Origin of the sequence: Vibrio sp. Isolate22, from assembly GCF_022398115.1 — a bacterium.
Lineage (GTDB): Bacteria > Pseudomonadota > Gammaproteobacteria > Enterobacterales > Vibrionaceae > Vibrio.
The window spans coordinates 115,343-166,954 of the sequence record NZ_JAKEUW010000006.1 but is presented as its reverse complement, the minus strand read 5'-3'; the positions used below and the strand labels follow the sequence as shown (position 1 = coordinate 166,954).

Sequence of the window (51,612 nt, the reverse complement as noted above, 5' to 3'; positions counted from 1 at the left end):
TGGATAGCCTCGGCTTCAAGACCGCAAAGGCATTTAGCCTCAGAGTTAGGTTTAAGAGTCAGTGTAATAAGTGATGCTGTCTGGTGAGACTTTACTATTTTAAAGCCTTCCCAGAATGAAGATAGGAAAGTATGATTCGGCATGAAAACGGTAGTTTGTGTATGATTTTTGTTTGGCGACTAAACCATATCACTTACTACCGTTTTTGTTTTTAGTTCCCGCTAATCCGCGATGAACCACAAAAAAGCCGCTGACTGGCAGCGGCTTTGATAGTAAAAATGATCTATTTAGCGAGCATCAGCTTCTTGCTCTGCTTCAGCCAGCTTAGCTTGAGCGAGATGCTCTGCTTTTAGCGTAGTGAAAATACGGCTCAACTCTAAGAAAGAGTAACGATGCTCTACGTATTCAAATACGTTAAAAGAGACCGATAACTTATACAAAGAGATCGCATTCGCGTAGTCGCCATTCATGTGGTAACGCTTAGCCAGATAGAAGTATGTCTCGGTTAAGCGCTGTGCAAGCAACGTATTGTCACGAGTACCTGTTAAGATAGCTTTGAATGCCTGCTCTTCCGTGATGTCATCGAGCATGATAGCGACTAATACCCAGCCCCACTGCTCGTCATGATTCTCATAGCGTTTTTGCAGGTCAAGCTTAGCTTGCTCTGGCGTTAGCTCATGCTGAATGATGTATAACCAAAGCGCGCGGAATGGATCGCTCGGATCATCGGCGTAATGCTTCATCATTTCTTCATTGGCTAAGTCGTAACGCTCACCATAGTAGAGTGCGATAGCGCGGTTTCTCTCTGCATATGAATTAGCAGGATCAAGCTCGAGCGTAGAATCGAAAGATTCATAAGCCGCATCAAACTCCCCTACTTGCGTGAAGTAGACACCCAAAAGGTTGAAGATATCAGGCTGAGCTGGGTTCAATGAAAGAGATTGATTAAAGTCTAAACGCGCTAAATCCCTCAAGCCGACACTGTCGTAGTAGTTACCACGTTCAAACAGCATCTTAGCTCTAACTTCATCATTCAGATCTGGGCGCTGCAGTAGCTGACTCAAACGTGCAATCTGAACTTCTTGCTGGACGCTCGGTTGTAAAGGCACAGCCATTGGCGGGTAAACCCAACTTGAGGCGTTATCTGATGTTGTTGCACAGCCGGTTAGTACAAGCAGTAAACACATACTCACGGTTTGAAACCATTTCACAAATAATTACTCCTGTTATGACCGCAATTAAAAAGGGGAGCGATATGCTCCCCTTTATAACATGCTTTGTTGACGATAGGTTAAAAATCACTAAAAAGCGATATTACTATCGACACACTGAGAATTACTCAGCAGCAGGTGCTTCGCCTTCAGCTGGCGTTTCAACTGCTTCTTTCATGCTCAGACGTACACGGCCTTGACGGTCAATCTCAAGAACCTTAACTGGAACTTCTTGACCTTCAGTTAGGTAGTCAGACACTTTCTCAACGCGCTTGTCAGCGATTTGAGAGATGTGTACTAGACCATCTTTACCTGGAAGGATAGTTACGAATGCACCGAAGTCAGCTAGACGAGCAACTTTACCTTGGTAAATGCGGCCAACTTCAACTTCAGCTGTGATCTCTTCGATACGACGGATAGCTTCTTTAGCAGCAGCGCCTTCAGTAGCAGCAATCTTGATTGTGCCGTCATCTTCGATTTCGATTGTAGTACCAGTTTCTTCACAAAGAGCACGGATAACTGCGCCGCCTTTACCGATAACATCTTTGATCTTATCAGAGCTGATTTTCATTGTGTGGATACGTGGAGCGAATTCAGAGATCTCTTCACGAGCACCAGAAATAGCTTCATCCATCACTGAAAGGATGTGCTTACGTGCACCTTGCGCTTGGTTAAGAGCAATTTGCATGATCTCTTTAGTGATACCTTCGATCTTGATGTCCATTTGAAGTGCAGTGATACCGTCGTTAGTACCTGCTACTTTAAAGTCCATGTCACCTAGGTGGTCTTCATCACCAAGGATGTCAGAAAGAACAACGAAGTCGTCGCCTTCTTTAACAAGACCCATTGCGATACCCGCAACAGAAGACTTGATTGGAACACCAGCATCCATAAGTGCTAGAGATGTACCACATACAGAAGCCATTGAAGAAGAACCGTTAGATTCAGTGATTTCCGATACAACACGAACTGTGTATGGGAACTCATCAACAGAAGGCATTACTGCAGCGATACCACGCTTAGCTAGTTTACCGTGGCCGATTTCACGACGCTTAGGAGAACCTACAAAACCAGTTTCGCCAACACAGTATGGAGGGAAGTTGTAATGTAGTAGGAAGTTGTCTTTACGCTCGCCTGTTAGCTCATCGATGATTTGAGCGTCACGTTGTGTACCAAGCGTAGCAGTAACGATAGCTTGAGTTTCACCACGAGTGAATAGAGAAGAACCGTGAGTACGTGGAAGAACGCCAGTACGAACGTCTAGTGCACGAACCATGTCTTTTTCACGGCCATCGATACGTGGGTTACCAGCGATGATGCTGCGACGTACAACAGTTTTCTCTAGGTCGTGGAAGATAGAGTGAACTTCTTTTAGGTTCACTTCTTCATCTTCAGATACTAGTACTTCGTTAACTTCAGCCGCGATCTCGTGGATACGGTCGTAACGAGTCATTTTCTCTGTGATTTGGTACGCTTCAACTAGCTTAGCTTCTGCAAGCTCAGCGATGCGAGTGTTAAGCGCAGTGTTCTCTTCTGGAGCAACCCAATCCCATGCAGGAGTAGCAACTTCAGCTGCGAATTCGTTGATCGCGTTGATAACAACTTGTTGTTGATCGTGACCAAATACTACCGCTGATAGCATCTCTTCTTCTGTTAGGTTGTCTGCTTCAGATTCAACCATTAGAACCGCGCCAGCAGTACCAGAAACAACAAGGTCAAGCTTAGACGTTTCTAGCTCAGTGTTGCTTGGGTTAAGTACTAGTTGACCGTCGATGTGACCAACACGTGCTGCACCGATAGGACCGTTGAACGGGATACCAGAGATAGCAAGTGCTGCAGAAGTACCGATCATTGTTACCATGTCAGGCTGAACGTCTGGGTTTACAGACATTACTGTAGCGATAACTTGAACTTCGTTCTTGAATGCATCTGGGAAAAGAGGACGAATTGGACGGTCGATTAGACGAGCCGTTAGTGTTTCGCCTTCTGATGGACGACCTTCACGCTTGAAGAAGCCACCTGGGATTTTACCAGCAGCGTATGTACGCTCTTGGTAGTTAACCGTTAGAGGGAAAAAGTCTTGACCTTGTACCGCTTCTTTTTTACCAACAACAGATACGAATACTGAAGTATCGTCCATTGTTACCATAACTGCTGCAGTAGCTTGACGAGCAATAACGCCAGTTTCTAGAGTAACTGTGTGGTTACCGTACTGAAACGTTTTTACAACTGGTTTCTCAAACATTGTATTTCCTTTATCCAAAGATTGTTCTTTAGAGTCAGTAAGTTGAAACCCAAAAATCACCAATCGCGACTAGTCGAAGCAGACGGAATTTATTCGCTGTATCGAAAAAATACAGCGTACATCCACTTTGAATAGTCGCGACCTATTGGCCGACATCTGTGACTGTAACTTCTGGGTCGTATAATACCTATACAGTTAGCTGTACAGGCGAGGCATAGTATAAACTATTTTTATATACAGGGATATTTTCGTACTGAAAAAGCTCCGTGAAATAGTTCAAACTCTGTCTTTCAGGTACAAAAAAAGGAGCAATAAATGCTCCTTTTTCTTCAAACAGTCTTTGCAGACATCGCTATTAGCGACGTAGGCCTAGGCGCTTGATTAGGTCTTGGTAACGAGAAAGGTCTTTACCTTTCAGGTAGTCAAGAAGCTTACGACGGCTAGAAACCATACGTAGAAGACCACGACGGCTGTGGTGATCGCCTTTGTGAGCTTTGAAGTGACCTTGTAGGTGGTTGATAGAAGCAGTAAGTAGTGCTACTTGTACTTCTGGTGAACCTGTGTCGCCTTCAGAGCGCGCGTATTCTGCAACGATTGCTGCTTTAGTTTCTGCATTCAGAGACATAATTCTCTCCTGATAAGAGTAGTTTAATATTTGTAGCAGCCAATCTCTGATTCAGCCGCTACGCGAACCGAGGATTATAGGGAAGTTTGTCAGTTGGTGCAATAACAATCGATGGCCTTAGAAACGAAAAAAGCGAAGCGCTTAGATTAAGCGTTCGCTTTCTATTTTATTGATTCGCTTTTCAAGGCTAAACGCTATGTTCAGCGTTACGCTTGTGGCTCTTCATCTCTGAAAACAACCAAACGTTTCGGTGCAACTCGACCATCGTCAGCAATCTGAGCAACACCAACAAACAGCTTTTCTTCACCGCTTGTCATGCGAACCGTACCTTCTGTTGGCGCACCAGCAACTTGAACAGGCATACCGTGCTGAACTAGGTCAGTCAGTTCCGCATTCAAATTAACTTCTGGTAGATCTTCAACGGCAGTATCCATTGGCATCAATAGCGGGTCAAGCAGCTCTTTAGGTGCAATATCTTGCTCCTGTGCTTGCTCTAAGATCTCGTTAAGCTGCTCTAATGTTACCATGCGCTCGTAAGGGTATTTCGCAACACCAGTACGACGAAGCATGGTGACGTGAGCACCACAACCTAGCATTTCGCCAAGGTCATCCGTGATCGTACGGATGTAAGTACCTTTCGAACAGTGCACTTCCATCTCAACTTCATCACCTTCAAAGCGAAGCAGATCAATCGAGTAGACAGTGATCTTACGTGATTCACGTGGCACTTCGATACCAGCACGAGCGTACTCGTACAGTGGCTTGCCTTGGTACTTCAATGCAGAGAACATTGACGGAACTTGGTCAGTTTCACCTTTGAAGCTTTCAATGCAACGCTCAAGTTGCTCTTGAGTCACATTCACTTCACGAGTTTCAACCACTTCACCATCAGAGTCTGAAGTATTGGTACGCTCACCAAGCTTAGCAATCACAACGTAGCGCTTATCAGAATCTAGAAGAAACTGAGAGAATTTCGTTGCTTCACCAAGACAGATTGGCAGCATGCCAGTCGCAAGAGGATCCAGTGCACCTGTGTGCCCCGCCTTCTCTGCAAAGTAAATACGCTTTACTTTTTGCAGTGCATCATTAGATGAAATGCCAGTTGGCTTATCTAACAGAATTACCCCGTTAATAGGGCGACCTTTACGACGGCGAGCCATTACTCTTCGCCCTTAGACTGAGTTTCGTCAGTGCGGCCTGCTGCTGCTTGCTTACGCTTGTCGTCATTCAGAACTTCACTTACTAGGTTAGACATACGCATGCCTTCTACTAGTGTGTTGTCGTAAGTAAAACGTACTTCAGGTGTTAGACGGTGACGAATACGCTTGCCTAGCGCCATACGGATTGGCACTTCGTGCTCTTTAAGAGCAGCAAGGCATGATTCAGGTGTTTGCTCACCAATACATAGGAAAGTAACGAAAACTTTTGCGTACGCAAGGTCACGAGACACTTCTACGTCTGAGATCGTTACCATACCGATACGTGAGTCACGAACTTCACGTTGTAGGATAAGAGCAAGCTCTTTTTGAAGCTGCTGAGACACACGTTGTGTGCGGCTAAATTCTTTTGACATTTTCTTTTCTCACTTAGAAAGATGGGGGGCTTGGTAATTACCAGCCCCCCATGGTGTATTCAACAACCGATTACTTCTTACCTTTACTAGTAATGTTAGTAACCTTAGTCAATATGTCGAGTCGTACAGACGATTAGTCTAGAGTACGTTTAACCTCAACGATTTCGAATACTTCGATCTGGTCACCAACGCGTACGTCGTTGTAGTTCTTAACGCCGATACCACACTCGTAACCATTCTTAACTTCTTGAACGTCGTCTTTGAAGCGACGAAGTGACTCTAGTTCACCTTCGTAGATAACAACGTTGTCGCGTAGTACGCGGATTGGGTTGTTACGCTTAATTACGCCTTCAGTAACCATAGAACCAGCGATCGCGCCAAGTTTAGGTGACTTAAATACGTCACGTACTTCAGCAAGACCAATGATCTCTTGTTTGAATTCAGGAGCAAGCATGCCGCCCATTGCCTGTTTCACTTCGTCGATCAGTTGGTAAATGATTGAATAGTAACGTAGATCTAGGTTTTCGTTCTGAACCGTGTTACGCGCAGTTGCGTCAGCACGAACGTTGAAACCAAGGATGATAGCGTTAGAAGCTGCTGCAAGTGTTGCATCAGTTTCAGTAATACCACCAACACCAGAACCTACGATGTTCACTTTAACTTCTTCAGTTGATAGTTTCAGTAGAGAGTCAGCGATTGCTTCTACAGAACCTTGAACGTCAGCTTTTAGTACTACGTTTAGTTCAGCAACTTCACCAGCAGCCATGTTAGAGAACATGTTCTCTAGCTTCGCTTTCTGTTGACGAGCTAGTTTAACTTCACGGAATTTACCTTGACGGTAGTTCGCAACTTCACGAGCTTTACGCTCATCACGTACTACTGTTGCTTCATCACCTGAAGCTGGTACACCAGAAAGACCTAGGATCTCTACTGGGATAGAAGGACCTGCTGTCGCTACTTCTTTACCGTTTTCATCGCGCATTGCACGAACACGGCCGTACTCTTGACCACAAAGAACGATGTCGCCTTTGTTTAGAGTACCAGACTGAACTAGGATTGTTGCAACTGGACCGCGGCCTTTATCAAGACGAGATTCAACAACAACACCAGATGCCATGCCTTCTTTAACTGCAGTCAGTTCAAGAACTTCAGACTGAAGAAGGATTGCCTCTAGAAGACCATCGATGTTTGTACCCTGTTTAGCAGAGATGTGAACGAACATGTTCTCACCGCCCCACTCTTCAGGGATTACGTCGTATTGAGCTAGCTCATTCTTAACGTTGTCTGGGTTTGCACCCTCTTTATCGATCTTGTTCACAGCAACAATCAGAGGAACGCCTGCCGCTTTCGCGTGCTGGATCGCTTCGATTGTTTGTGGCATTACGCCATCGTCTGCTGCAACAACTAGTACAACGATATCTGTCGCTTGAGCACCACGAGCACGCATTGCAGTAAACGCCGCGTGTCCAGGAGTATCAAGGAAAGTGATCATGCCGTTGTCAGTATCTACGTGGTAAGCACCGATGTGCTGCGTGATACCGCCAGCTTCGCCAGAAGCAACGTGTGCTTTACGAATGTAGTCAAGTGTCGATGTTTTACCGTGGTCAACGTGACCCATGATAGTAACAACTGGAGCACGACCTTCAGCGATAGCATCGTTATCACGATCGGCTAGTACTGCTTCTTCAAGCTCGTTTTCTTTACGTAGGATTACCTTGTGACCCATTTCTTCAGCAACAAGTTGTGCTGTTTCTTGATCGATCACTTGGTTGATAGTCGCCATAGCGCCCATCTTCATCATTACTTTGATAACTTCAGTTGCTTTAACTGACATTTTGCTAGCCAGTTCAGATACAACGATAGTTTCGCCGATAGCAACGTCAGATTTAGCAACAGTTGCTGACTTATCGAAGCCTTGCTGCATTGAAGTTGGTTTAGCAAGCTTACCTTTAGCACCACGACCACGTTGGTTACGACCACCACGGTTGTTACCAGGTTGGTTAGCTGGAGCTGCTTTCTTTTTACGACGACGAGGCGCTTTTTCTTCTTTCTGGTCAGCTGCATCTTCAGCTTCACGAGCGTAAGTAGAAGTTGTCACGTGGTAGTCCGCAGACTTCTCTTGTTCTTTCTTCTTCTGCTCTTCTTCAGACCAGCGCGCTTCGTTCTCTTCAGCTAGTTTACGAGCTTCTTCAACTAGCTTCGCCGCTTCAGCTTCAGCTTTACGCTGTGCTTCTTGCTCTTGACGAGCTTTTAGTTCATCCGCTTCTTTTTTCGCTTGTGCGTTAGCGTCTGCATTTTTTGAATTCATGTCTTTTTTAGCCTTTTCAGCTTGGGCGCGTTGAGCTTTTTCTTCAGCTTCACGTTTTGCATCCGCTTCACGTTTTGCTTTCTCATCAGCTTCGCGCTGTGCTTTCTCTGCAGCTTCACGTTTCGCAAGCTCTTCAGCTTCTTTACGTGCTTTCTCTTCCGCTTCACGCTTCGCTGCTTCCTCAGCTTCACGTTTCGCTTCATCTTCAATAGCGCTGCGCTTCACGTAAGTACGCTTTTTACGTACCTCTACTTGAACATCCTTACTCTTACCGCCTCCAGCGGCAACACTTAGCGTGCTGCGGGTCTTGCGTTGAAGAGTTAAACGAGTCGGCTCTGCTTCACCAGAAGTATCGCCATGCTCCTTTTTAAGGTGCGTTAGCAATGTTTGCTTCTCTGAATCAGTTACTTGATCCGACCCTGATTTCTTCATGCCTGCATCAGCAAGTTGTTCAATTAAGCGGTCAACTGGCGTACCAATCTCTTCACTCAGTGCTTTAACTGTTAATTGTGTCATACCGCTTTCTCTCCTTGCTGAATTATTCTTCGTCGCCGAACCAACAGATGTTACGTGCAGCCATGATTAGCTCACCAGCACGTTCTGCAGTTAGGTCTTCAATGCCTTCTAGTTCATCAACGCCTTGGTCAGCTAGGTCTTCCAATGTTGTCACGCCTTTTGCTGCAAGTTTGTAAGCCATTTCACGCTCTAGGCCTTCAAGTGCTAGCAAGTCTTCAGCTGGTTCAACACCGTCAAACGTCTCTTCTTTCGCAAGTGCTAGAGTCGTTAGTGCATCTTTTGCACGGTTACGTAGCTCTTCTACGATGCCTTCGTCTAGGCCATCAACTTCAAGAAGTTCGTTTACTGGTACATAAGCAACTTCTTCTAGTGTAGAGAAACCTTCTTCAACAAGTAGTTGAGCGAAGTCTTCTTCGATGTCTAGGTGCTTCATGAAGTTTTCAATTGAAGCTACTGCTTCTTCTTGGTGTTTCTTCTGAAGGTCTTCAACCGTCATTACGTTCAGTTCCCAACCAGTTAGTTGAGATGCTAGACGTACGTTCTGACCGCTACGGCCGATAGCTTGTGCTAGGTTGTCCGCTTCAACAGCGATGTCCATTGAGTGTGCATCTTCATCAACGATGATAGAAGCAACGTCAGCTGGAGCCATTGCGTTGATTACGAACTGAGCTGGGTTATCATCCCAAAGAACGATATCGATACGCTCACCACCAAGTTCGCCAGAAACCGCTTGTACACGTGCACCACGCATACCAACACACGCACCCACTGGGTCAATGCGCTTGTCGTTTGTTTTAACAGCGATTTTAGCACGAGAACCTGCGTCACGTGCAGCACCTTTAAGTTCGATTAGCTCTTCACCAATCTCAGGTACTTCAACACGGAATAGCTCAGCTAGCATTTCTGGCTTAGAGCGAGTAATGAATAGCTGGAAGCCACGAGCTTCTGGTTTAACTGCGTATAAAAGACCACGTACACGGTCGCCTGGACGGAAGTTTTCACGAGGAAGTTGGTCATCACGTAGGATTACCGCTTCAGCGTTGTTACCTAGGTCTAGGATGATAGTGTCACGGTTAACTTTCTTAACAACACCTGTTACTAGCTCACCTTCGTTATCGATGAACTGCTCAACGATTTGAGCACGCTCAGCTTCACGTACTTTTTGTACGATAACTTGCTTCGCAGTTTGAGTCGTAATGCGGTCAAACGTTACTGACTCGATGTCGTCTTCAATGAAACCGCCAAGTTCGATCTCTGGATCGTCAATCTTAGCCGCTTCAAGAGAAATCTCTTTTGTTGGGTTTTCAACAACTTCAACAGCTTCCCAGCGACGGAAAGTTTCGAAATCACCTGTTTTACGGTCGATTTCAACACGAACTTCAATTTCTAGTTCGCTTTTCTTTTTTGTTGCCGTTGCAAGCGCGATTTCAAGCGCTTCAAAAATACGCTCACGAGGAACTGCTTTCTCATTAGAAACAGCTTCTACTACCGCCAAAATTTCTTTGTTCATTAATCTAGCCTCTTAAGCTCTTCTCTCTAGGAGAACTAAAATTTAGGGATCAGGTTCGCTTTCGCAATATTGCTCAGGACGAATTCTTCTTCTTGTCCTTCAACTAATACTTTTACTGTCTCGCCTTCAATAGATTGGATATCACCTTTCCATTTACGACGGTTGCCGACAGCCATTTTCAAAACGATGCTTACCTCGTGACCAATAAATTGTTGGTAATGCTCTGCTTTGAACAGTGGTCTCTCTAAACCTGGTGAAGACACTTCAAGGTTATAAGCCACTGAAATTGGATCTTCAACATCCATTACGGCACTTACTTGGTGACTAACTTCAGCGCAGTCGTCTACATTGATGCCGTTTGGAGAATCGATGTAAATACGTAGCGTTGAGTGCTCACCAGCACGAATAAATTCTAATCCAACTAACTCATAACCTGATGCTGCTACTGGAGCGTCAAGCATTTCAGTAAGTTGTCTTTCTAAACCAGTCATTTAACCACTCCAGAAACAAAAAAAGGGCTCAAAGCCCAATTTAAATTCCAAGCAAACATTATCTAAACGCATTTACAAATGCTTAGATAACAAAAAACCCCGTATAAGCCGGGGTTTTTTGTTGCTGGACCCTTATATGCTAAGTGCCATCACATTCGATATCACACTTAACTCACAGTGAGGTTCACACTGTGCAAACTTGCTACCAATCAAGACTAAATATAGCACTTAAAATTGGTTGCGGGAGCCGGATTTGAACCGACGACCTTCGGGTTATGAGCCCGACGAGCTACCAAGCTGCTCCATCCCGCGTCCGACTTGCGAGCATTATACGCCCAACAAGATGTTTTACAAGTTTGTAAACATGGTGCCGAGAGAGGGACTCGAACCCTCACACCCTAAGGCACTAGCACCTCATGCTAGCGTGTCTACCAATTTCACCATCTCGGCATCAAATCTTTACAGATTATTGTGGAATCTCGTCGCCTTGCGCCGGAACTTCACTCACTGCGTCTTCAGCTTGCTGAATAACCTGACCTTGAGTCGGGTCCATCCACTGTGACTCAGTTTTATGTGTAGACATATTACCAAGCACTAAGCTAAGGACAAAAAATGTAGTTGCAAAAATTGCAGTCATTCGGGTTAGGAAATTTCCTGAGCCACTAGCACCAAACACAGTGTTTGAAGCGCCAGCACCGAAAGAGGCTCCCATATCTGCGCCTTTACCTTGTTGAATCAACACTAGGCCAATTACACCAAGCGCTGCCAACAGGTAAATCACAAGTAGAACTGTAAACATTTTTCCACCTATGTTCCTAATTGTTGAGCCAGCGCCGTTCAAAAAAGTTATTTTTAAGAACAAGGCTAGCGACCTCCTAACTGAAGGCCGAGCAATACTAGCGAATGCGGCGATGGCTGACAAGGAGAATTTGCTAAAAAATAAGCCTTTACCAAGTGAACGGTTAAAAAAAGGCCAAAAGCGACACAAAACTCATTTATGCCCCTTTTGACCACTCTATAATTCAACCGTTTTTACGCACAGGCACTCTTGATGGTACCTGCTGAGTAAAGCACTAAATTAGCAGTTTGCTTTTACTGCATCTGCAATCTTAAGTGCTGATGATTGAACCAGTTCAGCATCTTCACCTTCCACCATTACGCGCAATAGTGGCTCTGTACCAGACTTACGAAGTAGTACACGACCCTTTTCGCCAAGCTCAGATTCTACTTCTACAACAGCTGCTTTTACCGCCTCAGCTTCCAGTGGATTTGAATCACCACTGAAACGAACGTTTTCTAAGACTTGCGGGTATAGCGTCATGCCTTGAGAAAGCTCATTCAATGTCATTTCACTGCCAACCACTGAAGCAAGAACTTGCAGTGCTGCAACGATAGCATCACCAGTTGTCACTTTATCTAGCAGGATAACGTGACCTGAGTTTTCAGCACCGATCTTCCAGCCTTTTGCTAGCAGTTGTTCCATTACGTAACGGTCACCAACTGCAGCTCGTACGAATGGAATACCTAACTGCTTAAGGCCGTTTTCCATACCTAGGTTGGTCATCAGCGTACCAACAACACCACCTTTAAGCTCACCACGACGCAATGCATCGCGAGCAATGATGTAAGCAATTTGGTCGCCATCTACCTTATTACCTAACTCATCAACCATGATGATACGGTCACCGTCACCATCAAAGCCAAGGCCTAGTGCTGCTTTCTCTTCTAGCACTTTCGCCTGTAGAGCTCGAACATCCGTCGCACCCACTTCGTGGTTAATGTTGGTACCGTTAGGTTCAACGCCAATAGCTACAACCTCAGCACCTAGCTCTTTGAATACCGCAGGAGCAATGTGGTAAGTCGCGCCATGAGCACAGTCGACAACAATCTTCATGCCAGCAAGGGTCATTTGATTCGGGAACGTGCTCTTACAGAATTCAATGTATCGACCTGCCGCATCGTTTAGACGAACTGCTTTACCAAGCTCAGAAGAGTCAACACACTCAATGTCTTTATCAAGTTCAGCTTCGATCGCCAGCTCGATATCATCTGGAAGTTTAGTGCCTTCAGAAGAGAAGAATTTAATACCGTTATCGTAGTAAGGGTTGTGTGAAGCCGAGATTACGATGCCCGCTTCAGCACGGAATGTTTGTGTTAGGTAAGCAACAGCAGGTGTTGGCATAGGACCAGTGAACGTCGCTTGTAAACCAGCAGCAGCAAGACCTGCCTCTAACGCAGACTCCAACATGTAACCAGAGATACGCGTATCTTTACCGATAATAACTTTCTTTGTACCTTGCTTTGCAAGTACACGACCAGCAGCCCAGCCAAGCTTCAGAACAAAATCAGGTGTGATCGGGTATTGGCCTACTTTGCCACGCACACCATCTGTGCCGAAATAACGTCTTTTATCAGACATAGTGATTTTCCTTAATTATATTTAGTGATTGTTATTCATCACTTCGATTATTTTCATCGCTTCCAATGTCTCCTCGACATCATGAACGCGAATAATTTGTGCGCCTTTCATCGCGGCAATGGTCGCGCAAGTGACGCTTGCGACCATACAGTCGGCTGGAACCTTGTCTAGCAACTTAAAGATCATCGATTTTCTCGACATCCCAGCTAAAACAGGTAAGCCTAACGAATGAAACTTTTCAAGATGCGCTAGTAGGTGGTAATTGTGTTCGATGGTTTTACCAAAACCGAAGCCAGGATCAAGAATCAACTGCTCTTTTGAAATACCAACTGCCTCACAAGCTTCAACCCTTTCTTGCAAGAATGCTTCTACATCCTGAAGAACATCATCATAACTTGGGTTAGCTTGCATGGTTCTTGGTTGGCCTTTCATGTGCATCAGACAAATCGGAACATTGGCATCAGCAGCGACTTGTAATGCTCCAGGCTCTTGCAAAGCGCGCACATCATTGATCAAATCAGCGCCCGCTTCAACAGCTTGGCGCATCACTTCCGCTTTACTGGTATCTATAGAGATCCACACATCAAACTTGGCACGAATCGCTTTAATAGCAGGGATGACACGCGCAAGCTCTTCTTCTAACGAAACATCAGGAGCACCAGGTCGAGTTGACTCACCACCAATATCGATAATGCTGACGCCTGCTTTAATCATGCGTTCGGCTTGCTGTAAGGCATCATCGAGTGAATTAAATTTTCCACCATCAGAGAAAGAGTCAGGGGTGACATTGAGGATCCCCATCACATGTGGGCGATCTAACACGAGAGTTTTATTATTTGCTTTTAATATCATGGAAGGCCGATCTTAAAGGGTAAAACACCATAGGCTATAAACAGAAAAACCCTGAGCGTACTCAGGGTTTTAATTGATAGTTTAGCGATTAAGAATCTTTGTTCTGAGCATCATCTGATTCAGATTTAACTTCTTCAACTTTTGACTCTTCAGCTTTCGGTTCCGCTTTAGCTTCTTCTGCCTTAGCTTCAGGTTTTGCTTCTTCCTTTGCAGGCTCAGCTTTTACCTGATCACCCCAACCAGCTGGGTCACGAATCTCTTGCTTACGCTCCATTAGGTCATCAATCTGACCTGCATCGATCGTTTCGAACTTCATCAGAGCGTCTTTCATCGAATGCATGATATCCATGTTATCTTCGAGAATCTTCTTAGCTCTGTCGTAGTTACGGTCGATAAGGATACGAATCTCTTCATCGATAAGCTTAGTCGTGTCATCAGAAACGTGCTTAGCTTGGCTCATGCCGCGACCTAGGAAAACTTCACCTTCTTCTTCTGCGTAAAGAAGAGGACCCAGTTTCTCAGAGAAGCCCCACTGCGTTACCATCTTACGAGCAATATCAGTTGCACGTTCGATATCGTTAGATGCACCAGTTGACACTTTGTCTTTACCGTAGATAAGTTCTTCAGCAAGACGACCACCGTACAAGCTAGAAATCATAGACTCTAGGTGTTGGCGAGACATGCTCACACGATCTTGCTCTGGTAGGTACATTGTCACACCAAGTGCACGACCACGTGGAATGATTGATACTTTGTATACTGGATCATGTTCTGGTACCAAACGACCAACAATTGCGTGACCGGCTTCGTGATAAGCCGTTGACTCTTTCACTTCTTCTGACATAACCATTGAACGGCGCTCTGCACCCATCATGATTTTGTCTTTAGCAAGTTCAAACTCAACCATAGAAACATTACGCTTGTTACCACGAGCTGCAAATAGCGCCGCTTCGTTCACAAGGTTCGCAAGGTCTGCACCTGAGAAGCCTGGTGTACCACGAGCAATAAGAGATGGTTCAACATCGCCTGCTAGTGGAACCTTACGCATGTGTACTTTAAGAATCTGCTCACGGCCACGTACGTCTGGTAGACCAACCACAACCTGACGGTCAAAACGACCAGGACGAAGTAGTGCTGGGTCTAGTACGTCTGGACGGTTAGTCGCTGCGATAACGATAATACCTTCGTTACCTTCGAAACCATCCATCTCAACCAGCATTTGGTTCAGTGTTTGCTCACGCTCATCGTGACCACCACCAACACCAGCGCCACGTTGACGACCTACTGCATCGATCTCATCGATAAAGATGATACAAGGTGCTGCTTTCTTCGCTTGTTCGAACATGTCACGCACACGAGATGCACCAACACCCACAAACATTTCAACGAAGTCAGAACCTGAAATAGTAAAGAATGGTACTTTCGCTTCACCAGCAATCGCTTTTGCAAGCAACGTTTTACCTGTACCAGGAGGACCAACCAACAGGATACCTGTAGGGATCTTACCACCCAGTTTTTGGAAACGACTTGGGTCACGAAGGTAATCAACCAATTCTTTAACGTCTTCTTTTGCTTCGTCACAACCAGCGACATCTGCAAACAACGTTTTGATCTGTTCTTCGCTCATCATACGAGCTTTGCTCTTACCAAAAGACATCGCGCCTTTACCGCCGCCACCGCCTTGCATTTGACGCATGAAGAAAATCCACACACCAATCAGTAAGATCATAGGGAACCATGAGATGAAGATAGTGCCAAGTAGGCTCTGCTCTTCAGGTGGGGTGCCCTGAACTTTTACGTTTTGATTAATTAAGTCATCAAGTAGCTTTTGATCATAAACAGGCATGTAAGTTACATACTTAGCACCACCGCCACGACGTGTGAAAGTGATTTCGCTGTTATTGAACTGTGCGTCTTGAATCTGGCCTTGGCCAACTTCCTGTACAAACGTGGTGTAATCTACTGCTCTGCCGTTACTTTCCCCAGGGCCGAAGCTCTGGAATACCGACATCAACACTACCGCGATAACAAGCCACAGAATTAAATTTTTTGCCATGTCACTCAAGGTGTAAGCCTCTCGATAACTAATTGTAATTAAAGGTAGGGTACTACAGTTTGTAACCTGTAGCCATGTTGTTAACTCTCACTCTTGGAAGAGAATCGTTAACCTTTGTAACCAGTGGCTACGATGAACACTTCACGAGATCGAGCACGAGAAGAATCGGGTTTTCTAACTTTGACTGTTTTAAACATCTCACGGACGTCTTTAACATATTGGTCAAAGCCTTCGCCTTGGAATACTTTTACAACAAAACTACCATTGGTAGCTAGAACTTGTCGACACATATCCAAAGCTAATTCAACTAAATACATAGCTCTTGGCTGATCCACAGAATTGTTGCCTGCTATATTAGGCGCCATATCTGACATCACTACATCAACCATGTTTGGTTGTATACGTTCTAATAAAGCTTCTAGCACAGCGTCTTCACGAAAATCGCCTTGTAAGAAGCTAACGCCGGCAATCGGATCCATTGGTAACAAGTCACACGCAATGATTTGTCCGTTGTCTCCAACAATCTTAGCAGCATATTGAGACCAACCGCCAGGCGCTGCACCTAAATCCACAATGGTCATCCCAGGAGACAGCAATTTATCTTTCGTTTGAATCTCTTCCATTTTGAAATAAGCACGTGAACGATAGCCTTTCTTTCTTGCTTCGTTTGCATACTTGTCGTCGAAGTGTTCCTTCAACCAACGGCCTGAACTGGCCGAGTGTTTCTGTTTGCTCATTGGATACCTAAATTGGAGGAAAGTACTAATTGCTGAATAAATTATAGTCTTCAGCTTTAGATGGCGTTAAAATAGGTTTTTTCAACCCTAATAGTAAAGAAAATTGGCCGCGTAATGAACCTAAGTACCAAACAAAAGCAGCATCTAAAGGGCCTAGCTCACAGTTTAAAACCTGTAGTGCTAATGGGCGCAAATGGACTTACTGAAGCTGTTCTAGCGGAAATCGAATTAGCTCTAGACCACCACGAACTGATCAAAATTAAAGTTGCATCAGAAGACCGTGAAACTAAGCAGCTAATTATCGATGCAATTGTACGTGAAACTAAAGCTGAGAAAGTACAGACTATCGGTAAAGTTCTAGTACTATTCCGTCAATCAGAAGCACGTAAAATCGAGATTCCACGTAAGTAAGTTAGCCATATAATAAGCTAGCTTCACAAAAGGATAGCCAGTGCGCTTATCTTTTAGTGTAGCGTGAGAAACGAAAAAGGTCGCATTTAGCGACCTTTTTACTTATCAGAAACAAAGAAAATTCAATTAGATATATTCTACTTTGTCAATTTCGTAATCTTTATCACCGCCAGGAGTCGAAATCATTACTTCGTCGCCTTCCATCTTACCGATAAGACCACGAGCAATTGGTGACTTCACTGAGATACGGCCAGTTTTGATATCGGCTTCGTCTTCAGAAACGATTTGGTAACGGTACTCTTCGTCTGTATCAACATCAATCAGAGTGACTGTTGTACCAAAGATAATCTTACCCGTATTTTCCATCTGAGTTACATCGATAATCTGAGCCATTGAAAGTTTGTATTCAATGTCGCGGATTTGAGCTTCACAGATACCCTGCTCTTCACGAGCAGCATGGTATTCAGCGTTCTCTTTTAAATCACCTAGTTCACGTGCTTCACCAATAGCTGCTGAGATAACAGGGCGTAGCTTAAGTAGGCGATCTAATTCGTCACGTAGCTGCTGAGCGCCACGTACTGTCATTGGAACCTTTTCCATTTTTTACCTCTATGCCAAAGCTTTCTTTGGCCAACATAAATACACCCAACGTACTTTATTGGGTAGTAGAAACAAAACGATTTGGCTTAGTGTAAACAAACTTTATGGCTAAATCATCTTTATTCCACTTTGCGTTTTAAAAGCTGTATCTAGGTCTAAATTACTGACATCACAAAAATGAATAATAACCTCCCCATCAATAAGCAGAAAAGTAAATACCTAAAAAAACAAAAAACAAACAAAATAAACGCAGATCACACTTTTGTAAAAGCCACCATAAAACAAGCACTTAAATAACAACAAATATAATAAAACAGTGTTCATTTTTTAGTTTTATATCATTTTACTAACTGACAATGGAACTTTAGAGGTAAAAAGTAACCCATGGATTGCACTGGCATTTTTCAGACTTCTGTTCTAATCATGGTTATGAAGCCTGATTAAGACAGGCAATACACAAAAGGGTTCAAATCCTTAATAAAACTTCTATGGACAGTAATTAGGAAATAATAACATGAACAAGACTATGATCGCGCTTGCTGTATCTGCTGCAGCTCTTGCTACTAACGCAGTAGCAGCGGACGGTAAACAAGCTGGTGGTATCGACGGCACTTCTGTATACAGCTCTAACGGCACTTCTCTAGAGATCGGTGGTCGTGCTGAAGCTCGTCTATCTCTAAAAGACGGCAAAGCTGAAGACAAAACACGTGTACGTCTTAACTTCCTAGGTAAAGTTGAAATCCAAGACGGCCTATACGGTGTTGGTTTCTACGAAGGTGAATACGAAGCTAACGATAGCAGCGCAACTAACAGCGACTCTATTGATCACCGTTACACTTACGCAGGCCTAGGCGGTACATTCGGTGAAGTGACTTACGGTAAAAACGACGGTGCGCTAGGCGTAATCACAGACTTCACGGATATCATGTCTTACCACGGTAACTCAGCGGCATACAAAATTGCAGCTGCTGACCGTACAGACAACATGCTTTCTTATAAAGGTGAATTCCAAGACCTAGCAGTTAAAGCAAGCTACCGTTTCGCTGACCGTTCTGAAACTGCAGCAGGCGATTTCACTGACAACAACGAAGATGGCTACTCTCTATCTGGTATCTACTCAATCGGCGACTCTGGCTTTAAGCTAGGTGCTGGTTACGCTGATCAAGACGAGCAAAACGAATACATGCTAGCAGCTTCTTACCGCACTGAAGCTCTATACTTTGCTGGTACGTTCACAGACGGTGAGCTAGCGAAGAAGAACGGTGACTACACTGGTTACGAATTCGCAACAGCATACACACTAGATAAGACTGCATTCACATTAACGTACAACAATGCAGAAACTGACGGTGAAACTTCAGCTGACAACGTTGCAATCGATGCGACTTACTACTTCAAGCCTAACTTCCGTACGTACATCTCGTACAACTTCAACCTAATCTCTGAAGGTGACAAGCTAGGTTCTGTTGGTCTTGTTAACGGTACTGCATCTAAAGCAGACGCTGAAGACGAGCTAGCTCTAGGTCTACGTTACGACTTCTAATTCTGATTACTAATGATTCATTAGTTAATTGAGAATCAAAACGCCCGCTCTCTAGCGGGCGTTTTTTATATCTGTATACTGAAAACATCAGCCATCCAAGACAATCTTCTATGCGCCTTCTATCCACACTACTGCTATGTAGTTTTTCCATTAGCGCTTTATCTGTTAACGCTTTCGCATACGCCCCTCTTGATAGACTGCCCGATGGTAGTAGTACGAGTTTGATCCTCCAATCGTTAAGCGATGATTCGAGCGAGCTTAATTCCAATAGCGATCACTTTTATCCTCCTGCTAGTACGTTAAAACTGGTGACGGCTTTAGCAGCTAAATTAGAGCTAGGCGGCAACTTTCATTACACCACCAGTATTGTTCGTTCTGGCAATGATTCGATCATTTCATTTAGCGGCGACCCAACCTTGCAACGTGAACAGCTAAAAAGCCTGTTAGCTCAGTACGCTAAGTCCCAATCTAGAACCATTAAAGGCAACTTATACCTAGATAACACCGCTTATACCGGCTATCAACGAGCGGTTGGTTGGCCTTGGGACATTCTAGGCGTTTGTTACAGCGCGCCTTCTAGTGCGATGACCCTAGACAGCAACTGCGCACAAGCCTCTATTTATACAAAAGATAACGGCAGTACTCGCGTCTATATTCCAGCCCATTACCCAATAGACGTGACAACCAATGCTGCCACTGTCACACGCTCTGGACAAAAAGCCACCCAATGCGACTTAGAGCTCATCACCACACCAGATAACTCGTACACGCTCTCTGGTTGCTTAGTGGAACGTAAGAAGCCATTACCATTAAAGTTCGCCATTCAAAATCCTGAGCTTTACACCTCTCAAGTGGTGAAATCACTACTTAAAGAGCTGAAAATACAAGTTAAGGGTGACGTGATCATTGGCTCTAAAGAAGGGACAAACAACACGACGTTAGTGGCTAGCCATCACTCAGCGAAACTTCCAGAGCTGCTCGATACCATGCTAAAAAAATCAGACAACCTGATCGCAGACAACCTCACTAAAACCTTGGGAGCTAAGTTTTATGTGCAGCCGGGCAGTTTCAATAACGGCACTGAAGCAATAAAACAGATACTGCTGACCAAAGCGAATATCGACCTCAGCAAAGCGCAGCTCGTTGATGGTTCAGGGTTATCTAGAAACAACCGAATGAGATCGCAGACCATGGCTAAAGTGCTTCGCTTTATCTGGGAAAACGACTCACAGCTCAACCTGATCGAAGCCATGCCAACATCAGGTTTGAATGGAACGCTTAAGTACCGACAAAGCATGAGGAAACCACCGATTCAAAGCAATATCATAGCTAAGAGTGGTTCTTTGTACGGAACCTACAATATGGCGGGATATGGTTTAGATGAATCTGGGAAGCCAAGCTCTCTATTCGTACAATTTGTTCGTGATTACTTCCCTGAAGAGCAAGACCCAGACAAACCAGTGGAAGCACCGATTACACAATTTGAACGTGCTTTTTATAAAGATGTGGTTGAATACAGTCAAACACAGAGCCATTCCAAATAACGACCAGTTTGTTATAAGCGGTTTATGACACAATAAAAAATGGCGCTGAAGATCTTAAATCTTCAGCGCCATTTTTATTTTCGAAGTGCTGTTATATAAACGCTAGGCAATGCCTAAAAACGCATTTACGACGGTGAAATAGATCCACATCCCTGAGATATCTACTATTGACGCTAATACCGGGCTCACCAACACCGCAGGGTCCAACTTGAACAAACGAGCTACAATAGGCAGCCCACCACCGAGAACCGTTGATATTGTGACCTGAATAAACAAGGCAACAGCGATAGCTAAGGCAATCATATTAATGTCGTAACCACCGGTGGATTGGTTTTCACTGAACAGCAAAATACGTCCAATCATTACCGCGGCAATCGCCAGAGCTAAACAAATAGCCACTCTAAACTCTTTCCATAGAACATTGGCCCACTGGCGTTTCTTCAACTCACCAGTGGCTAAGGCTCTAATTACCAGAGTGGCGGCTTGGGTTCCCGTGTTCCCCCCCGCAGCTGCGATGACTGGCATATAAATAGCGAGAAGCACCAATTGGCTTAGAATGTCTTCGTACTGGGCGATAATAAGACCAGAAACGATACCTAGCAGTGCCAGCGAAATAATCCAACCAATACGCTGCCTAACATGGCTTAATACACCAGTAGAAAGGTAACCTTGTTGAGGCTCAACCTCTGAATAGATTAGCCCTAGTTGGTGAGCTAGATGTCGCGAGCGCTTTTCAAAGCCTTGCTCCTCTAACTCACTAAGTAGAGCTTGAATCGTACTTAGAGAGCATTGCCCTAATACAAGTACTGCATCTTCAAGCGGCATACAGTTCAAAAGCCTGACCTGCTGTTCACGCCCATATTGCTGAAATGCATTCGATACAGCTTGGATGTCTTGCTCTGAGTACAGAGCTTCAATAGATAAAAAAGTGTTGTTCATTACCGTCATGGCGAATCTCCCGATTGGCAAAGGTAACGACCATCAAAACAAGTAGTCTTCAGCGAGTACTTCAAGAACATAAAGCTGTGCACACTAAGAGCTTAAATCCTATAACTCAAGCATATATAGCTAAGCGCACCAAGAGCTTAAAGCACTGATGTGTCTACTTATTAGAATCTAGAGTGTGGAAAAGAATGAGGGGAAACAAAGATACCCTACCTGAACGGCAGGACAATAGATCAATACCGAGACAGGTTATTCTTCTCCATTCAAACTAGGAGGATGGTCGGTATTGTTCATAAAAATCTCCAAAATTACTGTCAGCTCGACAGCGCGCATAGTGTAGCAATCCTGTAAAAAGTTCTTCGTCAACTTTGTGTCAATAAAAAAGGCATCCGTAGATGCCTTTTATTCAATCATTGATGTGCGTTATTACTTGATAGTAATACGAGCAAACTTACGCTTACCTACTTGGTAAACCGCAGTACCTGCTTCAGGTACCAGTTTGTTATCTTCAACTTTCTCGCCTTCGATCTTAGCAGCACCCTGCTTGATCATACGCATCGCATCAGAAGTCGAGTTTACTAGGCCCGCTTCTTTTAGAACGTTAGCGATTGGTAGACCTGCTTCGAATTCGAACTCAGGCATATCATCTGGCACTTGGTTTTTAGCAAAGCGGTTAACGAATTCTTGTTCTGCTGCATCAGCATCTGCTTCACTGTGGAAACGAGCAATGATCTCTTTAGCCAGAAGTACTTTAACGTCACGTGGGTTTTTACCCGCTTCAACGCCAGCTTTCAGCTCTGCCACTTCTTCAAGCGGACGGAAAGACAGAAGCTCGTAGTAGCTCCACATTAGGTCATCAGAGATAGACATGATCTTACCAAACATCTCGCTTGGTGCTTCGCTAATACCGATGTAGTTATGTGCAGACTTAGACATCTTCTTAACGCCGTCCAGACCAACAAGTAGTGGCATCATCAGTACCGCTTGTGGTTTTTGACCTGCCGCTTTTTGCAGTTCACGACCCATTAGCAGGTTGAACTTCTGGTCAGTACCACCAAGCTCAACGTCGCTCTCTAGTGCAACAGAATCGTGACCTTGTAGAAGTGGGTACATAAATTCGTGGATAGCGATCGGTTGACCACCAGCGTAACGCTTTTTGAAGTCATCACGCTCAAGCATACGAGCAACAGTTTGGTTAGAAGCAAGACGAATCATGCCTTCTGCGCCAAGGTCAGACAGCCACTCAGAGTTGAAGCGAATTTGTGTTTTCGCAGGATCTAGAATTTTGAATACTTGCTCTTTGTAAGTTTCAGCATTCTTCAATACGTCTTCACGGCTTAGTGGTGGACGCGTTGAGTTTTTACCTGATGGGTCACCAACCATTGCAGTGAAATCACCAATCAGGAATGTCACTTCATGACCAAGCTCTTGGAAAGCACGAAGCTTGTTAAAGATAACCGTATGGCCTAGGTGGATATCTGGAGCCGTTGGATCGGCACCCAGTTTAATGCGTAAAGGACGACCTTCTTTTAATTTAGCAATCAGCTCGTCTTCTGGAATTAGTTCTTCTACGCCACGTTTGATCTCGGCTAGTGCAGCTTCAATACTCGCCATTCTTGTTCACTCCCACAGATTTGGCAAAAATATAATAGTTAGACATCTTACTTGAATAGCGATGTATTTTGAAACCAGTTACACTATTCCGTCGCCGATTTTCATAATATTTACAGAACGAACCGGAACATGTTGTCTATTTTTGCACGCCTTCCTATATTGCACCGGGCTTTTATCGCATTTTTTAGTGCTATAATTTTCATAGCGATTTTCTTACTTCCCGACGTCAACAGCTTACGCGACGATACGGGCACACTTGTCGTAGGTAAACATTACCCTTTGAGCATCGATGCTTCCGCGCTCGTCAGCTCGAATGATGCACCACCAACCGCTGTCCTTAACTGGGAAAAGTACACGGTTCGCTCTGGCGAAAGCACTTCTGTTTTATTTGAACGTATTGGTCTCTCATACCGCTTGTTACTCAACCTTCTCAATACCAATAAAGACATCAAAAAGCAGCTCTCGAACCTAAGACCTGGTGATGTGCTGCAGTTTGGATTCGACGAGAACAACGACCTTATTCAGCTCAAACGACAACTAAGCGCGTTTGAAAGCTTCAAAATCACCAAATCAGGCGATTCATTCACCTCAAGTTTTGATAAAAAAGAAGTCGCTTATCAATACAACTATGCCGAAGCCAATATTACCTCTAACTTCTGGAATGCAGGCGTTAGTGCAGGCTTAACCGCCAACCAAATCATGGAGCTTGCGGGTATCTTTGGTTGGGATATCGACTTTGCATTGGATATTCGTAAAAACGACAGCTTTAAAATCTTATACCAAGAGAAAGTGGTTGAAGGTGAAGTGATTGGCCGCGGCAAAATCATGGCTGCCATTTTTACTAACCAAGGCGATTCATTTACTGCGGTATTAGATGATAAAATCGGTAACTACTACGACGAAAACGGCCGAGCGATGAAGAAAGCCTTCCTGCGCTCTCCTATCGATTTTCGTCGTGTAACATCAAACTTCAACCCACGCCGAAAACACCCAGTAACAGGTAAGGTTCGTGCTCACCGAGGCACCGACTATGCAGCCCCAGTTGGTACGCCTATCTGGGCAGCTGGTGATGGTATCGTGCAGAAATCTGGCTACAACCAGTTCAACGGTAACTACGTGTTCATCCGACACAGCAATACTTACATCACTAAGTACTTGCACATGAAGAAGCGCATGGTGAAAACAGGGCAACGAGTCAAGCAAGGTCAAACTATTGGTACTCTGGGCGGTACAGGCCGTGTAACTGGTCCACACTTGCACTACGAGTTCTTAGTTAATGGCGTTCACAAGAATGCACGTACTGTGAAATTACCTCAATCTAAGTCGCTAACGGGTAAGGCAAAAGCAACCTTTATTGCAAACTCAGAGATTCGGTTGAAAAACCTTGAGCGATACGGTCAGTTACTAGCGACTAACTAGAAAGTTCAAGATTTGTAGCTTGTAGCTTCACAGAAAAATAGAAAAGTAAATTACCACCTTCTAAAGAAGGTGGCTTTGTGTGAGCCCCCTAAAAGGGGGCCTTTGTTTAGTCCAACGCCAKTTGCTGCTGCTCCACGCGCTCTTTTTTCTCTTGATGTCTTACATAGCGTCGAATGATTTCTTCATTAACCCCTACGCTATCGACAAAATAGCCCCTTTGCCAAAAGTGGTTACCCCAGAGTTTGTTTCTCCTTAAATATGGAAATTTACTAAAGAGTTTTAAAGCTATTTTGCCTTTCAATACACCCATCAACTTGGATATCGATAMCTTAGGCGGAACTTTTACTACCAAGTGTACGTGGTCAACTTGAACGTTTAATTCAACGACTTCACATCCAAGTTGATTACAGTAAACGTTTATACATCGATAAACTTCTTTACCTACATTGTTTTTCAAAATCCTAAATCGATACTTTGGTGTCCACACTATGTGATATTGACATCTCCAAAATACGTGGGAAGCTTGATTATATCTGCTCATGTTATTTGTCCTCTTTGACTTCGCTAAAAATCAAGGGAGCATTTAACATGGGTAGAACTACAGGCAAAGCCAAACTGAATGATAACCACCTACTGAAGTAGGTGGTTTAGGGCTGAAAACAAAAACGGTAGTAAGTGATATGGTTTAGTCGCCAAACAAAAATCATACACAAACTACCGTTTTCATGCCGAATCATACTTTCCTATCTTCATTCTGGGAAGGCTTTAAAATAGTAAAGTCTCACCAGACAGCATCACTTATTACACTGACTCTTAAACCTAACTCTGAGGCTAAATGCCTTTGCGGTCTTGRAGCCGAGGCTATCCATGAGTATCAATGGCGTCATGTGAAAGAGGCCATGTTGTTCAGTGTTCCTGTTGAACTTTCCGTTCAAACTCGAAGGATTAAGTGTCGTGACTGCGGCATAAAAACAGAGTCTCTATCTTGGTTGGAGCCTTATGCTCGTATAACGAAACGCCTAAAAAGCTATATAGAACAATTACTGCCTCTTCTTCCAATTAAGCATATCTCCCAGTTAACGAGCGTTCATTGGCACACCATTAAAGAGATAGATAAACGTCGACTTCGCCAAGTTGTACCTTCGGTGAAATGGGAGGAGTTAACGCAACTCGTCATGGACGAGTTCGCCATCTTTAAAGGGCACCGATATGCCACAGTCATCGCTGATGCTAAGACTCACCAAGTCATTTGGATAGGGTTAGGCCGTAGCCGCAAGGACATACGACCGTTCTTCGAGCAGTTAGGCAAGCATGGCAACAATATCGAAGCGGTCGCAATGGACATGAATACGGCTTTTGATCTTGAAGTTCAAGAGCACTGCCCGAACGCAAAAATCGTTTACGACTTATTCCATGTTGTTGCTAAGTTCGGTCGTGAGGTGATGGATAGAGTCAGAGTCGACCAAGCCAACARACTCAAGCAAGATAAAAAAGCGAGGCAATGGGTCAAGCGTTCACGCTGGGTATTGTTGAAAAATAGAAGCAACTTAAATCCACGGCAAGATAGTTACCTTACCGAAATATTGAATATCAATAAGGACTTAATGACCACTTATATACTCGGTTCACAACTCAAAGAGCTTTGGTATTGTGAATCAGAAGCACATGCTAAGGGRCTCTGGGAGGTATGGTGGGCACAAGTGCAAGAAAGTGGAATTAAGCCATTGAAAGAGTTCGCACGAAAACTGAGGCCTTATCTTCACGGTATTATTGGATCGGCAAGTTATCCGCTCAACACCTGCACATTGGAAGGGATAAACAACAAAATAAAGTTAATCAAGCGAATGGGGTATGGGTATCGAGATACAGACTACTTCTTCTTGAAGATAAAAGCGGCTTTCCCCGGAAAGCCGCGATGAACCTAAAAAAGCCAGCATTTCGATGCTGGCTTTTTTAATGAAGTTAAGCTGAGAAAGAAACGAGAGGGTTAGTCTGGATTCTGCTCAAGAAACTCTTCGACTTTACGAACCATATTCTTAGAACCAACAAAGAAAGGTACACGTTGGTGTAGCTCAGTTGGTTTGATGTCCATGATACGTTGTACACAGGTATGGTGGGCACAAGTGCAAGAAAGTGGAATTAAGCCATTGAAAGAGTTCGCACGAAAACTGAGGCCTTATCTTCACGGTATTATTGGATCGGCAAGTTATCCGCTCAACACCTGCACATTGGAAGGGATAAACAACAAAATAAAGTTAATCAAGCGAATGGGGTATGGGTATCGAGATACAGACTACTTCTTCTTGAAGATAAAAGCGGCTTTCCCCGGAAAGCCGCGATGAACCTTTTTTATTTTCCACGCCGCGTAGTCAATGGTAGTGGTTTGAGGGGGGATTGAGTGTAAGAAACCAAATCAGTTGGAAACTAGATATCAGCTCAAGAAAGCATGAGACGCATTGTTACCTTTAACTATACATAAAACTATCACTCGCACTTTTTATAAAATCATACCGCAACAGCTAGGCTATTTCCCACGTGCCACATACTCTTTGATGGACTTATTAAGGACAGATAAGAGAATCCATCATGTTAAAAATCAAATATTTGGCGACAGTATTGGGCTGTACTTTAGCAGCACAAAGTCATGCGTCTTTGAACATTCAACCTGATCCGCAAAACCCGAATGGTTACCTTATTGAGAAGTCGGCTTTACAGGCTGCTGAACAAGCGAAAACCTCGGACCCTATGTATGCGATCTGGTCACAGGCACTACAAACTCGTTCGAACACCATCGTTGAAGCGATTGAACCCGGTTTATCTTCCAACCCTGAGAACGTAAAGCGGGTTGAGCGCGTATTCCCTCAATCTGAATGGGATTTCCTTACTCAGATGGCTGCGCCTGAATACACTTACACTCGTTTCCTACGCGCGATTGGTAAATTCCCCGCGTTTTGTGGAGAGTACACTGATGGTCGTGATTCTGACGCCATCTGTAAGAAATCCATCATCACGGCTTTTGCTCATTTCTCTCAAGAGACGGGCGGTCACATCGCGATAGATAATACTTCTGATAATCCGTTGGCTCTCGAAGAGTGGCAGCAAGCGCTAGTACATGTTCGTGAGATGGGGTGGTCTGAAGGGCAAGAAGGTTACACAACTGGCTGTGGTCAGAACGATTGGCAAAATGCACGCTGGCCATGTGCGGCAGGTCAGGGTTATTTCGGCCGTGGTGCAAAACAGCTTTCTTACCATTTTAACTACGGCGCTTTCTCTGAAGTAATGTTCGATGGTGATGCAACTGTACTGCTGAATAATCCGGGGCTAGTTGCAGATTCATGGTTGAACTTGGCTTCGGCTATTTGGTTCTTCTTGACACCACAAGCACCGAAGCCAGCGATGCTACATGTTATTGACCGTACTTGGACACCATCTCAACGTGAACTGGATGCGGGTATTGGTTATGGCTTTGGTACCACCATCAACGTAATCAACGGTGGTATTGAGTGTGGTGAACAGAATAAAGATAAAGGCCAACCGGTTAACCGTATTCGTTACTGGGAAGGGCTAGCTGCGCACTACCAGATCCCTGTTGAAGCAGACGAAAAGAATACCTGTTGGCAGCAAACGCCATACGGAAGCTTGAACCTCAACGGCGCAACAGATGTGCTGTACACCAACTGGGATGGCAACTGGAAATACTACGCAGATCGCCCAGAAGGGTACTCATTTGAGTGTGAGTTAGTTGGATTCCAAACCGCATATTCAGCGCTAGTTGCAGGGGATTACGAGAAGTGTGTGACTAACTTCTATGGTTCTCATGCAAGTTGGCCTGAAGTGAAGGTGGTCGATAAGCTTGATCCGGTAGACCCAGGAACCGATCCAGGTGGTAACGGCTGGAGTGCGACTAAGGTTTACAACGCCGGTGACCAAGTGACTCACAACGGCGCAACCTACGAAGCGAAATGGTGGACACAAGGGGATGACCCTGCCAATGGTGGCCCTTGGAAACTAGTAGCAGGTGAGCCAACACCACCGGTAGTGACAGATCCAACGCCTGTTGATCCTGCTCCTGTCGATCCAGAACCAGTAGACCCAACACCCGTTGAACCACCTGTGACAGAGCCGCCAGTGGTTGTCGATCCATCTGAATTTATTACGTGGCAAGCTGGTGTTAGCCAAGTGAGTAATGGCGATAAAGTGACGCATAACGGTAAGTGCTTCGTGGCTAAAAACGGCCCAGGTGTTTGGGAAAGCCCAGTTCGATCGAATTGGTTCTGGGATGAAATTAGCTGTAAATAATTAATTATATAATTCAGCGTTTTAACTGATAAATCAAAGCCGAAAGTGATTGCTTTCGGCTTTTGCGTTTCTGCTCTGCGTTCCTCGAGCATCTAACACGAAACTCCCTAGCTGAATGCTAATTTTCCATTTAGAGAATAAAGTCCTGTACAAATGTCATTTGTGAATTTATATTCACTTTTAAATTATACTTATTCTTTATTTTAGGGTTAAGGTTTACCTATGGAACAGACAGATATCACGTCACTCATCCCCATTGTGATTACTTTGGTGTTGTCGTTGGCGACAAGGAATGTAGTGATTGGCCTTTTTGCTGGCGTACTTAGTGGCGTTGCTATGCTCACCGGAATGTTTAGTGAACTAAACCCTCTTGATACCTTTGGAACCATGGTCAAAGGCTACCTAGTGCCACAGCTTACTGATAGCTACAACGCTGGCGTCATTATGCTGTTGGTATTCATCGGTGGCTTTGTTGCTTTGATGGAGAAGTCGGGTGGTGGTGTTGCGTTTGCCAAGCGTGTGACTGAGTGGGTCAGCAACAAGTGCCAAGCTCAACTGTCTGCGTGGTTTGGAGGAATCGTGATATTTTTCTCTGACTTAGGTACTCCGTTAATTGTTGGTCCTGTCTTTCGCCCTCTTTTCGATAAACTGAAACTTTCTAGACAGAAGCTGGCATTTATCATCGACTCTACATCATCACCTGTCGCGATTCTTATCCCATTCATCGGGTGGGGCGTTTACATCATGAGCCTGATTCAAAAAGAGTTTACCGCCTTGAATGTCAACATGTCTGATTGGGATGCCTTCATTGGTGCGATTCCTTTCCAGTTTTATGCATTCTTAGCGATTTTCATCGTTCCTTTGGTTTCTGTTAAAGGTTTAGACTTTGGACCAATGGCAAAAGCGGAACGTGATTGCCAAGCGGGAATCAACTCTGGCGTGAACAGCGAATCACTCAATCCTTTCTCGCATAAAAATGCAAAGGCATCTTTTGTTTGGGCACCATTGTTAGTGATGCTGGTGGTATTGTGTGCCATGTTAGTCCCACAAGGTTTCCCATTTCAAAAGGTCGCAGGTTCATCATTCAGAGCTGCATTATCTTCGGCTTATTTCTTTGCTGCGATTACCTTGATCTCGCTAATGGCTTACTACGGCGTGAGAAAGCTGTCGGATGGCGTTTCTGTGTATCTAAAAGGCATGGGTAACATGATGCCGGTTGCGATTATTTTGGTACTGGCGTGGGCATTAAGCACGATCGGTAAAGAGTTAGGTGCGGCGGCTTATATTGCAGAACAAGCGCAAAGCGGTTTCCCATACTGGTTAGTGCCTGCTGTAGCCTTTTTACTGTCGGCTATTATCTCATTTGCTACGGGTTCTTCATGGGGAACTTTTGCCATCATGATGCCGTTGGTTATCCCAACCGCGATTGCGATTGATGCACCGCTGTTGGTTGCTATTGGTGCGGTGCTTTCTGGCGGTCTGTTTGGTGATCACTGCTCACCGATCTCTGAAACCACCATCCTCTCTTCAACAGGTGCCGGATGTGATCAATTTGAGCACTTTAAGACGCAACTACCTTACGCATTAATGAACGGTTGTATTGCTTTAGTGAGCTTTGTTATCGCAGGCTTAACTGGCAGCTCGTTGGTTGTATTAGGTGCGCTTGTCGTCCAATTGGTTGTGGTAACACTGCTAGCCAAGCGCGACGCGAGTAGGAATGCATCTTCAGAAGTTCAATCTCAAGTGTCTGAATCTAAACCACAACAAGCGTAATTTAAGATTTCAGAGGAGGGATGAGATTCCAGATATCTCGTTCCTCGATTCTGGAATGACGATGGGATGGGTAGATACGGGATGCGAGTAAACGAGTAACGAAAGGCTCGCTCTCTGTTGTCTAAGTTTGACGCTAAGGGTTCTCGCTTACTCAAATCTGGAGACTCTTTTCTCATCCCGCATCTCGTTACCCGCATCTAAGTTACAGTCGTTTCTTCCTAACCACCTCAACATACACTCCACTCGTCATTCCCTATAGCGAGGCACGAGTGTAGTAGGGAATCTCTTGTGTTTATTGTTGGTGTTGATACCTAAAGGAGATTCCAGACATCTCGTCCCTCGATTCTGGAATGATGGTTGAGTGAATAGATACGGGATGCGAGTAAATGAGCAACGAAAAGCTCGCTCTTTACTGTCTAAGTTTGACGGTAAGGGTTCTCGCTTACTCAAATCTGGAGAGTTTTTTCTCATCCCGCATCTCGTTACCCGCATCTAAGTTACGCTCGTTTCTCCCTAACCACCTCAACATACACTCCACTCGTCATTCCCTATAGCGAGGCACGAGCGTAGTAGGGAATCTCTTGCGTTTATCCTTGGTGCTGATAGCTAAAGGAGATTCCAGACATCTCGTTCCTCGATTCTGGAATGACGGTTGAGTGAATAGATACGGGATGCGAGTAATCGAGCAACGAAGAGCTCGCTCTCTATTGTCTAAGTTTGATGCTAAGGATTCTCGCTTACTCAAATCTGGAGAGTCTTTTTTCATCCCGCATCTCGTTACTCGTATCTAAGTTACACTCGTTTCTTCCTAACCACCTCAACATGCACTCCATCCGTCATTCCCTATAGCGAGGCACGAGCGTAGCAGGGAATCTTTAGTGTTCATCGTTGGTGTAGATACTTAAAGGAGATTCCAGACATCTCGTCCCTCGATTCTGGAATGACGATGGGATGGGTAGATACGGATGCGAGTAATCGAGCAACGAAGAGCTCGCTCTCTACTGTCTAAGTTTGATGCTAAGGATTCTTGCTTACTCAAATCTGGAGAGTTTTTTCTCATCCCGCATCTCGTTACCCGCATCTAAGTTACACTCGTTTCTTCCTAACCATCTCAACATACACTCCACTCGTCATTCCCTATAGCGAGGCACGAGCGTAGTAGGGAATCTCTTGTGTTTATCGTTGGTGTGGATACCTAGAGGAGATTCTAGACATCTCGTCCCTCGATTCTGGAATGACGATGGGATGGGTAGATACGGGATGCGAGTAATCGGCAACGAAGAGCTCGCTCTCTACTGTCTAAGTTTGATGTTAAGGATTTTTGCTTACTCAAATCTGGAGAGTCTTTTCTCATCCCGTATCTCGTTACCCGCATCTAAGTTACAGTCGTTTCTTCCTAACCAGCTCAACATGTGCTCCACTCGTCATTCCCTATAGCGAGGCACGAGCGTAGTAGGGAACCTCTTGTGTTTATCGTTGTTGTGGATACCTAAAGGAGATTCCAGACATCTCGTTCCTCGATTCTGGAATGACGGTTGAGTGAATAGATACGGGATGCGAGTAATCGAGCAACGAAAAGCTCGCTCTTTACTGTCTAAGTTTGACGGTAAGGGTTCTCGCTTACTCAAATCTGGAGAGTCTTTTGTCATCCCGCATCTAAGTTACACTCGTTTCTTCCTAACCATCTCAACATATACTCCACTCGTCATTCCCTATAGCGAGGCACGAGCGTAGTAGGGAATCTCTTGTGTTTATCGTTGGTGTAGATACTTAAAGGAGATTCCAGATATTTCTTTCCTCGATTTTGGAATGACGACTGACAGACTAGCTCTTCGCATCCCGTATCTCGTTACTCGCATCTTTTCTATAGCGTGATAGTGAACTCTCAACCCATAGTTTTCATGAATGCAAATTGCAAGAACCAAATCAAAATCCCAATAGGATCATTTCAACAACCTTAGTTTTCGATAACTGGATTACCCCAAAAGCGATTTATCAATTAAAATTTTCTTACAATTTTTATTGGTTTTTTTTAACCCCCTATTTGATAAAGGTAAATTCGCAATGTCGACCAAACTAGCTAACCCAGCGCCGTTAGGCTTAATGGGTTTCGGTATGACCACTATTCTTCTTAATATCCACAACGCAGGTTTCTTTCCACTAGATTCAATGATCCTTGCAATGGGTATTTTTTACGGTGGTTTAAGCCAAGTTATCGTTGGCACAATGTGTTTCAAGCGTGGTGACACGTTCGGTACAACCGCATTTACCTCTTACGGCCTATTCTGGTTGTCTCTAGTTGGTCTAATCGTAATGCCTTACATGGGCCTACCAGCAAGCCCAGCAGCATTCATGGGTTGGTACCTACTTCTATGGGGCATCTTCACAGGCTTCATGTTCATCGGTTCTCTATGCTACCCAGTAGCGAAGCAAGTAGTATTCGGTTCACTCACTATCTTGTTCTTCCTACTTGCAGCTCGTGATTTCACTGGTAGCCAACTAATCGGCACTATCGCTGGTTTCGAAGGTATCTTCTGTGGCGCTTCAGCTATCTACTTCGCAATGGCACAAGTAATCAACAACGAATACGGCCGCACAGTACTGCCAATCGGTGAGAAGAAAGCACCTCAAATGGCAACACAAGAAATCGCTGCATAATCTCGCGTTTCTTAGAAATATAAAAAAAGGGTTAGCCATGGCTAACCCTTTTTTGCATTTGCTCTAAAGAAAAACAGAATCTAGAGCAAATTTATCGTTTAAAAGCTGTAATTGAAGGCCTTACGCTGAAGGCTGTTCTACTGGCTTGCTGTCTGCCACTTCAGCTTCTGGCGATTTACCCGTCTTACGCTTGTACTTCTCTTCCCAGTAAGTTGCACCTTTGATGCCTAGTTTTACAGGGTTGAATGTGTACTCGGTTACGCCTTTACTCTGTTGCTCTTCGTAGTCAGCCAAAGCTTTTAGCGCAGGCTTAGACATGAAGAAGATGATCAGAATACCAACGATGTTTAACCATGCCATCAAGCCAACACCAACGTCACCCATTGCCCATGCAAGGTTCGCTGTTTTAACTGTGCCATAGAAAACCGCAGTGATAAGAACAAGCTTAAGTACGAACATCATGCCAGGGATCTTGATGGTACGACGTAGGTAAGCAATGTTCGTTTCTGCAATGTAGTAGTAAGCAAGAATCGTTGTAAATGCGAAGAAGAACAGAGCAAATGCGATGAATGGCTTACCAACACCAGGTAGTGCGCTTTCAATCGCTAGCTGTGTAAATACAGGGCCGTTTGCACCAACGTTTGCTGCTAGGTTTTGTACAAGGAATACGCCTTCTGCGCCGCCGTGTACGTTGTAAGCACCAGTGATGATGATCATGAACGCCGTAGCAGAACAAACTAGCAGTGTATCGATGTAGATAGAGAATGATTGAACCAAACCTTGCTGAGCTGGGTGATCAACACTTGCTGCTGCAGCTGCGTGAGGACCAGTACCTTGCCCCGCTTCGTTTGAGTAAACACCACGTTTAACACCCCAACCAATCGCAGCACCGAAGCCAGCCATAGGTGTGAATGCATCACCAACAATCATAGAGAACACGACAGGAACTTGGCTGATGTTTAGTAGGATGATAACGAACGCGATGATGATGTAAGCCAATGCCATGAATGGAACAACGATTTGCGTGAAGTTCGCAATACGTTTAACACCACCGAAGATGATGAAACCAAGGATGATAGCGACAACAGTACCAGTGAAAATTTTAGCGAAACTGAATGTACCGACAGCTGTTTCGATCATTGCACCTGAACCAAATGCAGCTTCTACAGCGTTACCGATGCTGTTTGACTGAACACCTGGAAGTAAAATACCACAAGCAAAAATAGTCGCGATTGCAAAGATCCATGCGTACCACTTCTGACCCATTGCTTTTTCGATGTAGTAAGCCGGACCACCACGGAACTGGCCTTCGTCTTCTTCTTTGTAGATTTGCGCTAACGTAGATTCTGCAAATGCAGTCGCTGCACCAAAGAAGGCAACAACCCACATCCAGAATACTGCACCAGGGCCACCGAAACCGATAGCAGCAGCAACACCTGCAATGTTACCTGTACCTACACGGCCAGATAGCGAAACAGCAAGTGCTTGGAAAGATGAGATACCTTTATTCGAACTTTTACCAGATAGTAACAAACGCCACATTTCAAAAAAGTGACGGATTTGTACAAATCGGGTCATGACCGAGTAGAACAAACCAGCACCTAAACATAGATAGATAAGTACTGGACTCCAGATTATTCCATTCAAAAAATCAACGAATGACTGCATGAGTATTTTCCCTGTTAGTTTTACTTGTGATTGTTTTTCGAACAACACAATACTTCACTTGTAACCTGAGTGTTAAATTATTTAACTGCGCATTCGGATTACTGTGACATAAAGCATGTTGTGGGAGCGAATTGTTAACGCTTAGTGCTATTTCGATAATTGTTCCATTTAAAATTAAATGCAACTAGTTGCTTTTGATTGGGTTTTAAAAAGTGCATAAATAGTGATTAATACAAAAGTGTGAATTGCTTGAAGGATTGAAAATGGGGTGAGAGAGAAAACCGCACTTTTAGCCGATTGGAAGTAACGGCTGTAACCGGTGGAATGTTATCGATAAGTTGGAATATATCACCTCCATTTAGAGCTCTGGCAGCTTTAAGAAGAGGTGTTCTTTTGAAGGAGGGAGATGGCAAGAGGGCCCGCTACATATGCAGCAGTGCCCAGTTAAAAGCCTGTTTTAAACAACGTTGAATCCCTGTTTTATCAGCTCTTGAGTGAATTCAGACTGGGTATCTGGTTCACCGTGTATCAAATGCACCTCTTTGGGCGCCACAGGAATGCCTGCAATAAAGCGCTTGAGATCTTCTTGGTCGGCATGAGCAGAGTAGCCAGACATTCCATGAATTTGAGCATTCACCTCTACTTGCTTGTTGTCGATTGATACCTGCATTTCACCTTGTTGAAGCTCTCTCCCTAGCGTGCCGTGCGCTTGGTAGCCCGCCAGAATCACATCGGTTCGTTTATCGGGCAGTAAGGCGGATAAGTAGTTCATGATTCTGCCTCCCTGACACATACCAGAAGCCGCGACCACAATCGCAGGCTCACCGGTTGAACGCAGTCTATTGACGATTTTCTTATGCATTCTGTGCCCATCGACAGTAATGCACTGCTCAAATGCCAGTGGATGACGTTGCAGTTCAAGCCGTTGTTTTGCCTCTTGGCCCCAGAGTTCCTTAAAGTGCCGATAAGAACGGGTGACTTTCAGAGCCATCGGTGAATCAAGGATGATAGGAATGTCGGCACTGAGTTGATGCTCAAAGATCAGTTGCTCAATATCAAACAGGAGTTCTTGTGTGCGGCCAATACTGAATGCTGGGATCAAGATGACACCACCATCTAGTAGCGAACGATCGATGATGGCTTTTAGGCGCTCGGCTCGTGTCGCAATATCATCGTGTGTGCTAGTGCCATAGGTTGATTCGATAAACAGATAGTCGGCCTGCTGAGGAGGCATAGGGTCGGGCAGTAATGGTGTATTACTTGGCCCTAAGTCTCCTGAAAATACCACCACTTGTTGATTGGGTAACTTTATCTCGATATAGGCAGAACCCAAGATATGCCCAGCAGGTTGAAAACGAGCATACAGAGTATTTGGCCTACTATGATCCTTTCCGTTATTTTGCTGTTTAGCGGCAATAGGAAACCACTTTCCATAAGGCTTGGGAACAATCAATGAGTGGAGCTTTTTCAGTATGAGTTTGGCTTGTTTATGGCTTAGTCCTTGAAGCTTTAAGCCGTCTTCAATCATAAGCGGGGCAAGTTCTGCGGTGGCTTGAGTGCAATAAATCGGTTGGTTGAACCCGGTGGCGAGCAACCAAGGCAGTCGCCCGATATGGTCTATGTGAGTATGAGTTAACAGTAGGGCATTGAGGTGGGATGTTTCGAAATCGATATCAAGAGGGCGACTGTCTCTACCTTGAAACAAGCCACAATCGATAAGCACGGCTTGGCCGGAATCTCTTAGCTCGTGACAAGATCCTGTGACCGTATGTTTACCGCCATGGTGAATCACTTCCATCGTTTACTCCCATTGCTCTTTGCCGTATCCCGCGTTTTATTTTGCGGATAACCGTCGGCAAGTAAAACAAGAACAATGAGAGTTGCGATCGTAAGGTCTCTTTTTCGGTAATTGAGCGTTAACTCAATGTTTTCGCTGCGAGTTAGCTCGTAGAAGAACGATCGGAATCAAGTTCTGGGTTTTGTTGTGATTCCAATCTAGCAACTTCGGCATCAAGCTCTGCAATCTTCTCAGCCATTAACGCATGGCAGTGATTCGCCAGTTCTCTTGCGTCACTCAGTTTGTAACCTGACACATCAATAGGCTCAAGCATCTCGGTAATCACAATGCCGTTGTTTAGTCGGTTAAAGTCGATTTTATTGTGAGTGGTGCTCGTGCACATCGGGGTGATAGGCACACCCGCCTCAATCGCCATTCGGAAAGCACCCGTTTTGAAAGGCAATAGCCCGCGACCTTTACTACGTGTCCCCTCAGGGTAAACCCACACAGAAAGGTCTCGCTGATGAATTGCTTCTGCCACTTGTTTGATGGTATCGCGCGCTTTCGACTTGTCTTCACGGTTGATCAGAATATTCCCCGTGATCCAATACAGTAGACCAAAGAAAGGCACTATCAATAAATCACGCTTTCCTAAAGAAACAGTACGCGGCCTTAGCATTCCTGGATCGGTGACAAAATCCAACACACTCTGATGGTTAGAGATATACACACTCTTTTCTGGTGTGGGTGCATTCTCTAGGCCACGCTGCACCAGTTTTACGCCAAGGATCTTCTGTAATTGGTTGAACCAACGACAAAAAAAGTACACATGCTTAGGGTTCTTGGGGCTAAACAAGCAGTAAATAAAAGCAAATAACGTGGTGAAAATAATAAACACCGTAGCCAAGATAATACGAAGAACAGCAAGCACAATTGACTCCTTACTCACTACAAGGATGCAGTGATTAAATAGTTTTAGATAATTGAAGTTTTCACTCTATTTAACCGAAATGCAACAATTAACTGTGTGTGAGGCCTATTTTTAGATCTGTATATAAAACAATGACTAACAATCACTCACAGACAGGCTTACTGAGCTTACACGTGTTCACCAGTACGGGGTTATGAGGGCCAATATTGCTTATTTGGGTCTGATGTTTCTACCCATTCAGGATTTTGGCGAGCTTCCAAATAGAGCTGAAGACCGTTATAAGACATGAAAGCCGCAGGGCCGCCAAGGTGTTCGAAATAGTCAAAATAGTCATCTTCAAGCGCGCATAGCTGAGCTAAATCTTCCACCTTGTTCGCCAGTGCCCATTGAATCGCAAACACCGGAGCCGTTGAGCCAGCAACCGACACTTCTTCAATATTCGGGTTAAACATCGTATTAGCCTGTTCCAGCAGAATCTCTTGCTGTTCAGATTCTTGCAGCATCACCTCATCGATGATAGCCAAACGCTTGGAATTCGAGACATTCTTGTTCAGCTTTGCAATTTTCAGTGAGTAGCTAAATCTTTCTGACGAAACAATATTGACCAGTTCAGACAGCAGTTCTTTGTCTACCCCCGCTGCCTTGGTGAAATAGTCGATACAAGAATGGATTGAAGCATAACGAGTCCCTTCAAATTCAAAGCCACTGGTTTCGTCGTAGGCCTCAATGGCGATGTTATCAAGCGACAAAGGCCAACCTTGATACTCGACTCGTTGCTTGGCTATTTGATACATCTTCCAAGCGCTGCGCCCAAAGCCGCCAAGTGTCGAGCCCGTAAATTCACTGTCTATCAGCTCTTGCTCTGTCCAGTTCTCACCAATACCTAAGTGCTTGGCATACTTATCAATGAGCGCATGCTTTATCTGGTCGCGTACCGCCCAAATCGAAGTTAGGTCTTTGGCATATTTCACACTCGTGCACTCTTTACACGCTGGTAGTGCTATCGGCGCATGACCAACCTTGGCAAAAAGCGAAGCGGTTTTAGGAAACTCAACGCTGTGATTAGAAGGCTCACCACAAAACCAACAGGTGTGGCGTAGGTTGAATGGGATGTCTATGTAAGAGTATTGAGTCATTGAACGTCTATCGCTGAGTCTTGAGGTTGGGGACATTACGGTAAAACAATTATCTCTGTTCGAGTGTCGCCTTGCACCTGGTTTGTTTCACTTTTCAACCGAGTTTGATTTTAGGCGCTTGTTATCTGAATGGGTTGGTGGAGATATGTTTATATAAAACAGCGACTAATGGTGAATGTTGATGGGAGTGGCTGAACCGATATGTGCCGCTAGTAATCTTGTTAGGTCACTATTACTATGGAGCTAGACTCCTTACTCCAATAGCGCATATGTCTTCATCGATTCCTTTTTACGATAAAAATGCTCACCTACTTTGCCAGCAGTACCATTCTGTTGCTTTCGAAGCTGTTCATAAAAGCTGGCAAGCTTATTGGCCTTTAGAGGGCGATAAGGTGCTAGATGTAGGGGCGGGATGTGGCCGTGATGCGTTATGGATGCAAAAGGCTGGTGCGGAAGTCATCGCGATAGAACCCAGTGCGTCATTACGTGAGCAGGGCTCAGAATATACTGGGCCAGATGTTACATGGTTGGATGATTCACTCCCATCCTTGAGTCGAACTGAAAACCTTGGAATGCGTTTTGACCTGATACTAGTAAGTGCTGTGTGGATGCACATTGCACCATCATATCGAGAGCGAGCATTCAGAAAGTTATCTAACTTACTCGCTCCAAATGGCAAATTGGTGATTACGCTACGTCACGGAGAGTTTCATGACGACCGAGAGGGGTATGAAGTCTCGGTTGAAGAGCTTGAGCGTTTATCGAAGAACAGTGCTTTGCTGGTGCGTCATGTCGATGATAGCCAAGACACCTTGAAGCGCAGTGAGGTTTGGTGGCAAACCGTAGTGATGACCTTGCCAGATGACGGCTCGGGTGACTTAAACAAGGTGCGCCACATTATTGTAAATGACAATAAGTCGGCCACATACAAATTGGCTCTGTTAAGAACCTTGCTGCGAATTGCAGATGCCCATTCAGGTGCTGTGCTTGATCGAACCGATGGCAAAATATCTCTACCATTGGGTTTGGTTGCTCTGTATTGGGTTAGGCAATTTAAGCGTCTCATTGATATCGATATAGAAGGCGCTGGGATTCAGCAAAACAGCAACACGAGTAAAGGTCTAGGGTTTGTAAAAGATGATGGCTGGAACAAGCTCAAGCACCTCTGTGCCGATGATTTAGCGATAGGCACTCTGTTTATTGGTGATGAAGCCAAAGCATTACAGAAGTTGTTTTCACAGACGATCAGCACCATTAAATCGGGCCCGGTAACCTTTATTTATCAAGGCTCCAAAGAGAATAAGTTGTTTGAGATACTATCACCTAAACAGCGACGAAAGAGTCGAGAGTCACTGGTCATCGACAGCGAGTTCTTAGCAAGCTTTGGTTACTTCACACTGGATGAAAGCTTATGGGAATGTTTCAGAATCTATCACTCTTGGATTGAGCCGCTAGTCGTGAATCAATGGGTGATGGAGATGCAGCGTTTTGAGTTGAATCGACAGCGCAACATTTCACTACAGACCTATCATGACTGCTTAGTCTGGATTGACCGAAACCACGATACTCGTGACGTACGCAAAAGAGTTGAGCAACTTAGAGCCGAACATGCAGACATTGTCAGTGTTTGGAGTGGAAAATCGTTAAAAAATGAGTATCACGTTGATCATTGCCTGCCTTTTGCTTACTGGCCGAATAACGATAAGTGGAACCTTTTTCCAACCACAAGCAAAGAGAACTTAAGCAAAAGTGACAAAGTGCCTACCGCTGAAAAACTTCGTGCGTCTAAGCCTCGTATTCTCGAATGGTGGCAATTGGCGTGGAGTGATTCGGCTCATTTTGAACAGCAATTCTTTGCTGAAGCTGCCCTTTCTTTACCTAATATTCCACCACAATGTCGAGACTTTGAAGAGGTGTTTGACGCAATGGGTCTGCAGGTACGTGGTGTGAAAAGTCGACTGCTAATCAACGAGTGGCATTGAGCGCCACGTTTACCCGAAAATTAGTCCTTTAAACAACGGTAGAGTAAACAATGAAATACATCGGAATTGATGGCTGTAAGGCGGGTTGGATCGCTTGGATTGTCTCTGATGATCAGGCGCCAGTATTCAAAGTAGTAAAGGCGCTCGATGAGCTAGCGAGTGATCTTATCGGTTCAACGGCGCTTATCGATATGCCGATTGGTTTTAATGACGCACAAACTCCAGATCGCTTGTGCGACAAAGCAGCGAGGCGTTTTCTAACCAGCAAGCGCGGTTCTTCAGTGTTTCCGGTCCCGTGTCGCGAGGCGGTTTACCAAGCCGATTACATCGCGGCGTGTAATGCCAATGTGCAGCAGCTTGGTAAGAAGTTCTCTAAGCAAACTTGGGGTATTGTTCCTAAAATCCGAGAGTTAGATAAGCTCATCGATGATCACCCACATTTATCGATCAGAGAGTCTCACCCAGAGGTGGTGTTCGCTGCTTTGAAAGGGGAACCGCTTACCTTTTCTAAGCGAACTCAAGAGGGCAAAGAAGAAAGGCTTTCGATTATTCAGCAACTCGCTCCGCAATGGTGTGAGGGTTTGGCGTTAGCAATCTCGAATACCAAGCGTAAAGATGTCGCGATAGATGATATTTATGACGCATTTATATTGATGCTGATTGCTTATCACGCTCCAACATTGTCGTGCTTGCCTGAGCTTTCTGATATTGGCGGAAAGGCGGATAAGGATCAGAATGGTCGAGTTCGCGAAATCGTGTATTGGAACAAAACGAACTAGCAAAGTATGCGCTCTGTTAGGTTGAGTGTGTTATTTTCCACTTCCTATCTTTTTACTCTTACTGTTTTTGAGCCTTGATATGAAACGTTTAATTGTTGGTTTGCTGGCAACCTTGATCAGTGCGGCGAGTTACGGCCAAGTTGCACCTGTTTCTCAATGGCAGTGTGACATGATGAAAAATAACAAGGTATTGAATAGTGGAGCACCTGTTGGCTGTGACCGACTATCCAAAGTGGACTTTGATTTCGTTAACTTTAAGGGCGAAACGCAGCAGGGGAACATGATTGTGCTTGATGTTATCGCCCCTTCTGTTGAACAAATCTTTTTAGAACTCAAACAGCGTAACTTCCCACTGCATTCTGCGCGTCTAATGCGTGAGTTCAACGGTGACGACAATGCCTCGATGGAAGCCAATAACAGCAGTGCGTTTAATGCTCGGCCTATCACTGGCGGAGGAGGTTGGTCGAAGCATGCATACGGTGTGGCAATCGACATCAACCCAGTTCAAAACCCTTTCTTAGCGTTTGATAGCAATGGAACCATCACGGTAAAACCATCGCAATCGGCAACCAGCTACGTGAATAGAACACGCTTTCGCGCTCGTAATGACATTGAACGCCGAGGCATGGCGGAAGATGTGGTCGAGCTGTTTGCACATCATGGTTTCATGATCTGGGGAGGGGACTGGAATTCTCCAATCGATACTCAGCATTTCGAGGTCGGATCAAGAAAGTTCGTCAATCAGCTGCTCTCTAAACCCAAACCAGAAGCCAAAGTGTTATTTGAGCGATACGTCGAATCTTACCGCCATTGTTTTAATAAAAATAAAGGCGAGGGCGCAGAAAAAGCTCGCGCTATCTGTGCAAAGAAAACAGTCGGGACTTTTTAGTGCTATGTTTATCTAGAACCGTTTGTGTTTTAGCAAGTTAAGCTCGCTTCACGGGTATTTTTAATCGCTAAGGTCAACGCGCGTCGTTGGCCTTTTTTGTATTCGTTTCTCCAATAGAACTCTGAGTATTCAAAAGGTTATTGGGTATCGGTTAGTCAATACTTGATGAAGTAATACGACACAAAGTCATCGGTTTGTCATTGAAAAAGTCATAGCGTAAACGTTATGTGAGAACCATTGCTGGTGGGGGAACTTATTGTCTTTTCACCAGTATTATTAGTGAACTGATCACAACGGACCAACTAATGAAAAAGATACCTCTAGCTCTAACTCTTTTAAGCACTTTACTTTTTTCACAATATTCTTTGGCTACAGACACTTCACACACCACACAAAACCCGACTTACGAACTCGATGGTAAGGCGGTATTAGGCCGTACTGAGAATGTGTACCTCTCTAGCGTTCAAGGGCTTAAAGACGTTCCTTTCATTGGCAAAATCGACACCGGTGCCGAAACTACTTCCATGCATGCAGAAGACATCCATGTAAAAAGCACACATGCCGATTATAAGAACCTCAAAGATAAAGAGTTGATGTCGGCATTGACTGAAGATGTGCTGAACAATAGCGACGTTGATTACGACGATTGGGATGGCAGCACCTTTGCGAAATACCAAGCTATGGTCTCTTTTAAAGTTCAAAACCCACGTACTGGTGAAATGGTATTGGTTGAGGCGCCGCTAGAGCGTGTCAGCATGATTCGCAGCCGTACCAGCAGCACGCCTTTGCTTCGCCCGACCATTAAAATGTCTCTGACTATCGCAGACCAAGAGCTAAAAACCGATGTTAACCTGACAGACAGAAGCCACTTCTCTGCGCCAGTATTGATTGGTAAAACCTTCCTAGCGGATAACGCGCTGGTGTTTGCGGGCTACGACTATTTGCAAGAGCAAGAGAACGCAACCGTGGTTGGCCGTAAAGAGGTGGTGTCTATCTCGGGAATGGATATGAATGCGACTTTCTCGTTAAAGAACCGCTACAGCATTTTGCATGCAAAAGACATCGATATAGACAAAGAGAACAAACAAGTGACGTTTGATATGTTCGACAACGACGGCAAGCAAAAAGAGATGACATTGCCGTTGGTTCGTATGTTAAGCGTGAGCGGAAAGAAGAGACCTTTAGTCTATGTGCCCGTTCAACTTGATGAGAATACCACTAAAGATGTTCTTGTTTATCTGCGTGACCGTTCAGACAGCAGCTCACAGCTAAGATTGGGTACCAACACTGCAAGCGAACTCTTCATGATTGATACTAGTGCTGAAAACATTTTATCAGAAGGTTCAGAGAGCTTTAGTGATGTGGCGGAGTCAGGTGAACCTATGATTATCTCACCGGAAGAGGACATCACACTGGATGACTTCCCGCTTAAGGCTGTGGCTTCGTTTACTGTAAACACGCCTCTGTTGAAGGTGGACAGCTTTGAGATTGTCGGTAAGGGGAAAGATGAATCCGTTGAGTTTTACCTAACTGACGCGAATGGCGAACAGCAGAAGGTCACAAAGCCAATCATTAAAAAGCTCAAAGTGGGAGATGATAGTCGCCCGGTAGTGAGCGGTGAGTTCTCGGCTTCTGGCAAGGTTCGCACACAAGAGTTTGCTATCGATGTGCTAAACAGCAACGAAAAAGAAGCTTACTTTATTCTTGGTAAGAAGATGGCGAAAGAGGGCGTTTACGTAAACACGCGCTCTGACTATCTATTGAAAGCTGAGCCTCTGTTTAAAGTCGGGCACATTGAAGTGGTTGAAGTGAACGGCATGACATTCCCTGCCAAGCTAGACACTGGTGCTGATGTGAGCTCTATGAACGCGGTGAACATCAAGCGATTTAAGAAAGACGGCCAAGACATGGTGACCTTTACTTATCAAAACAACCAAGGCGATAAGCAAGAGTTCACCAAGCCAGTTATTGATGTGATGCGCATTAAAGCGAAGAAAGGCGAGAAGGTAAACATTCGCCCTGTCGTAGAAATGAAAGTGAAGTTAGGTGACTTAGAAAAAGAAGTGAGAGTGAACCTTCAAGACCGTTCTCGCTTTGAATACAGCATGATTTTAGGTAAGAACTTTCTGAAATACGGCGCAGTAGTAAGTAGCGATGAAGATTACGTACTAGGGAAAATGGAGTAACGTCTTAACTTACTAAAAGCGAAATAGAGCAGTTCTAAACGGCCACACATTCCAGTAATGGGATGTGTGGCTTTTTAATAACTATCTGTTTTGATGAGATATTAGCTAGTTGTTTGCCGCTGAACATATCTCATTTTGTGGTCTTTAGACAAACAAAAGGGCCAACTCTTTCGAGTTGGCCCTTTCCAAACGTTTGGGCTGGCGGGAGTTGAATGGTTGTCTCATTTGTTTTAATTTCAATGATTTAAAACGACTGTTTGAATTTAGTGTTACATTGAATGTTACATCAGTTTCCTACTGAAAAAGGAACTGAACCCGCGTCCGCTTATGCTGATTTTCCTGATGACTCTGGTTTGATATAGCTAAATCTTCTTAACTATTTTCTGAGTATTCTCAAAAACTGAGCCCACGATATGCTCAGGAAAGCCTTTAGGCAATGTAGCACTTACCTGTAACATCGCCTTAGGTAAGGCATCTTTCATTTCATCAATTATCTCTTGCATCGTGTCTTGATTAAAGTTTACATCTTTAGCGGTATCCAAAAAGTGACGAGGGAGGATTTTACTGATTTCATACTTCTTGCCCTTTGTTGCTTTCAATCCCATCGCCAGCTTAAGCTTTCTGATATTGAGCCCTTTTCCTCCCAGTAGTGGGTAGGCTGACAAAATATCGTAGAATGGAGTGAGTCTGTAGCTGCCTCCTTTATCAATATAGATAGAAAAGTTTTTAGCATGTCCATCTGTAGCGCCAATGAGCCATTGAAATACTTGGAACCTCATGAAGTTATATCGATCTTCTAGGGCATTACTTGACCCCATTAACAACTCCATGATCTGAGCTATGCCAGGGCCACCTTGAGATTCGTACTTAATGGATGAGGGCATACCAAATACTTGGCAGATATCTTCCTGAGGTAAGCGTAGCAAGCCTGCTTTGTCTTTTGTCCAGCGTCTATCAAAGCGCTCTACAGCTAAAGCTTTAATGTTGTCTGTTTGGATTATTTTGACGTTGGGAACTGCAAACCCCAGAGCTCTAGCTAACTCAATACAAAGGTACTCGTTTTCTACGCTATCTTTGAGATCTAGGGTCGCGTTGGCTTGTTGTATTTCGCCTATTGGCAGTTTGATGATGTGAGTGGTGGGGGTGTTTCCTTTCGGTATACACCATTGCTCATCAACGAATAGGAGAGCTGTTTTCTCTTGAGCACCTGCCACGGAGATTCTAAAGTCTTCTTCTTCTTCGAGCATTCCGAGCGGAATATCAGACTTGTATGCAGAAAGAACAGTTTCTAGTTTTTTGTCATCAAGGACTTCGTAGCTAAGTGGTTCCTTTTTATAGGGGAGGTCTGGAGGAAGTAAAGCAATCGCACCAACACTGTCTTTTCCTATTTCTTTTAGGAGATCAAATGGTTGTTTGGATGACGCCTTGTACCTTGCAACTATTCTATCTCTGACTTGAGGACTGTCTGGCAAGAGATTGTCAAAATAGTTTATAACTGCATCGGAAGTGATAGCTGGTAATTGAAGTTTTAAAGACAATGATAGTGGTCGAGTTACCGCCTTGGTTAACCAGTTTTTATCATATTGAAAAGTGTGAGCACCATTCTTATGTTTCTCTAGAGTACCAACAAGTTCACCATTCATGTATGCGATTAGCTTCTGCATTACCAACTCTCATCATCATTTTCATTTAACGAAGCTACCTGTGATTTCTCTTGGATACTCAATGTTAGATCCATTGCCTGGGCAAGCTTAAAGAAGGTAGAAAGTGTTGTTTTGTTAGGGTTGTTTTCGAAGTTCGAGATTGTAGCTTGCTTGATGCCGACTTTTTTTGCTAGTTCTGACTGTGTCCATCCATTCTTCTGACGTATCAGTAGCATCATATCTGCTAATTGTTTTGGACTATATATCATTTGTTCCAGCTCTCTATAGAATTAAGGTGCACCTTTAAGATATTTAATTATCCCTTAGTGAGGATAGGTGGAAGTATATCCCCACAAAAGGATAAAGTCTATATTATCCCCAGTAAGGGATGAGAAAGGTTTTATCCCTTACTGGGGATATTGAGTAATCTTAAGGGGCATAAGAAGCTGAGGAGCAGCAATATCTAATGAAATACTGAGTTATATGATTAATACTGGCATTGGTCATAGAACTACTAAATTCTAGTAGTTTTCTTGTTTGAGGGAGCCGTTCTTATCTGGATGAGACCTCGCTAGCATACAGGTGGTTATGACATTTAGGGCAGGTAGGTTGCCCTGGTAATGAAGCTTGCCATTGGCAGTTACACATGATGCATTCGAATGTTGCTGTTCTTTTGGGTATCGGTGGCGGAGAAGCTATCGGCTTGCTTCTTGGCATCAGCCAAGGGTCGTTGTGCTGATAGGAAGCACGATCTCTATGATTAGAATGACTTATTGTTGAGTGACGTTTGACTTGATAGCTAGCGATAGCCGAGTTCAAACGTTGATATGCTGCTTTCTGCATCGACGCTTTTCGTGGGTGAAATACCCAACTCTTAGATGACAGGTCATTCTGTAAAAAGTGCTTCAGTCTATCTAGTTGCCGAGTTCCAGTTCTATTTTCTTTGAACAAGTGGTGTGTATCATCGAGTTGAATTTCTAGCACGCCACTTTGTTGATTACTCGAGACATTAAGCTCAGTAGGGAGTGGACGGTTTGGGTGGGTAAAATAGATGGCAAAAGAGAAATCTTCAACCTTACCAACAATGTCGACAACACAATTTGAAAATGAAACTTCCTTATGGACGTCATTTAATTCGATAGTTGATTGTTTTGCTACCAGAAACTCTTCTTTGAAGTGAGCTCCTTTAGCCTGGCGATCTACAGTGCACTTGAACTTTGGCAGAGCGATCTTAATCCCTGTTTCAATAACTTGCCTTGCCATCATCCTGACTGAGACAAAGAAGGAAAAGTCACACTCTTTATCGGTTTTATTTACTTTGCGAGTTGCATGAGCAAAGTGCCACTGTTTCTCCTCTCCTTGTCGGGCTATGAGTGGGGTGTGACAAGATGGGCAAATACAGCCACATTTCTTTCCGCGAACTACATCAGAGACATCCACAAAGGAATTGTCTTCGATTCTCAAGCCAAAAGGAACGTGTTGTAGTGTCATGTTGCGTTATGCTGTTAATTGTTGGGCCGTTGGAATCATAATAAGCTAGAAAGCCTGGCCAATATGTTAGACAGTTAGCAATAATGCTAACGGCTGAACATGTATTGATTTGTGTTGTCGGACTTGCCCCTGGGGTTAAATATGGATGAGCTTGAAAGGGTTGAACAGCAGATCTTAGAGTTGAAGGAAAAGTTAAACTATTTAGAACAGCGCCGCCAATCTTTGCTATCTCAAAGTTCTAGTTTGGTGGCGAGTACCTCAAAGGAGTATTCTCCAGATCAGAAAATTGCTCTATTTAAAAGTTACTTCAAAGGGAATGAGCAATGTTATGCACATCGTTGGCAGAACAACAAAGGGAGGAGTGGTTATGCAGTTGCTTGCCACAATGAGTGGCAGCAAGGGCTCTGTAACAAGCCTAAAGTTAAATGTTTGGAGTGTCCCAATCAGGCGTTCAAATCACTAGATGAAGAAGCGATCTACAGTCACCTAGTAGGACAGGAAGTTATTGGCTTATACCCAATGCAACCAAACAATACATGTTGGTTGCTTGCTGTTGATTTTGACAAAAGCGATTGGCAATTAGCATCAAGAGCTTATGTCGATGCATGCCAACAGAATGGAATTGATTGTCTACTCGAGCGTTCAAGATCTGGGAATGGTGCACATGTATGGGTTTTCTTCGATCAAGCCACAGAAGCCAAGCTAGCTCGTCAGATGGGCTTTTTCCTCTTAGATGAAGCGATGAAAATTCATGGCGCTCTATCTTTTGAGTCTTATGATAGGCTTTTCCCTAATCAAGATGTTCTGCCAGCAGGGGGCATCGGTAATCTAATAGCTTTGCCACTGCAAAAACAATCACGTTCATGCGGAAACTCGACATTTGTTGATGAGTCATTTGTAGCTTTTGTTGATCAATGGGCTGCTCTGGCTTCAACACAGCGTGTCCCATCTGAAAAAGTTGAAGAGCTTTTGAACCGTTATGAACACCAGGAACACACATCGGCTGAAAGTATTCAACAAGCCCCTTGGGAGCGCTCTATATCATTAAGGAGTGCTTTAGAGGGATGTCTTGAAGTGTTGCAAGTGGTCATCGCTAATCGACTCTATATCTCACTGTCTAGTCTTCCGAACCCTTTAATCGCTCAGTTAAAGAAAATTGCATCTTTCTCAAATCCAAAGTTCTTCAAAGCTCAGGGATTACGCTTATCGACAAATGGTATTGCTCGGTTTATTTGTCTAGCGGAGATAGACAGTGGCTATTTGAGTTTGCCTAGAGGGTGTTTGGATGATTTAGAGGATATCTGTTCTTCTTATGGTATTTCATTACAGCTAGAAGATAAGAGGGTCAAAGGGAAGCAACTAGCGGCCATTACATTTGTAGGTTCTCTGCGTCCTGCACAACGTAAAGCTGTCGATAAACTTCTTCAATATGATAATGGTGTACTTCATGCGCCGACAGCGTTCGGAAAAACTATTACTGCGATTGGTCTGATATGCCAAAGGAAGATTAATACTTTAGTGCTGGTTCACAATAAACAACTCGTCGAGCAGTGGGAAGAGAGATTGAAGGTCTTTACTCAGGGTGTTGAGGTTGGTGTGTGGACAGGGAGCAAGAAGAAGCCCACGGGGCAGATCGATATTGCGACGTATCAAAGTTTGGTCAATAGAAGTGACAACAGCGTTAATGAACTGGTTCAGGATTATGGCCAAGTAATCGTCGATGAGTGTCATCATTTATCTGCGCCTCAATTTGAACGAGTTTTATCTGAATCCCATGCCAAGTTTATTGTTGGTATAAGTGCTACCTTAGAGCGGAGAGACGGACATCAACCGATTATCTTCATGCAAGCGGGTAAGGTCAGGCATAGTATCAAGTCAGATCAAGGAGCTCGGTTAGTTCAGCGATTGGAAAAGAAAGTCTTATCATTTGAAGTCCCGCTAAACTTGGTTTCTGCTGAGCCTAAGCCGCATATCTCTGATGTATATCGCTGGTTGATGCTGCACTCTGAACGTAACAAGATAATAGTTGATGACATCAAAAATGAAGTTGCTAAAGGAAAAGTTCCCATCGTATTAACAGAGCGAAGAGAGCACGCCAGTATCATCTCTAGGTTGTTAGAGGATGCTGGACTTAATCACCAAATGCTTGTTGGAGCAATGAAAAAAAAGCAGCAAGCGGAAGTTATGGCAAAACTAGCAACCACCGAAGTACTTGTTGCAACTGGGCGCTTTATCGGAGAAGGCTTCGACTTACCTAGATTAGATACCTTGATATTGGCACTCCCAGTATCATGGAAGGGTTCGCTTATTCAGTATGTAGGGCGAATTCAGCGTGAGTTTGAAGGGAAAGATGAAGTTAAAGTTATCGACTACGTCGACCCGAAAATCCCAATGTTGTCGAGGATGTTTAAGAAGAGAGAGAAAGGCTATCGCGCGTTGGGTTTTGAAGAGGTTCAAGATGAGGGGTTGTTAATTTAGTTTATGACCAAACCTTGTCGGTTTGAATGGGCCGAGTTGTAGCAGGAGGTCAAAGAAACTTGGTAGAGATGGGGCATCTCCCATTCGTGGGAGACAAACGAAACCTGATGGAGTGGGGCACCTCCCATTCGTGGGAGACTAGCGAAAGGTGGTGAAGTGGTTCATCTCCTATTTGTGGGAGACTAGCGAAAGGTGGTGAAGTAGTTCATCTCCCATTTGTGGGAGACTAGCGAAAGGTGGTGAAGTGGTTCATCTCCCATTTGTGGGAGACTAACGAAACCTGATGAGGGCATCTCCCATGCATGGGAGATTGAGAAGATCGGAATTGTTCGATTGAATTGAAATACTGGGATTGATGCAGCAATATCGTTCTTCTGGTTGGTTGACTAAGATTCAAGTTAATCATGTTGTAGTTTGTCAGGGGATTTATGACCAAGGAAAAACAGAGAAAAGAGCGCAAGTTATTCACTGAAGAAGAAGCAAAAGCTTTTTCGGAAGCTGTTAACTCATCTGCGAGAAAAGTGTACCCAGTCAATAAAAAAAGCTCGAACAACACTGGTTAATTTTTGCACGCCCATAGTGCGAAGAGGAAAGGGTTTCGCACTCACTGTGTGCGCGGCTTTGGCTGGGGAAATGCCGTTAATGGCAGTGTTAGTGCCGAGCTTGGCAGAGAAAGTGCCATCAATGGCAGTGTTTTCAAGTGCAGGATTTTTGGGAAAGTTTGCTCAGACGTCCTGAAAAAAATTCATTCCTTACATTAGTGATATAAATTTATAATTGTTATGAAAGTTATAATAGTTATACCACATTTTTCGTCTTTAAAAAAGAGATTGGAAAGATTTTAAATCTGTAGATTTTAAATTATTTGGTTTTTATAACTGAAAAATCCAGCTTGTCAGACCGTCAAAAGCAAGAAAACCTACTCGTGTAATTTCGCACTCACTGAGTGCGGAGACAAACTAGAAAAATCCCATTCGTACACTTACTGTGCAAAAAATGACCTAATTAAAACAACTAATGTATAGTGGTCGCCTCTATCTATATTATAACTTAAATTATTGATATTTAATGACTAATTGATCTTTCATCTAAGTAATACTATAAAGTCTGTAATCACAGGCCAAAATTGTGTTGATCAGAAAATGAAGAGAGCAATGAATGTTGATGAGCGGAATAACCAGAGAGCGAAGGAGTTATTACAGTCTTTGGATTGGCTTCCGTCAAACCTGATTGTAGGAGGGTTGAAGCGCAAAGCGCTTAGTCTGGCGAGCGAAGGTGATATCCTATTTTTAAAGGATCAGTT

38 protein-coding genes, 2 tRNA genes and 2 pseudogenes (1 of these 42 running past the window's edge) are annotated in these 51,612 nt (G+C 44.2%); 15 read left to right on the top strand and 27 right to left on the bottom strand.

Going from position 1 to position 51,612, the window contains the following annotated elements; genetic code table 11:
- Positions 1 to 287: 287 nt before the first annotated feature.
- The 15 genes from nlpI to rlmE all read right to left on the bottom strand — a co-directional run bounded on the left by nlpI (position 288) and on the right by rlmE (position 16,543).
- Positions 288 to 1,211 (bottom strand): lipoprotein NlpI, encoded by a 924-nt coding sequence (gene nlpI, locus L1D55_RS06235; RefSeq protein ID WP_239916877.1) that lies wholly within the window; start codon positions 1,209 to 1,211, stop codon positions 288 to 290.
- A gap of 124 nt (positions 1,212 to 1,335) precedes the next feature.
- A complete protein-coding gene (gene pnp / locus L1D55_RS06230) occupies positions 1,336 to 3,456 on the bottom strand; it encodes a polyribonucleotide nucleotidyltransferase (RefSeq protein ID WP_004740632.1) in 2,121 nt (706 codons plus the stop codon).
- A 355-nt stretch (positions 3,457 to 3,811) separates the two neighbouring features.
- Positions 3,812 to 4,081, bottom strand: a complete 270-nt coding sequence (rpsO, locus tag L1D55_RS06225) for a 30S ribosomal protein S15 (RefSeq protein ID WP_004740633.1) — start codon at positions 4,079 to 4,081, stop codon at positions 3,812 to 3,814.
- A gap of 206 nt (positions 4,082 to 4,287) precedes the next feature.
- Positions 4,288 to 5,241, bottom strand: a complete 954-nt coding sequence (gene truB, locus L1D55_RS06220; protein WP_102423936.1) for a tRNA pseudouridine(55) synthase TruB — start codon at positions 5,239 to 5,241, stop codon at positions 4,288 to 4,290.
- Positions 5,241 to 5,654 (bottom strand): 30S ribosome-binding factor RbfA, encoded by a 414-nt coding sequence (gene rbfA, locus L1D55_RS06215; protein ID WP_239916876.1) that lies wholly within the window; start codon positions 5,652 to 5,654, stop codon positions 5,241 to 5,243. The genes truB and rbfA overlap by 1 nt, the downstream gene beginning before the upstream one ends.
- 133 nt (positions 5,655 to 5,787) lie before the next feature.
- Entirely contained in the window at positions 5,788 to 8,478 is a 2,691-nt protein-coding gene (gene infB / locus L1D55_RS06210; RefSeq protein WP_102423937.1) for a translation initiation factor IF-2, read from the bottom strand.
- 22 nt (positions 8,479 to 8,500) lie between these two features.
- Positions 8,501 to 9,988 carry a transcription termination factor NusA gene (gene nusA, locus L1D55_RS06205; RefSeq protein WP_239916875.1) on the bottom strand — a complete coding sequence of 496 codons (1,488 nt, stop codon included), beginning with the start codon at positions 9,986 to 9,988 and terminating at the stop codon, positions 8,501 to 8,503.
- A 35-nt stretch (positions 9,989 to 10,023) separates the two neighbouring features.
- Positions 10,024 to 10,479, bottom strand: coding sequence for a ribosome maturation factor RimP (rimP, locus tag L1D55_RS06200; RefSeq protein WP_004738265.1), 456 nt, complete (start codon positions 10,477 to 10,479; stop codon positions 10,024 to 10,026).
- Between the two features lie 235 nt (positions 10,480 to 10,714).
- Positions 10,715 to 10,791: transfer RNA gene (locus L1D55_RS06195), tRNA-Met, on the bottom strand.
- A 53-nt stretch (positions 10,792 to 10,844) separates the two neighbouring features.
- Positions 10,845 to 10,929, bottom strand: a tRNA-Leu gene (locus tag L1D55_RS06190).
- 16 nt (positions 10,930 to 10,945) lie between these two features.
- The gene (gene secG, locus L1D55_RS06185; RefSeq protein ID WP_061032508.1) at positions 10,946 to 11,278 is read right to left on the bottom strand and encodes a preprotein translocase subunit SecG; all 333 of its coding nucleotides are present in this window, start codon (positions 11,276 to 11,278) and stop codon (positions 10,946 to 10,948) included.
- 279 nt (positions 11,279 to 11,557) lie between these two features.
- On the bottom strand, positions 11,558 to 12,898 hold the full coding sequence (gene glmM / locus L1D55_RS06180) for a phosphoglucosamine mutase (RefSeq protein WP_239916874.1): 1,341 nt from the start codon (positions 12,896 to 12,898) through the stop codon (positions 11,558 to 11,560).
- A gap of 21 nt (positions 12,899 to 12,919) precedes the next feature.
- Positions 12,920 to 13,750, bottom strand: coding sequence for a dihydropteroate synthase (gene folP / locus L1D55_RS06175; protein ID WP_239916873.1), 831 nt, complete (start codon positions 13,748 to 13,750; stop codon positions 12,920 to 12,922).
- 88 nt (positions 13,751 to 13,838) lie between these two features.
- Positions 13,839 to 15,806, bottom strand: a complete 1,968-nt coding sequence (ftsH, locus tag L1D55_RS06170) for an ATP-dependent zinc metalloprotease FtsH (protein ID WP_239916872.1) — start codon at positions 15,804 to 15,806, stop codon at positions 13,839 to 13,841.
- Positions 15,807 to 15,913: 107 nt separating this feature from the next.
- Positions 15,914 to 16,543 carry a 23S rRNA (uridine(2552)-2'-O)-methyltransferase RlmE gene (gene rlmE / locus L1D55_RS06165; protein WP_017633278.1) on the bottom strand — a complete coding sequence of 210 codons (630 nt, stop codon included), beginning with the start codon at positions 16,541 to 16,543 and terminating at the stop codon, positions 15,914 to 15,916.
- 114 nt (positions 16,544 to 16,657) lie between these two features.
- On the opposite strand from rlmE, the gene yhbY reads away from it, so the two are divergent.
- Positions 16,658 to 16,954 carry a ribosome assembly RNA-binding protein YhbY gene (gene yhbY / locus L1D55_RS06160; protein ID WP_004738252.1) on the top strand — a complete coding sequence of 99 codons (297 nt, stop codon included), beginning with the start codon at positions 16,658 to 16,660 and terminating at the stop codon, positions 16,952 to 16,954.
- A 126-nt stretch (positions 16,955 to 17,080) separates the two neighbouring features.
- Here yhbY and greA read toward each other — a convergent pair whose 3' ends face one another.
- A complete protein-coding gene (gene greA / locus L1D55_RS06155) occupies positions 17,081 to 17,554 on the bottom strand; it encodes a transcription elongation factor GreA (RefSeq protein ID WP_063524471.1) in 474 nt (157 codons plus the stop codon).
- 514 nt (positions 17,555 to 18,068) lie between these two features.
- On the opposite strand from greA, the gene L1D55_RS06150 reads away from it, so the two are divergent.
- The gene (locus L1D55_RS06150; RefSeq protein WP_128159495.1) at positions 18,069 to 19,097 is read left to right on the top strand and encodes a porin; all 1,029 of its coding nucleotides are present in this window, start codon (positions 18,069 to 18,071) and stop codon (positions 19,095 to 19,097) included.
- 110 nt (positions 19,098 to 19,207) lie between these two features.
- Positions 19,208 to 20,641 (top strand): serine-type D-Ala-D-Ala carboxypeptidase, encoded by a 1,434-nt coding sequence (gene dacB / locus L1D55_RS06145; protein ID WP_239916871.1) that lies wholly within the window; start codon positions 19,208 to 19,210, stop codon positions 20,639 to 20,641.
- A 102-nt stretch (positions 20,642 to 20,743) separates the two neighbouring features.
- Here dacB and L1D55_RS06140 read toward each other — a convergent pair whose 3' ends face one another.
- Together L1D55_RS06140 and tyrS are read right to left on the bottom strand one after the other, a co-directional pair.
- Entirely contained in the window at positions 20,744 to 21,589 is an 846-nt protein-coding gene (locus tag L1D55_RS06140; RefSeq protein WP_004738243.1) for a magnesium transporter, read from the bottom strand.
- A gap of 423 nt (positions 21,590 to 22,012) precedes the next feature.
- On the bottom strand, positions 22,013 to 23,200 hold the full coding sequence (gene tyrS / locus L1D55_RS06135; protein ID WP_004738241.1) for a tyrosine--tRNA ligase: 1,188 nt from the start codon (positions 23,198 to 23,200) through the stop codon (positions 22,013 to 22,015).
- Between the two features lie 129 nt (positions 23,201 to 23,329).
- On the opposite strand from tyrS, the gene L1D55_RS06130 reads away from it, so the two are divergent.
- Positions 23,330 to 24,619 (top strand): peptidoglycan DD-metalloendopeptidase family protein, encoded by a 1,290-nt coding sequence (locus L1D55_RS06130; RefSeq protein ID WP_239916870.1) that lies wholly within the window; start codon positions 23,330 to 23,332, stop codon positions 24,617 to 24,619.
- A gap of 106 nt (positions 24,620 to 24,725) precedes the next feature.
- On the opposite strand, the gene tnpA is transcribed toward L1D55_RS06130, so the two are convergent.
- Complete coding sequence (tnpA, locus tag L1D55_RS06125; protein WP_239916869.1) at positions 24,726 to 25,160, bottom strand: IS200/IS605 family transposase; 435 nt, start codon at positions 25,158 to 25,160, stop codon at positions 24,726 to 24,728.
- 184 nt (positions 25,161 to 25,344) lie between these two features.
- Here tnpA and L1D55_RS06120 point away from each other — a divergent pair, with 184 nt between their 5' ends.
- On the top strand, positions 25,345 to 26,538 hold the full coding sequence (locus L1D55_RS06120) for an ISL3 family transposase (RefSeq protein ID WP_239916868.1): 1,194 nt from the start codon (positions 25,345 to 25,347) through the stop codon (positions 26,536 to 26,538).
- A 68-nt stretch (positions 26,539 to 26,606) separates the two neighbouring features.
- Here the strand turns inward: L1D55_RS06120 and L1D55_RS06115 are convergent.
- Positions 26,607 to 26,723 (bottom strand): annotated as a pseudogene (locus tag L1D55_RS06115) (fructose-bisphosphatase class I); the annotation flags it as partial.
- Between the two features lie 16 nt (positions 26,724 to 26,739).
- Here L1D55_RS06115 and L1D55_RS06110 point away from each other — a divergent pair.
- The 4 genes and pseudogenes from L1D55_RS06110 to L1D55_RS06095 form a co-directional block, all read left to right on the top strand.
- Positions 26,740 to 26,961, top strand: a pseudogene (locus L1D55_RS06110) (transposase); the annotation flags it as partial.
- 244 nt (positions 26,962 to 27,205) lie between these two features.
- On the top strand, positions 27,206 to 28,918 hold the full coding sequence (locus L1D55_RS06105) for a chitinase (protein WP_239916867.1): 1,713 nt from the start codon (positions 27,206 to 27,208) through the stop codon (positions 28,916 to 28,918).
- Positions 28,919 to 29,140: 222 nt separating this feature from the next.
- Positions 29,141 to 30,691 (top strand): Na+/H+ antiporter NhaC family protein, encoded by a 1,551-nt coding sequence (locus L1D55_RS06100; protein WP_239916866.1) that lies wholly within the window; start codon positions 29,141 to 29,143, stop codon positions 30,689 to 30,691.
- Positions 30,692 to 32,755: 2,064 nt separating this feature from the next.
- Positions 32,756 to 33,349 (top strand): GPR1/FUN34/YaaH family transporter, encoded by a 594-nt coding sequence (locus L1D55_RS06095; protein ID WP_004737553.1) that lies wholly within the window; start codon positions 32,756 to 32,758, stop codon positions 33,347 to 33,349.
- Between the two features lie 120 nt (positions 33,350 to 33,469).
- Here the strand turns inward: L1D55_RS06095 and L1D55_RS06090 are convergent, their stop codons facing one another.
- From L1D55_RS06090 to L1D55_RS06075, 4 genes are all read right to left on the bottom strand, one after another.
- A complete protein-coding gene (locus tag L1D55_RS06090; RefSeq protein ID WP_008223346.1) occupies positions 33,470 to 35,017 on the bottom strand; it encodes an alanine/glycine:cation symporter family protein in 1,548 nt (515 codons plus the stop codon).
- A 457-nt stretch (positions 35,018 to 35,474) separates the two neighbouring features.
- Positions 35,475 to 36,815 carry an MBL fold metallo-hydrolase gene (locus L1D55_RS06085; protein ID WP_239916865.1) on the bottom strand — a complete coding sequence of 447 codons (1,341 nt, stop codon included), beginning with the start codon at positions 36,813 to 36,815 and terminating at the stop codon, positions 35,475 to 35,477.
- Between the two features lie 142 nt (positions 36,816 to 36,957).
- Complete coding sequence (locus L1D55_RS06080; protein WP_239916864.1) at positions 36,958 to 37,725, bottom strand: 1-acylglycerol-3-phosphate O-acyltransferase; 768 nt, start codon at positions 37,723 to 37,725, stop codon at positions 36,958 to 36,960.
- A 191-nt stretch (positions 37,726 to 37,916) separates the two neighbouring features.
- Entirely contained in the window at positions 37,917 to 38,861 is a 945-nt protein-coding gene (locus L1D55_RS06075) for a hypothetical protein (RefSeq protein WP_239916863.1), read from the bottom strand.
- Positions 38,862 to 39,130: 269 nt separating this feature from the next.
- On the opposite strand from L1D55_RS06075, the gene L1D55_RS06070 reads away from it, so the two are divergent.
- From L1D55_RS06070 to L1D55_RS06055, 4 genes are all read left to right on the top strand, one after another.
- Positions 39,131 to 40,843, top strand: a complete 1,713-nt coding sequence (locus tag L1D55_RS06070) for a class I SAM-dependent methyltransferase (RefSeq protein ID WP_239916862.1) — start codon at positions 39,131 to 39,133, stop codon at positions 40,841 to 40,843.
- 50 nt (positions 40,844 to 40,893) lie between these two features.
- A complete protein-coding gene (locus L1D55_RS06065) occupies positions 40,894 to 41,622 on the top strand; it encodes a DUF429 domain-containing protein (RefSeq protein ID WP_239916861.1) in 729 nt (242 codons plus the stop codon).
- 79 nt (positions 41,623 to 41,701) lie between these two features.
- Positions 41,702 to 42,511 carry a M15 family metallopeptidase gene (locus L1D55_RS06060; protein ID WP_239916860.1) on the top strand — a complete coding sequence of 270 codons (810 nt, stop codon included), beginning with the start codon at positions 41,702 to 41,704 and terminating at the stop codon, positions 42,509 to 42,511.
- A gap of 305 nt (positions 42,512 to 42,816) precedes the next feature.
- Complete coding sequence (locus tag L1D55_RS06055; protein WP_239916859.1) at positions 42,817 to 44,697, top strand: RimK/LysX family protein; 1,881 nt, start codon at positions 42,817 to 42,819, stop codon at positions 44,695 to 44,697.
- Between the two features lie 362 nt (positions 44,698 to 45,059).
- On the opposite strand, the gene L1D55_RS06050 is transcribed toward L1D55_RS06055, so the two are convergent.
- The 3 genes from L1D55_RS06050 to L1D55_RS06040 form a co-directional block, all read right to left on the bottom strand.
- A complete protein-coding gene (locus L1D55_RS06050) occupies positions 45,060 to 46,361 on the bottom strand; it encodes a type II toxin-antitoxin system HipA family toxin (RefSeq protein ID WP_239916858.1) in 1,302 nt (433 codons plus the stop codon).
- Positions 46,361 to 46,609 carry a type II toxin-antitoxin system antitoxin HipB gene (gene hipB / locus L1D55_RS06045; RefSeq protein ID WP_065740598.1) on the bottom strand — a complete coding sequence of 83 codons (249 nt, stop codon included), beginning with the start codon at positions 46,607 to 46,609 and terminating at the stop codon, positions 46,361 to 46,363. The genes L1D55_RS06050 and hipB overlap by 1 nt, the downstream gene beginning before the upstream one ends.
- 283 nt (positions 46,610 to 46,892) lie before the next feature.
- Positions 46,893 to 47,831, bottom strand: a complete 939-nt coding sequence (locus tag L1D55_RS06040; protein ID WP_239916857.1) for a competence protein CoiA family protein — start codon at positions 47,829 to 47,831, stop codon at positions 46,893 to 46,895.
- A 141-nt stretch (positions 47,832 to 47,972) separates the two neighbouring features.
- On the opposite strand from L1D55_RS06040, the gene L1D55_RS06035 reads away from it, so the two are divergent.
- Together L1D55_RS06035 and L1D55_RS06030 are read left to right on the top strand one after the other, a co-directional pair.
- Positions 47,973 to 50,309, top strand: a complete 2,337-nt coding sequence (locus L1D55_RS06035; protein WP_239916856.1) for a DEAD/DEAH box helicase — start codon at positions 47,973 to 47,975, stop codon at positions 50,307 to 50,309.
- Positions 50,310 to 51,463: 1,154 nt separating this feature from the next.
- Positions 51,464 to 51,612, top strand: partial view of a hypothetical protein gene (locus L1D55_RS06030; protein WP_239916855.1) — the 5' portion only. The gene runs 370 nt beyond the window's last position; 149 of the gene's 519 nt are visible here — the first part of the coding sequence; its start codon is at positions 51,464 to 51,466; its stop codon lies beyond the right edge, outside the window.

What these genes read in the sequence shown, in the direction of transcription:
- tyrS (WP_004738241.1), bottom strand. Translation starts at nt 23,200, where the DNA reads ATGGCGAGTATTGAAGCTGCACTAGCCGAGATCAAACGTGGCGTAGAA.
- ftsH (WP_239916872.1), bottom strand. Translation starts at nt 15,806, where the DNA reads ATGGCAAAAAATTTAATTCTGTGGCTTGTTATCGCGGTAGTGTTGATG.
- L1D55_RS06075 (WP_239916863.1), bottom strand. Translation starts at nt 38,861, where the DNA reads ATGACTCAATACTCTTACATAGACATCCCATTCAACCTACGCCACACC.
- L1D55_RS06040 (WP_239916857.1), bottom strand. Translation starts at nt 47,831, where the DNA reads ATGACACTACAACACGTTCCTTTTGGCTTGAGAATCGAAGACAATTCC.
- nusA (WP_239916875.1), bottom strand. Translation starts at nt 9,988, where the DNA reads ATGAACAAAGAAATTTTGGCGGTAGTAGAAGCTGTTTCTAATGAGAAA.
- L1D55_RS06070 (WP_239916862.1), top strand. Translation starts at nt 39,131, where the DNA reads ATGTCTTCATCGATTCCTTTTTACGATAAAAATGCTCACCTACTTTGC.
- L1D55_RS06095 (WP_004737553.1), top strand. Translation starts at nt 32,756, where the DNA reads ATGTCGACCAAACTAGCTAACCCAGCGCCGTTAGGCTTAATGGGTTTC.
- folP (WP_239916873.1), bottom strand. Translation starts at nt 13,750, where the DNA reads ATGATATTAAAAGCAAATAATAAAACTCTCGTGTTAGATCGCCCACAT.
- L1D55_RS06130 (WP_239916870.1), top strand. Translation starts at nt 23,330, where the DNA reads ATGTTGTCTATTTTTGCACGCCTTCCTATATTGCACCGGGCTTTTATC.
- rimP (WP_004738265.1), bottom strand. Translation starts at nt 10,479, where the DNA reads ATGACTGGTTTAGAAAGACAACTTACTGAAATGCTTGACGCTCCAGTA.
- hipB (WP_065740598.1), bottom strand. Translation starts at nt 46,609, where the DNA reads ATGATATATAGTCCAAAACAATTAGCAGATATGATGCTACTGATACGT.
- yhbY (WP_004738252.1), top strand. Translation starts at nt 16,658, where the DNA reads ATGAACCTAAGTACCAAACAAAAGCAGCATCTAAAGGGCCTAGCTCAC.
- L1D55_RS06105 (WP_239916867.1), top strand. Translation starts at nt 27,206, where the DNA reads ATGTTAAAAATCAAATATTTGGCGACAGTATTGGGCTGTACTTTAGCA.
- rlmE (WP_017633278.1), bottom strand. Translation starts at nt 16,543, where the DNA reads ATGAGCAAACAGAAACACTCGGCCAGTTCAGGCCGTTGGTTGAAGGAA.
- dacB (WP_239916871.1), top strand. Translation starts at nt 19,208, where the DNA reads ATGCGCCTTCTATCCACACTACTGCTATGTAGTTTTTCCATTAGCGCT.
- rbfA (WP_239916876.1), bottom strand. Translation starts at nt 5,654, where the DNA reads ATGTCAAAAGAATTTAGCCGCACACAACGTGTGTCTCAGCAGCTTCAA.
- L1D55_RS06140 (WP_004738243.1), bottom strand. Translation starts at nt 21,589, where the DNA reads ATGACGGTAATGAACAACACTTTTTTATCTATTGAAGCTCTGTACTCA.
- L1D55_RS06100 (WP_239916866.1), top strand. Translation starts at nt 29,141, where the DNA reads ATGGAACAGACAGATATCACGTCACTCATCCCCATTGTGATTACTTTG.
- L1D55_RS06150 (WP_128159495.1), top strand. Translation starts at nt 18,069, where the DNA reads ATGAACAAGACTATGATCGCGCTTGCTGTATCTGCTGCAGCTCTTGCT.
- pnp (WP_004740632.1), bottom strand. Translation starts at nt 3,456, where the DNA reads ATGTTTGAGAAACCAGTTGTAAAAACGTTTCAGTACGGTAACCACACA.
- L1D55_RS06035 (WP_239916856.1), top strand. Translation starts at nt 47,973, where the DNA reads ATGGATGAGCTTGAAAGGGTTGAACAGCAGATCTTAGAGTTGAAGGAA.
- L1D55_RS06055 (WP_239916859.1), top strand. Translation starts at nt 42,817, where the DNA reads ATGAAAAAGATACCTCTAGCTCTAACTCTTTTAAGCACTTTACTTTTT.
- L1D55_RS06060 (WP_239916860.1), top strand. Translation starts at nt 41,702, where the DNA reads ATGAAACGTTTAATTGTTGGTTTGCTGGCAACCTTGATCAGTGCGGCG.
- L1D55_RS06085 (WP_239916865.1), bottom strand. Translation starts at nt 36,815, where the DNA reads ATGGAAGTGATTCACCATGGCGGTAAACATACGGTCACAGGATCTTGT.
- rpsO (WP_004740633.1), bottom strand. Translation starts at nt 4,081, where the DNA reads ATGTCTCTGAATGCAGAAACTAAAGCAGCAATCGTTGCAGAATACGCG.
- secG (WP_061032508.1), bottom strand. Translation starts at nt 11,278, where the DNA reads ATGTTTACAGTTCTACTTGTGATTTACCTGTTGGCAGCGCTTGGTGTA.
- L1D55_RS06065 (WP_239916861.1), top strand. Translation starts at nt 40,894, where the DNA reads ATGAAATACATCGGAATTGATGGCTGTAAGGCGGGTTGGATCGCTTGG.
- L1D55_RS06090 (WP_008223346.1), bottom strand. Translation starts at nt 35,017, where the DNA reads ATGCAGTCATTCGTTGATTTTTTGAATGGAATAATCTGGAGTCCAGTA.
- truB (WP_102423936.1), bottom strand. Translation starts at nt 5,241, where the DNA reads ATGGCTCGCCGTCGTAAAGGTCGCCCTATTAACGGGGTAATTCTGTTA.
- glmM (WP_239916874.1), bottom strand. Translation starts at nt 12,898, where the DNA reads ATGTCTGATAAAAGACGTTATTTCGGCACAGATGGTGTGCGTGGCAAA.
- infB (WP_102423937.1), bottom strand. Translation starts at nt 8,478, where the DNA reads ATGACACAATTAACAGTTAAAGCACTGAGTGAAGAGATTGGTACGCCA.
- greA (WP_063524471.1), bottom strand. Translation starts at nt 17,554, where the DNA reads ATGGAAAAGGTTCCAATGACAGTACGTGGCGCTCAGCAGCTACGTGAC.
- L1D55_RS06050 (WP_239916858.1), bottom strand. Translation starts at nt 46,361, where the DNA reads ATGCAGAAGCTAATCGCATACATGAATGGTGAACTTGTTGGTACTCTA.